This is a genomic window from Photobacterium lutimaris, assembly GCF_003025555.1.
Classification (GTDB): domain Bacteria; phylum Pseudomonadota; class Gammaproteobacteria; order Enterobacterales; family Vibrionaceae; genus Photobacterium; species Photobacterium lutimaris.
In genome coordinates this window covers 115344-173014 of sequence record NZ_PYMH01000010.1, presented here as the reverse complement: position 1 = coordinate 173014, position 57671 = coordinate 115344, and the positions used below count along the sequence as shown (strand labels likewise).

The window sequence follows — 57671 nt, the reverse complement described above, 5'->3', positions numbered from 1 at the left end:
GACAATAAGCAAGACTACATCGGTAGCAAGCAGCAGATCGGGGTCGTTGTGCACCGCTTTGGCGAGGTGCTGACCAAACAGGTCTATGCCGATAATCCGATCAAGATCTACCCAAGCAACGAGGCCTTGCTCAATGCCACGATCAACCGCCAAGTCGACCATGCGGTGATCTCGCTATCGAGTGCGTCACACCTATTGCAAAGCAGCTACCTCGGCCAATTGAGGGTGCTGGCCTCCGAACTTGACACCAAGGGACGGCCAGTTGGAGTCGCCGTCGCCAAGGACAATCCTCTGTTGCGCAATATTTTCAACAAGGCGCTGGCCGCCATTCCGCCCAGCCAGGTTATCGACATCAAGAAAAAGTGGCACACCGTCAATCTCACCAGCGGTGTGGCGATCAACCGTATTGTGTTTTGGGCGCTGGCAATCCTCGCTATCGTCACCGTGCTGACAGCGATCTTTGTCTACTGGGCGAAAAAACTCAGCGCCGAGGTTCGCCAGCGCAAGGCCGCGGAACAAAAACTGTCGTACCTGACCAATAACTTTGACGGTATTTTGCTCCAGCACCTGCAGCGCAGCCAAGATCCGTCTGATATCGAAGTGCTGTTTGTCAGCGACAAAATTGCCGATTTTGTCGGGCTGCCCACGGCGGCACTGCATGCCAACCCGAGCCTGATCATCGAGCTGCTGCGCCAGCGCAACGACAACGGCTGGCTATTCAAAGAAATCCGCAGCGCAGTCAAACGGGGCTACTGGCAAACCGAGCTCCAGCTGCAGTCGAGCAAGAGCAATAAGCGCTGGATCGAAATCAGAAGCCAAATCATCGCGGTCGAAAACGGCTGGCAGTGGAACAGTATCCTCATCGATATCAGCGCCATGAAGCAGCAGCAGCTGGAACTCGAGCGTGCCCGACAGCAGGCCGAAACGGCCACCGAAACCAAGTCGCGGTTTTTGGCGATGATGAGCCACGAGATCCGCACACCTATCAGTGGGATATTGAGTCTGCTCGAACTGATGCAGCCGCACATCCAGCATCGGCCGGAGGTAACGAGCATCCACAAGCACCTCAACCAGTCCGCACGCAACCTGCTCAATATCGTCAATGACGTGTTGGACTTTTCCAAAATGGAAGCGGGAAAACTCAGCCTGTCACCAACCCCTTGCCTTATCCACGAACAGCTCAATGTGCTGGTGCAACCGCATGTGGTCCATGCCCAGCAAAAAGGGCTGCGCTTTAGCCTGTGGCAAGATCCCAAGCTGGCCCATGAGCTGATGCTCGACGAGCTGCGGCTCAAGCAGGTATTGAACAACCTGCTCAACAATGCCACCAAGTTCACCGAGCAAGGGATGATCTCACTGCTGGTCGAAGTGGTTGAGCAGGATGAATACAACCAGCAGCTGCGCTTTACGGTAAAGGACACCGGGATCGGGATCAGCCCGCAGGATAATGCCAAGCTGTTCCAGCCGTTCGAGCAGGCTGATGTCAGTACCGAGCGGCGCTTCAGCGGCACCGGGCTGGGCCTATCTATCTGCCGCCAGATCATCAACCTCATGGGCGGGGAGATCCAGGTCTCGAGCACCGAGGGGATAGGTACCGAATTCAGCTTCATGTTAGAGGCCGCGATCCTGACACCGGCACCGATGTCACCGCTGATGCTGCGCTGTGGCCTGGTGGGCAAAGCGCTCGACGATGACATCGCCCTGCCACACTATTTGGCATACTGGCAATGCAACACCGTGAGCCTTTCCCCACAGTCAGCGGCGGGTATGCTCGAGCAAATCCGCCACCACCAGCTCGATGTGCTGCTAATGAGCCGTGATAGCTACAATATGATTCGCCAGAGCACAGCGGCCGACTTGCCGATCCCGGTGATAGTGCTCGCCGACGAAGCCATCTTGTCACCGGAGCCCCTCGCCAACGGCTGGGTGATCTCCTGTGCCCCACTGTTGCCCAATACGTTGCACCATCTCTTGGCCCCCCAACCGTCGCCGTGGTACCAAGGGGACGAACCGCATGAACCCGCTCAGGAGGAACGCCAAGCGATCAGCCGCGAGCAGGCTATCGCCCGCCGTCAATTGCTGCTGGTTGCCGAAGATCACCCTATCAACCAGCAAATCATCCGGCAGCAACTGCAACAGCTCGGCTACTATGCCGATATTGTTGAGAACGGCAAACTGGCCCTCGAGGCGCTGGCACAGCACCCGTACGCTCTGCTGCTGACCGACTGCCATATGCCCGAGCTCGACGGTTACGGACTGGTCAAGGCTATCCAACAACAGCATCTGCTGACACCGGCCGGGAACAACTTGCCAGTGGTTGCCCTGACCGCCAATACCACCATGAACGAAGCGGAATACTTGGCGATCCACGGGTTTGATGCCTACCTGTCCAAGCCAGTCTCACTGGCGACCCTGGGCGAGACCTTGTCACACTGGCTGCCGGCCGCCGAGCCTGCTGGTCTTGATGATGAAGTGCACGAAGCGGCATGTTGGGATTTGGGCGTATTTGATCAAGCCTGCTCGGACGATGATGATACGCTTCTCGACTGGGATCTGGCACCGCCAGACGCTGAGACGGCACCAAAAGACAATCCGCAAGACACAGCGTCGGCGGCGAGCGGGCCTATCGACCTACAGGTGCTCGGACAGCTCTTTGGCGAGGCCTCGGTGTGTCTCGATTTCATGCGCCAATACCTTGATGCCTGCCTCGTCGACTACCGGGATCTTACCGATGCTTTCGCACAGGGCGACAACAACGCAGTCAGGCTGATCAGCCACCGGATGAAGGGCGCAGCGCGAATGATGGAATACCATGCCCTGGCTGAGCATTGCCAAACCGTTGAGAGCCTGGCCGCCAATCAGCAGATCGATACCGCGAACCTAGCGCCGATTGACACCCTTATCATGGACTTGAAACGACAGGTACAACAATTCTAATGCACATACTCCTCGTTGAAGATCATCCGTTCCAGCAACAGATTTTGCGTAGCCAACTCGAGCGGGCCAAACCCGAGAGCTTGGTCGATGTCGCCTCCAGTGGCAAAGAGGCACTGGATCGAATCGGGCACCGCACCCCCGACGTCTTGGTGTGCGATCTGAACATGCCCGAGATGGACGGTATTACCTTCCTCAGCCACCTAGCAAAAATGTCTTTTAGCGGCGCGATTATTATCTCGAGTGCAGCAGGGCCGGAGGTGATCAAATCCGTCCACCAGATGTGCAAGAGCTACCGGCTCAGTGTGATTGGTTGTCTGAACAAACCGGCCCGACCGGATCATATCCGCAGCCTACTCGAACTGGCCGCGCGCTATTTGGCCGGCCCCCAGCCGCCCGTTACCGGCCAGCCGCTCCGGCTGTTGAGCGAGGCCGAGCTGGATCTCGCCTTCGAGCAGCAGTGGCTGCAGCCCTACTACCAGCCCATTGTCGATATGCAGTCCGGCCGGTGGTGCAAGAACGAAGCCCTGATCCGCCTCGTGCACCCGGAGCACGGGGTACTGTCACCGGCACAGTTCCTGCCCGTAATCAAAAAGATGGGCCGCGAGGATGAGCTTGCGTTGCTGAGTATCCAGCATGTGATCACCCATCTAGAGCACTTCGCCAGCCGCCGGGTGGCGGTCAATATCACTCCGCGCACCCTGATCAGCTTTGGCTTTGTCGATAGTGTGCTGGCGTTGATACAAGACGTTCCGGCGATCAGCCAAACCTTGTCATTCGAAATCACCGAGTCCGACGCTATCGAGCATGCTGGCCCGAGCCTGGAAGCTGCAGCCCGACTCGGTATGTATGGCTTCAAGCTGTCGATCGACGACTTTGGCACCGGCTATTCGTCACTGAAACAACTCGACCAGCTGCCGTTCGAGGCCCTGAAAATCGACATTGGCTTCGTCCAGGCCCTGCCAGAAAGTGTCACCGCCGGAGCCATTGTCGAAGCCAGCCTATTACTGGCACAACGCTTGTCCCTGTCCTCGATAGCCGAGGGAATCGAGCATCCCGGCCAGTGGCAGACGCTGCGCCAGATGGGCTGCCAGTATGCCCAGGGCTACTTTATCGGCCGACCGATGCCAGCGGGACAACTGGCTCAATGGCACCGTGAATGGCAGGAAAAGAAATGGTAAGCAGCTGCCACGCTGCAGCATCACGACTCGCGAAAGCGCGGCGAATTGCCGCGCCATTCGTATCCTGATACTTTTTTCGCTATTTTGAACATCTGTTTTGTAATAAAATAACAGGCAAAACACGCCCCCAAGCGGAGAAGCTAAGTAATGTCAGTAAAAGGTCGAATCCACTCTTTTGAGTCCTGTGGTACTGTCGATGGTCCCGGAATTCGTTTCATCGTATTTATGCAAGGTTGCCTTATGCGCTGCCAATATTGCCACAACCGCGATACCTGGGATCTTAACGAAGGCAAGGAAATCACGGTTGAAGAACTGATCAATGAAGCAAAGTCATACCGCTTCTTCATGAAATCATCCGGGGGGGGTGTCACAGCTTCCGGTGGCGAAGCCATGATGCAACCCGAGTTTGTTCGTGATTTCTTCCGCGCAGCACAAGCAGAAGGTATTCATACCTGCCTCGATACCAACGGCTACATCCGTAAACACACCGATGTCATTGACGAAGTGCTCGACGTGGCTGACTTGGTAATGCTTGACCTTAAGCAGCTAGACGACAGCATCCACCAAAACCTCGTCGGCGTGCCGAACAAACGTGTATTGGACTTTGCCCGCTACCTGCACCAGCGCGGCCAGAAAACCTGGATCCGTTATGTTGTTGTCCCTGGCTATACTGATGACGAGCGCTCAGCTCACCTGTTGGGTGACTTCATCAAAGATATGGACAACATCGAAAAAGTCGAGCTCCTGCCTTACCACCAGCTCGGCGAGCACAAATGGGAAGCGATGGGCTTTGACTACCAACTGACAGGTGTAAAGCCACCATCGAAAGAAGTGATGGAAAAAGTGAAAGAGATCATTAGCAGCTATACAAAAGCCAAAGTAATTTACTAACGGCGGTTTTGACACTAGCCAATCTAAAGGAGAGCACTGGCTCTCCTTTTTTATTATCGGCTAACCTGCGTATCGGCAAATAAAAACCAATCAATACCAACCAGTTGCATTTAATTTATGGTGTAGGCTTAGCGGGTTGAATATATCTAATTAACCTATTAGTTAATTAGATATAGGCTATCAATAAAATAAAACGAGTGTCATATGGTTTGTGAGGTGGTATCACTGATACATTTACGTCATACCACCCACATGATTCTTTCTAACTAGAAAGGCAGAGCCACGGCCTCAAGAGGATTTGAGTTTATGGTTCTTCATCATTCTGTGACCTTCGCGCTTAATACACTCCAGCAACGGGTGATCCCCCATCTCTTTGCGCCAGATAAACGAAATGGCTCGGTCCATTTTTAGTTCAGGTACATTCAAGGCGACGAGTTCACCCCGGTCAATATACGGTGCGACATCCAAATAAGGCAGACAGGTTAGGTAATGGCCATTGGAAACCATAGAGCGGATCACCGGAACGTGAGAGTATTCACGCCACACATCCAAATCCGGGATCAACGGCACCATCGCACTTTCAAAAATCGTCCGCGTCCCCGCTCCCCCTTCTCGTAATACCCACTGCGCTTGCTCTAATTGCGCCAGACTGACACGGGAGTTCTTAGCAAAAGGGTGGTGAGCAGCACTGACCACGACAAGGTGGTCGCGGCACCATTCTTCCTGGTGGGTACGGTTGTCATCACAACGACCTTCTATAATACCAATGTCATATTTGTAGTTAAGCACACCCTCGATGACACCTTGGCTACTTTTTACTTCCAGTCCCGTTCTGACTTCCGGAAAGTCAGTATCAAGAATACTGATAAGCTCTGGAACCAAGTGCTCAGCAGGTGTTTGGCTGGCACCAATCGTGATACTGCCACTGAAAAGGTGTTGATCATAAAAGCCCGCTTCAATCTGTTCGGCATCTTGCAACAAACGCCGGGCTTTTGGCCGCAACCAGTTGCCCCAATGGCTCAAACGCATATCCTTTCCCTGGCGTACGAAAAGATCGCGTCCAAGCAGTTTTTCTAATTGGCTAAGAGACATACTGGCAGCAGACTGGGTAACCCCTAGCCGTTCAGCAGCTTGACTAACACTGCCCAACTCAGCAACCGCATCAAACACTGATAACTGTTTCAACGAATAACGCACTTTTACTCCTAGATTTGCAACGGGTGGGCTCAACGCCGGTAAAGCAACAGATATACCCAATTACTTGTGTATATGTCTTGTCACTTAGGTATTTTTGCCAATCAATAAATCTGATTGATCGATAAACTCAAGCAATATTGTATCAAGTTTTAACTGCCGGGTAATGTATACCGTATGCGCGTCAGCGTGTATATCCCAGTAAATACTCGATAAAGAGTAAAAAAAAACCATTGGCAGAGTGTGTCTGAACTTCCCCCTAATTAAGCACAATGCTCTAATTAAGATAAACTTATGGAATGAATGCGATACAATCAATAATATTGATACCACTTACAGTTAATTATGCATATCCATCGTTTTAAGTTATTGATTAATTAAAGTACAACGTCAACGTCCCAACCTCCTCTATCACCTAAATTGATGACGCTTGGAAAAGATATTTTCTGAAATACTTTTAAACAAAGTATCAATAAAACTGAATGACAATCTAAATAAAATCAATTTTACTAATGCGCCGGTGCTGAGTAACATTCACGTCAACAGCTTAATGAGCCATTTTCGATGACTCTGACGAGTTACTACAACAGTGTTGATTTTGAATTTAGGAGATTGTTATGAGCGCATTACTTACAGTGAGAGACATTGTAAATACGCAAGCCCCAACGTTGAGTGTAAAGACCAGTCTGCCTGCGGCTATCGATGTATTGTCAAAAAACCACATTAACGGTGCACCGGTTTGCGACGCAAGCGGCCACCTTGTCGGCTTTTTGTCTGCCCACGACATCATGGTAGAAATGTGGTGCCAAGACTACTTGCCTGATGAGGATGTAACCGTCGGAAGTCTAATGAAGACCGATGTAGTGACCATGGATATCGAAGATCGCCTGACAGACGCTCTGGAATATTTGGCACTAGACAAAGATCAGCTTTACCCAACAACGGCAATGGGCTATGCGACGCAAATGACAACCCTGTCGCTTGAAGAGCGCGCTAAATCAATCAAGGTAAACAAACCGCAAATTCTACCGATTTTGGAAAACGGTAAATATGTCGGTGTGGTATCACGCCAGGAAGTATTGAAAGCCCTCAGAGCCCTATTCAATGATGCGACAACGCCAGTCGCTAAAAATGTTGCCCCACAGGTTGTTACCTAATCAGTAGCGAACAAATCATTCGCTCACAGCCAGCCGGCCCCAAAATAGAGGCTTCACCTATTGACGCCCCTTGGCCGTGCCTGTGAGCAGATCGTAAGAGTTTTTGGAGTTAAAATGGAACAAGTTTCCCACCTTTTTGCTTTTAACCATTTTGTTATCGCCATAGCCGCTTTAACAATTATGGTATTGGTTGCCCGTACCCTCGTTGCAGGTACTAAGTATTCATCGTTGTTGGTTATCGTTGTGTTTGGCCTTGCTTTAGGCTCACTATTGGTACACAGCGGCATGGCGACACCGGGACTAGAACAGTTCCCTGTTGTTGCACTGATCGGCCAGACAACCGTAATTGCATTGATCGCCTCATTCTTCGTGGGTGGACAGGAAATTAGACGCCTGCTATCTAAACAAGACTTTGATGAAAAGTGTGACTTTTTTGCCCCTTCCGCTCAGGAAGTGGTATTGGGAACAAGCAGCACGCAGTTAACCTATATTATTCGTGCATTCCTATTGCTCATCGGTATCCAAACGGCTGATGCTCTGATTTCGGATCGTACTTCAGACTTCGCCATGGGTGAGTCTTTCCTGCTCCTCTCTTACATCTGCTTGGCACTGGCGTTCATTCTCGTTGACCGCAAAGCCGTGATTTCCAACAAAGCACAATACATCCGTAAGGGCCTATTTGAAGTTATTGCGATTATTGTCGTCTTAAACTTCTCGCTAATGCTATCCACTGCGGTATCGTCAATTATCGGCCTACCACAGATCTTCTTCGCGATGATCCTGTCTTCGGGTCTGGGTGCGGCGCTACCAAAATGGAAACATGGCCCAACCATGAATGCCCTGCTATTTGCGGGTATCCCTCTGGTACTATCAGGCAGCTTCCTGGTTGGCGGCTCTCACATGGTGGAAGCCTTCGGTATTCCGGGTCTTCAAAGTGTTATCGTGTACGGCTTCTCCGGCCAGATTTTCTGGATGTTCGGTGGTCTTGCGCTGCTAATCTTCGTCGGTAAATCGAACCATTTACGTAACCTGGCACCAGGTTTGGCCGGTGGCCTGTCTCACTCTGGTCTAACTGGCGCATGTACTGCGGGCGACTTCGGCAAAACAGCGGCTTCTCGCGCACCGATTATGATTAACATTCCATTTGCCGGTCACATCTTCGTCTTTACGATTTTAGCAGCCAGTGCTGAGCGCGGCGCGCTGATGGTTGGCTGGACATTACCACTGATCCTTGCTGGCGCAGCGTTTGTTATCCTTTCTCTGAAAAACCTTCGTTCGGCTCAAGGCTGTGAGAAAACAGAAGTGAAAGGTCTAATGCTATTCTCACTAGGCTGGCAGATCATGGCTGTATTCGGTAGCTTCACGCTACTAAGCGTCGCCGGTATGTCACTTGAGCATGCTTCGATGTCTGCCGCCTCTGGCTTATCTCACTTCGGCCTGTTTGCCGCCGTACAAGAAGGTATGTTTGGTGCGACAGCAGCAAGCCTTATCACCTTTACCTTTGCAATGACTTTCCTGGTACACCCATTTGTGTTCGCCATGTTCGGCAAAGCCGCCGAAAACAATGGCAAGATGGCAGAGAAAGCGGTGACGGTACTGGCAAGCGCAGGCTTGATCGGCGTGATTTCCTCGGCCTTAATGATTTAATCACTGGTAAGTCTGGCGCGTTTCGCTAAACGGACTTCACACCGTATCTTCATGCAATATAAAGGGGGGCTGATGTCAAATCAGCCCCCTTTCTTTTTGTACCCAAGTAACGTCAAGGTGCTGGGTATAAAAAAAGCCTGCCCATTACATCATGGGCAGGCTTTGGTCGTCACCTAGCATGCTGACGTTGGAACCCGGTTTAGCTCACGGGCTGATTAGCATAGGCAGCTTGCTTAGCCGCTTCCAATTGAGATTCACCACCGTCTCGGCCAAACAGCTGTTGCAACTGCTCTTGCGTATCAGAGGTTAGCACCAAGATTTCGATGCGGCGGTTCAAATGGCTATAAGGTGCATCTTCATCGAGTAACATGGTGTCGGACATTGCCGTGACCTGAGCAACGCGCTCGCTTGGCATACCACCATACTCCAGCACTTCCCTCGCTTTTTGTGCACGCTCACCCGACAAGGTCCAGTTATTGCCTCTCGAACGGCGGCTAAAGCCACTGGCATCAGCATGGCCTGAAATCATGATCGGGTTTTCAATGGTGGCAAACGTTGGGGCAATAGCGAGCAGCAGATCTTCAAAAAACGGCGTGAGCTCAGCCCCACCCAGTTTGAACATCGGCTTTTCATTGTCGTCATTGACCAACACCCGCAACCCTTGCGGCACCACTTCCACCGACAGTTGGTTGCTGGCAGAAAGAAACTCACTGACATCTTTTAAGTACTCGCCCAGAACAACCATCTGTTCATGGCTTTCATAGCGTCCAGGAACAAGTGAAGGTCCCTCCTCCCCCAACCCACCGAAGTTATTGCCGTTACCATCAACGACATTGATAGTCAGGGAGTTACCCAAATTATGCGGATTGCTCGGCTGTTGGCTCTGTAAGCCAGGCAATGCGGTTCCTCCAAAATCAACCACAAACGGACTGTTATCCATGAACATATCTTCATGAGGTAACATCCGCTGATGACCACTCAGGCGGCCAACGATACGTTGTTTTTCATCTTCGGTGGTAACCTGCAACACCCACATCACCATAAAAAAAGCCATCATCGCCAAGGTGAAATCGGCAAAAGCAACTTTCCATGCCCCACCATGGCGAGCCGTATGACCCCGGCTACGGCGCTTTTTTATGATGACCGTATCTGCGGTATTGCCCCTCATCATTGGAATACCTGCTGCGTTACCCACCCTTCCATCTCGGCAAAGGTCGGTTTCACATCGAGTTGCATCAACTTACGGCCAGAGTCCGCCGCAACCAGTGCAGGCTTCCCGGCGGTATAACTCACCATCATGGCTTTTACACACTCGAAGGCAGACAGCTCGCGTTTTACCTGGTTGGCCATCGCCGTACTGATCGGGTCAAATACACAGTAACAGAAGAAAATACCGAGGAAGGTGCCCACCAAGGCATGGGCAACACTGATCCCGATTTGCGCCATATCCCCATCGATATTGGTCATGGTGATCACAATCCCCATCACTGCCGCCAAAATACCAAAGCCAGGCATGGCCTCTGCCACCCGGTGCATCGAGTGCGAAGGTTCCATCAGATCTTCTTCGATCGCTTCCAGCTCTAGCTCCAGCATACTTTCCAGCTCATGGGCGGTGATTTTGCCCATCGCCATCAACCGGAAGTTATCGGTTATGAAAGTCACCAGTTTCGGATACTCCAGGACTTCCGGGTATATCAGGAACAAACTGCTCTGGTGCGGCTCTTCAATATGCTCATCAAGTACCCGCATGCCATTCTGGCGTACCTGCTCCAGCAGGTGGTACATCAGTGAAAGCAGCTCGCGATAAAGTTTGCGCTCATCGCGCTTGGTCACAATGCCACGGGCCTGATGCCACATTTCAACGATCACATGATGCGGATTACCAATCGCCAGAGCACCAGCACCGGCCCCCAAAATGATCATCAATTCAGCTGGCTGCCACATGGTACCGAGGTATCCCCCGGCAAACACAAAACCGCCGAACACACAGATAATAATGATTAAGACACCAATAATTTTTTGCATAACCTTTCTCCTACATCAAGCTCTTAATCATGGCGTTCATTTGTTTGATTGCCTGCTTATGCAGCTGGCAGATCCTCGCTTCGCTCAGGCCAACCACGATGGCGATTTCCTTCAAGCTGAGTTCCTTCTGGTAATAAAAATCCAAAATGAGCTGTTCACGCTTCGGCAATTGAGACAACACATGCTTGAGCAAATCATCATTAATCAGGTGCTGAAGGTTGCTATCAGCCTCTCCAAAATCAACGCTTGAGCTATCTGACTCAAAGAGCTGCTCTAAGCTATACAGCTCTTCCGCCTGAGCGGCATAAAGCAGGCGGTTGCACTCTTCCAAACTGATTTTCATGGCCTTAGCCAATTCATGTTCGCTCGGATGGCGCTTCAACTGCTTGGTCAGCAACTTAGATACTTTATTAAGTTCATGGACCTGCTGACGTAATTGACGTGGTCGCCAGTCGCGACGACGCAACTCATCCAAGATTGCCCCGCGGACACGGCGAGCAGCAAAGAAACGGAAATTCTCATCCATCTCACCATAACGACGAGTGGCTTCAAGCAAACCAAGCAAACCAATTTGCTCCATATCATCCAACCCCATGCAGCCCGATGCGTGGTGATGGAGTTGCTGGACAATACGCTTCACCAGCTTCAAGTGCTGGCGTAAGATCTGCTCTTCATTGTTCTGTGAGGGTTTTGTTTGCCACTGAGCATACTCATCCTCAAACGGTAACTGCTGTGCTTCTAACATGATTCCCTTCCTTTACTGCAGCACGAGCTTGGTAAACAACGCATCTTCGATCTGGTAGGCGTATCCATTTACCGCCATCGCCTGACGAAGCTGTCCCAGTACTTCTGTTTGCAATCGATCGATTTCATTCATTTGACGCAATTCTTCGAAGGTGCTTTGACTGAACATTTTCAGTAGGACATTACGCGCCAGCGGTTTGAACTCGATCAGCTGATCATGCGCCTTAGCAGAGTTCGTCTTCAGTGCCAATTCCAGCATCAGGTAGTGAGTGCGCTCTTCACCATCAATCGTGATGACAAACTTATCAAGATTCATGAAATGGGCACGACTGTCCACGCTACCTCGGGCAAATACGCTGAACTCAGCCGACTTGTCATTGACGATAAATGCGTAGGTAGCAATTGATGAGAGGGCAATAAGCACCGAAGCAGCAAGTGCCACCAGAATGACTTTCGTACTCATTACGTTTGTTCTAGCCATGACTATTTTCCTTACACCATTCGAGTGAGACGGTATTGATCCGCCTTTAATAAGAGATCGGTTGATTCATGCCAGTCTGATTCTTCAACCACTGGCTGGATTGCTAAAGGCATATCGGCCTTTTGGTCAAACGGTTGCTGCTGCGATTGCTCACTCACATCAACATCGACCATCGTCCCCGCGAGCTGCTTGCCTTCAAGCTCTGCACGCAAGCGTTCAGCGCCCTGCTGTGCGGCCTCGCGCAAGGCCGGATCCGCGGCGGCGATATGTATCTGAACCTTGTTGTTTTCCATCTTGACCGACAGCTCTAGGCTGCCAAGGTGAGGCGGATCGAGACGGATACGGGCATGCTGAACATCTTGGTTAAGGTGCATCTGCACCCGATCTTTGAGTACCGACACCAATTGCTGCCCCCATTGCTGCTGGTTTTCCGCCATTTTCACCGGCGCCCATTCAGCACGAGAAGCCGTAACCAGGTTGGATTGTGCACCAGCAGGCAGAGGAGCGGCATTGGGGGAGTCCTGCAACGATAAGGTCGTAAAACTGCTTGCCTGCGCGAGTTGTTGGAGTAAAACAGGGTTGGTCGTTTCTTGCCTGACTGGCGTCATCGCATTAGAAATCACCCGCTCAATCGCCTGTTCAAACGACAATGACTCCCCCTGAGTACTGCCATTGGCTGTCAGGTAATGCGGAATCGCCGGTTGTGGTGCTCCCAACTGCACCGACGCACTTTGCAAGCCATCAGCACGGCGCATCATGCCGAGTAATTGCTCACGAACATCACCACTAAGTTCATTGGTAATATTGATCAGGCGGAACTGCCCTTCGGGGGGAAGCTGCTCCATAAAAGGGTGGGCGCTGCTGAACACCCAATCCTCACCCTCAGCCAACCCTTTAAGCTGATCATAGAGATCGAACCAATATGGGTTGGCCTCTTCCGCCATGGCGGCTTCGGTTGATTGTTCAGTCCCAGAACCAAGCAAGCGGGCGAAGCTGTCAAACCAGGAGCCGCCTTCACCGGCCTGTACCTGTGATGAACGTGCCGTGATGGCTTGAGCGCTCCCTGACGGCATTGACATCGAAATATGGCTCATCGAATAAACCCTCCAGCCATCTCTACCTGCTGGTATTCCGATACCCCTTCACGCTGGTTCTGAAACTTCGCCAACATCTGACCCAGATGCTCTTTTTCTATTTCGCACGCCGTCATGGCGGCCAAATGCACCTTTTTAAGCTGAAGGATATCGCGCCGTAGTGACTCGGCAACGGCCGGCTGGCCTTTCAAATCAGCCAGCATGGTGTAGATTTCTTTGTCTATCTTGCGCACAGCCTGCCACTCTTTGCGCTTGTAGCTCTGGTTGAGCTGCACCGTCAATTGCCTGATTTGAGTATTATTGACCTTCATGGGCTACCCCGAAGTTGTGCCAACCCTCTTGAATATTGCCCATGACTGAGCGCACTTCTGCCAGTTTTTGTGCATCGTTATGGACGCTGGCTTCAAACAATTTCATGCTGCAAAAATCGTAAAGCTGGTTCATCTGCTGGGCAAGTTCGCCACCTTGGCGCATATCCAGCGCACTATTAAGGCCACCGATAATGTCGATGCACTTGCCGATAGATTCACCTTTTTCCTTCAGGCGATTGGCCGCCATATGGCCTTCGGCGCGGGTCAAGTTATCCATAAAACCGTCAACCAACATCAATACCAACTGGTAGGGTCTCGCTGCCGCTGCTTGTGCTTCTACATCGACTTGCTGGTACGCCTCGAAGCCAGAATCATCCATTAACATTTTTTGTTCCTCTAAAACATAAACATGGAACCTGTCGATTCCATCTGCATCATGGTTTGCTGCATTGCGGTGTATTGGCGCAAGTAGCGGTTGTAGTTTTTTTCCATGCGGTTATCGAGTTGCTCTTTTTTATCGTCAACGCGATCAATATTGCCTTGCAGCGTGTCTTGACGACTTTTAAGCAGGTTATTCCCAGAGTTCGACGAACCGGTATAAGGTTCAATCGCCTTTTCCAACGCGGTTAGCGCACCGTTATCGCCGAAGAAAATTCCATCGATTTTTTCTGGGGTTTCGCTCAGGGCTTTTTCAAAACGATCGTTGTCGATTTTCAGGGTACCGTCGCGGTTCGCCTCAATACCGATGCTATACAGGGTGCCTTCATCGAACTGGCCGCGTGTAACGTTGTTGAGCATGTTCTTCAAACCACGGGCGGTTGAGTCGCTGGCAAGCGCACCGGCTTCGGTGATTTTGATGCTGCTGTCATCCTTATCGTCATCATCATCGCCATCACCACTGCTGTTATCATCCTCGTCTTGCTCAAGCTGATAGCTGGTCATGGTGTGCTTAAGGACGGTATTAACCAGATCGTTGTAAGCATCGACGAATTCCTTAACCGCCTCTTTCGACGCTGACTCATCACTGCCAACAACCAGGGTCAACGGCTTATCACCCGGCTCATGCGCTTTGGTTAGCTCAAGAGTCACACCGTAAATAGCATCATCAATGGTGTTATCGCTGCTGCGGATCTCTAGGCCATCCTCACCACCTAGCATGACGATCGCGTCCTGTGCCTTGTTCAGGATCTGAGGCGGCTTAAAGTAGTCCCCCATACCCTGATCAAATGATACTTTGAACGCATTCTCTTCACCGGTTTCCGTACTGCTCAGCACCAAGCTGACGTCATCCCCCGAGCGTACAACCGATGCAGAAACACCTTCATCAAACTCATTGATATAGTCAGCCAAATCATGGATATCTTTGTCACCGTCAGGGTTGAAGGTCGAAAAATCGATCTCAATCGCTTCACCACCAGGAACGTCAATGGTGATCACACCGTCCGTCGGCAGCTCTTCCCCTTTTAGCGTGAACGCTTCTTGCTGCGCGGTCGCCAATTGCTTGACGAATAGGTCGTAACTGCCATGACGGGCAAAATTACTGGCCGATGCATCGATATACCCATCTTCACTGGTTGTCGCACTGTTTTTTACAAAGCTACTATCTGCTTTATTCATGCGCTCTAGCGCTGACGAAAAGCTACTGAAAGCCGAATCGATGTCTTTCCACGCATCTAATTGCGTTTGGTACATTTTCTGCTGATTCGCATATTGGATATCAAATGGCTTACGCTGGATCATTACCATTTGCATTGCCATTGAAGCTGGGTCCATCATTGACATGGAGTTTCTCCTCAATTCAGCCCAAGTTAGAAAGTTGCACGTTATAGGCAACAGCATAAGCAAAAGTTGTTCCAACTTTTAATTAAGCAATAACTTGCTAACTAACGCTTGATTTGGTTATTTTTACGACGATTAATCAAAACCGATAAATAGTTTTTTAAGCTTTTAATCAAAAGGCGGAAGTTTTATTTCCGCTAGCGGAAATAAAACTATTCCGCCTCATGATGCTGAAATTTCTATTAATATAAGGCGACAAAAAGCATGTAGTTCTTAATGGCACAATACGTATTTAAATAAGAAAAGACATCGACAAGAAATGATAATAGAAGGCACAAAACTGCAGGCGCGAACGTAAGGTTTGCGATGGGTGAGTAAGCGTATTTTCGTCGTGGTTGCAAAGGGTCGTTCGCAGGCGGATACCGAGAGCCAGCGACATAAAAGATACATTTTATAACAATTTTACCGATTACATTATTGCTGACTTTTTTGGCCCTTTAGTTACTCTCACAAAGAAAACAGCAGGACTCAACCCCCGCCAAATCTGCCATTCGGCTCCCCGCCAAAAAGTGAACAATGTTGCACATCACTATTTCTATCTATGTCGCAACATACGAAATTGTAATCATATATTTCACATAAGAAAATATGAATCAGCTTTATGTTGCTATCAATTTTACTTATCATTGCATCGCCTGTGACTTGGGAATATGACTTGATAGGGACATTCAAGTTGAAAGCGGCTAACGCCGAAAGGAAAGGATTAGTAACACTTGGGGTAAGCATGAGTAACGTAGATTCCAGCAATAATCAGCTGTTTTCGCCGAAGGAAATGATGGCGGAAGCGGAAAAGTTCGCGCTAAGCAAAGCAAAAAAAACCAGTAGCATGACACTGGGGCTTGCTATTATGGCAGGGGCTTTTATCGGCCTCGCTTTTGTATTTTATATCACGGTTACCACAGGTAGCGCGATGACCGGCTGGGGACTTAGCCGCTTAGTCGGAGGCATAGTTTTCAGCATGGGTCTGATACTGATTGTCCTGTGTGGTGGTGAGCTATTCACCAGCTCGGTACTGTCCAGTATTTCTTGGGCTAACCGCGAGATCAGCCTTAAAAAAATGCTCTCCCTGTGGGCCAAGGTATACATCGGCAACTTCATCGGTGCCATGTTTATGCTAATGCTGATCAGCGCCGCTGGCATGTTCATGCTCAATAACGGTCAGTGGGGCCTCAATGCCCTCAATATCGCCCAGCATAAGCTCCATCACACCACAATGCAGGCGTTCTCTTTGGGCGTACTGTGTAATCTGTTGGTTTGTTTGGCGATTTGGATGACGTTTAGCTCAGCTAACGCCCTAACCAAAGCCATGCTAATGGTGCTTCCGGTTTCGATGTTTGTTTCCAGTGGCTTCGAGCACTCAGTGGCCAATATGTTTATGGTGCCGCTGGGGATCACTATCCAGAACTTCGCGCCTGAGCAATTTTGGCAAATGATCTCTGCCAGCCCTGAGCAGTACAGTGATCTGAATATCCCAACCTTTCTCATGGCCAACTTACTGCCGGTGACATTGGGCAATATCGTCGGTGGTGCAGTATTAGTTGGCCTCGCCAACTGGTGTATCTTCCGTCGTCCGGAACTGAAAGCGGCCAATATCCGCTCTATTACCCAGAGCGTGGAAATCACACCAGCCAAGGAATCAGATATGCTGTCGCACCTCACCGCCAAAGACGTAACCAATACACAGCCAATAACATTATCTGTAGACACCCCGATCCCGCAGGCAATCGATATCATGCAGGAAGAAAACATTTCAGGTGCGCCGGTTTGCGATGTGCACGGCCAGCTGGTCGGGTTCCTATCGATGTATGATGTCATGAAAGAGCTGTGGTATCAGGACTACCAGCCTAACCACAACACAAAAGTGGTTGATTTGATGCAGCACGACGTTGTTGCCGTTCAGGCAACGGATAGCCTGGCCGATATCATCGAGTATATGTGTATCGATAAAGAGCAGCTGTACCCCACCTCTGCAGTGGGGATCGCCACCAGCACCACCGCCCTTTCACTGGAGGAGCGGGTTAAAGCCTTAAACGTGAACAAACCTCGTATGATGCCTGTGCTTGATAACGGCCAGTTTGTTGGCATTGTTACCCGCGAGAGCGTGATGGCCGAGCTTCGCAACGTCTATCAAGATGCCAAAACCCAAACAGTTTCGCACTTAGAGGTTGTTTAACCGGTTTCTCGTTATACCACTCGCCCAATGAAAAACCGCAGCCTTGGCTGCGGTTTTTTATTAGGTAGAATAATGAGCCGACTCAACCTCGAAAGACATCGAATAACATTCGGTCTCAGAATGTCTATTCACAGCAGCAGAATTAAATTCAATCGCTGTTTATCCAATCAGGCGTTCGATGACTTACCGTCTCAACGATACCGTCTTGGTATGTAACGATAACGAGCAAGACTTCCTGTCTAAATACAAAAAAAGCCGCAGCGGGGGCTGCGGCTCTTGATTAATTGGAGTGGTTTGATTGCGCTTTATATACCCGATATAAAGGCTAGGGCTTATTAGCCTACTAGGCTCATTACCATGCCAGACATGCCGTTCGCCTGAGACAGCATAGACATGCTCATCTGCGTTAACATCTGGTTCTTCATCATGTTTGAAGATTCAACCGCGTAGTCAGTATCCATGATACGGCCTTTCGCCATTTCAGTGTTCTCTGACATGTTGCCAAGGTTAGTAATGGTGTGGTCTAGACGGTTGATGTTTGCACCTAGCTCAGAGCGAATTGCGCCAATGCCTGCTGTAGCATCATCTGCACCTTGAGCTGATTCTGGCGTACCATTTAGCAGTGCGTCAACAGCGTCCATCGCTTTTGCTGCACCACTTGGATCAGTAACATTGCCATCAACATCAACAGTAGCTTCAGTAGAAAGGTCAGCAGCAGCTAGAACACCAATCGCCGCACGGATATCACCTAGGCCGTCAGAAATATCAACCGTCAGTGTTTCGCTTGTTGAAGAGCCAATTTGGAAGGTAACAGCGCCATCAAATTGGCCACCCGCTGCAAACAAGTTGTTACCAGAGCCGAATTGGGTATTTTCAATAACACTATCTAATTCAGCTGCTAGCTGATTCCACTCAGCCTGCATCGCGTCATGCTCATCAGCCGAGTTGGTACCGTTGGCTGCTTGAGTCGCTAGATCTTTCATGCGGTGACCAATGTTAGTCATCTCATCGAATGCACCTTCAGCGGTTTGCATCATCGACGTCGCATCTTGTGCATTACGCTGTGCAACACCTAGGCCGTTAACCTGAGACTGAAGGCGAGTGGCAATTTGCAGGCCCGCAGCGTCATCAGCCGCAGAGTTGATGCGAAAGCCCGTCGAGATACGCTGCATCGCGTTATCCATTGCGCCAGACGTTTTGTTCAGGTTGTTCTGCGTTAGTAGAGATGTGTAATTAGTATGAATCGATAGCATGTTATTGCCCTCTGTGAGTTATTCTGTATTAGTGTCTACACCTCTATAAAACGACACCTAATTCCGCCCCTTAAACCGACTTTTGCCATTTTTTTATTATTTTCTTGCCAACGACGAAAATAATTTTTTCTTAAATATAAAATTGGCTATTGGCTATTGGCTATTGGCTATTGGCTATTGGCTATTGGCTATTGGCTATTGGCTGAAATACATTTATTTATCAATATTCAACACCAATCATTTAACTACCAGCATTAAACGACAGGATAAACATTCATTATTTTATGGGGGCTAATTACAGAGAGTCACGAGATAAAGAAAAGTAAGAAGTAAGAAGTAAGAAGTAAGAAGTAAGAAGTAAGAAAGATTAAAATAGCCAATAGCAAAGAGAAAATACGATGACCGTGATAATGAAGCCGGTGCGCAGCCACACTTTGAGGGAGAGAGGAGAGCCCGAGGCAGAACCGGCTTTGCCGTTATTACCATAAGGGGTCCACAACAATTGCAGCGGTTCGTTGTGCAACACGCCTTTGGCGACCAAGCGCCAACCCTGATCTACGGTTGGCAACAGCGCCAACGATAACGCTGGCGGCAAAGTGGAGTTAAGCAATTGCGGTTCAGCGCCAGCTTGACCTATCTGCCAGCGGACAGTATGAGGCTGACCTTCAAATTGCAGACGAAGTTGCAACTCCCCTTCGCCCCCCGCTAGGCGGAAGCTCGGTGACTGTAGCGTTGGAGCGGTGTAGGCGTGAGTTTGCCCCAGTGACATCCCTGATAAATTAGCCAACATGCGGACAACCTGCCACTGGGCTTGTGGCAAGGGCTGAGGTGTCGAAGAGGGGGTATTGGCGGTGCTGGCACCTAACTTGGCGCCTTGCTGCGGCGGCGTGAATTGCTCGGCTTTCAACTGCTGGGGCTCAATTCGCAGTAACTTGTTTATCGCCGCAGAGATAGGTGACAGCATGGTGAACCCTCAATATCAGCTTGCCACGCGTTGTTGTTGGTCACGAGTGGCAACGTTCCATTTCTTACAGGCTAAGTGATTAATCGCTTAGCTATTTTACCGGCTCAACAAAGATACCACGGTTTGACGGTGGACATTGGCTTGCACTTTCAAATTTTGGAAGGCCGAGCTGAAGTTATCCCCGCTTGGCAGTATACGGGATAAATCCGCTTCCGCGCTGTCCAATACCTTGTCACTTAAATAGCGGTTACGCTGATTGATCGTATCAATCCGCTGCATGACATCTTGGTTATGGGTGCGAAGCTCTTGGATGCTGGATTTGATTTGCGTCATCATCTGCTGGGTGTGTACCAGCGTCTGACGCAGATGATCGTTACCGATCTGCCAGGTTTGCGGCTCAAACCGCGCTTCGGTGGTGTCTAGTTTAACCCGGTTGGGCTGGCCTGCCGGAAAGCGATCACCCTGGCCAACCACGCGCATTTTCTGCGACAAATGCTGCCAGTCGGCTTCATTGGCCGAGAACACCAATTGACGCTGCTTGTTGAGTGAGACCCCGATGCCATGCTCGTTGAGTGCTTGGCGAAACTGCATCGCCTGCTGCTCTGGGGTTGCATTGGCCGCTAATTTGACCGGCACCGCATTGGCCCCGCCTCTGGCAAGGTTGAAAATCACCGTCTCGTCACGCGGGCTGCTGCGTTTAGTATCCAGCCCCTTGATTTGGAAGGATGTACGCGGCTCGCCATGGAACACGGGCTTGAGCTGACGGCTCAGCACTGGCTGATCTTTATAGGTCGCCTGCTGCAGGCGCTGCTCCATCCGACTGGCTAACTGCTCTATCTCACCGGTAATTTTTGGCGAAGCGCTACCAGCACGTATCGCAAACTCTACCCGCTTACTCAACCGAGCAAGGTTTTTGCCTATATCATTAAGGCTCGCTTCCGCCACACGGGAGGCCGCAACTTTATGCTGGGCACGCTGGATCAAGCTGTGCTGGCGGGTGTGTTCGGGGGTAAGGGTTTGCGACAGGCGCAATGGATCCGGCTGCTTGTTGTCAGGTACCGCGGCCGTTTTAGTGGCTGGCCTTGCAATTACCTGCTGCTGGCGACTGGCACCGGCCGCTGCCGAGCGAAGATCATTTACCTGAGAAACCATGTGTTTTCCATCAATCAAAAAATACCCTGCCGAGATCACCGGCAGGGCAACTATTACATAATACTAAACAACGACAAGCTGGCTGTTTTGACATAGGTCGACTGGGTTGCCTGTAATGCCAACAGGTAGTTATTGTATTGCACCATGGCATCGGCGTAATCGAGATCTTCCAGCTGGCCGATCAAGTCATTGTTAAATAGCTCAACTTCACTGTGGCCATCCTGCATTGTGGTCAAGGCATTCTGACGGCTACCCAAACTGGTCACCGTACCCGATACCGACAGCATCGTCTCATCCAGTACATCTAGGCTGCGGCCAATAATGTTGCTGCCTTCAAGATCATAATCAGGGTCACGTAGCGCGGTCACCAGCTCATCCAGCTGATTGAAAATATCCATTCCGCCCGAGAAGAACATCTCCTCGGCATTGACGTTGAGCTGAACCGTTACGCCATCGCCAACCACCACTTCACGGATACCAGTATCACCCTGGTAAGTCCAGTTGCCTTCTTCATCTTTCACTAACGGTTGGGTGTTCACCTCGTTACCCGAGAAGATGTACTTACCGTTTTCATCTTTCGAGTTGGCCAGACTCACCAAGCTGTCTTGCAGGTGCTCAAGCTCATTGGCCATCGCGGCTCGTTCATCGGGACCATTAACACCGTTACCGGCCCACAGCATCAAATCGCGGACTTGGTGCAGGACATCAACAGCACTGCTGAGATAGGTTTCCTGCTTTTTGAGCGCGATATCCGCTTGCTCGATATTGCCCTGATATTGGCTAATCGCCGCCTGCTCTCGCTTGAGGTTCATCACCCGCGTCGAGGCCATGGGATCATCAGAGGGCACCAGCAAGCGCTTGCCGGTTGCCATTTGCTGCATGATTTTATTGATGCCCAAGGAGTTCTGACTCAGGCTACCAGACATCATCTGGCTATATTGATTAGTACTTACACGCATGGCAGTGTCCTTAGAATAGCTGCATGACTGACGCAAACATCTGATTCGATGCGCTAATCACCTGCATGTTGGCTTGGTAAGCTTGCTGATACATCATCAGGCTGACCGCTTCTTCGTCAAGGTTGACCCCGCTGGTTGCCGATTTTTCAATCGTGGCCTGGAGGTAAATATTACTGGCTGCATCGTGATCCGATTGTGCCTGACGGCTTTTGACCGCGATATCACCCAGCAAGGAATTAAACGCGCTGCCTAGCGTTTGCGAGCCCAAATCACCAATCTCAAATTCTTGGTCTTTAATCTCGATCAGTTTTAGCAGGTTGTCGGTATTACCCGGGGTACCGTCGCCAGACAGCGCCAAGTCTTCCGGCTTGAAGTCCGGATTGATAGACAACGTTGACGCGGGATTATCCGGATCAAAAACAAACAAGGGTTTGCCCGGCTCACCGTTCAGATCAAAACCTTCGGCCAGTTGGTCGTTAAAGGCTTGGGCAAACTCAAAGGCGATGTCATTGATCGCTGCCTGAGTGGGGACCAGCACATCTTTTTCATATGCCGCCAATGCCCCCAGCTTGCCGCCGATGTCGTCATCCAGCGGGAAGTTTTGGCCATTGAGCGACAGCGACAGCACATCGCTGCGCGGGTTATTCGGATCGGACTCTAGGCTGAACTGAGCCACTTGGTTCCCCATCACCAAAGGCTGGCCGTTAGGCAGGGCAATATTCAGCGTGCCGTCACCGGCATCGGTAATACGGACATCCACAATTTCCGACAGCTCGGCAATCAACACATCGCGCTCATCCTGCAGGGCTGAGGTATTGGCCCCCGTGGCATCACCTTTGCGGATCTCTTCGTTGAGCTTGCTGATATTCGAAAGCAAGCTGTTGGCTTGCGATACCGCACTGCTGCGCTGCTGTGATAAGTCATTGTATTGACCATCCAGCGAGCTGCTCAACTGGTTAAAGCGGTTACCCAGCGCTTCCGCCTCACTGATGATCAGCGAGCGGTGGGCAGAACCATAAGGTGAGACGCTGGCACCGTTCAGTGCCGAGAAAAAGCTGTCGAATCCCTGGCTCAAATCCATTGAATCACCCGACAACAAGGTCTCCAAACGCTTGAGCTGCTGGGCTGAGGTTGAGGCTGCGCCCAACATCGAACCAGCGCGGAAGATCTGGTTGGTCTGATACTGATCAGTAACCCGGCGGATCGCACTGACCGACACGCCGTTACCCGCATCTTTCATGCTCATGCTGGTTGAACCAATCGCCGATAGGTGCACCTGCTGGCGGCTGTAGCCCGGGGTGTTGATATTGGCGACATTCTGGGCCGTCACATTCATACCCACTTGACTTGCCTGTAGTCCAGACAAGCCGATATTCATCAAACTCATACGTTAGAGCCCTCACGGTTGAAATGCAGCAAAGACTGGCTAAATGCGTTGCCCGCGCTCGGACCTTGCTCTGCCTTGCTTGAAGTTAAAGCGACCTCATCGTTAGCTTCCTTAAACGCCGGCTCACCGCCCAGTTGACGGACGATCACTTCCGCCAAGCCAAGCGAGCTTTTTGACATTTCGATAGCGACCTGACCATCGAAAAATTCCTGATAGGTCTTATGCTCACGGCTTCCGAACAAGGCATTATCATCATCGGTACTGAGCGCCTCGCTCGCTTTACGCATCTGCTTTAGCACCATCTGCAAGAACAACGATTCAAATTGCTCCGCTACCGTTTGAATTGCCTGCTGCGAATCATTCGTGCTTTTCAGACCCGCCAATTGACGACTGTCGAATGTGGTTACCGTTCCCATCGTGGAGTTTGCCGCAATGCGGCTGGTCGCCATTGGCTGTAACGCCATTGTATTTACCGGTAAAACAGTTACTGTCATTCTCTGTCCTTAAATCACCACCAATTCAGCATCCAATGCACCCGAAGCATGCAGCGCCTGAAGGATCGCTATCAAATCATCGGGAGAGGCACCGAGGCTATTGACGGCTGAAACGATGGTTTCCAGCTCTACCCCTTCCGGCCAGATGAACATGGGATTACGCTCGTAGTTAATATCAATCTCGCTCTCAGGAGTCACGACCGTGTTGCCGCCACCAAACGCATTGGGTTGGCTGACGTTGAACGACTCGGCAATCGTCACAGTCAAACTGCCGTGACTCACGGCTGCCCGGCCAATACGCACGCCATTACCGACCACGACGGTACCGGTGCGGCTGTTAAACACCACTCGCGCTCGCTGACGGCCAATATCGACGGTCATATCTTCCAGCATCGACATGAAGATCACCCGCTGTTCAAAGTCCTGCGGCGCAGACACCTCAACCCGAGCATTGCTCAGCGCCACCGCAGTATCCGGACCAAACACATCATCGATTTGACGGGAGATATTACGTGCGGTGGTAAAGTTCGGGCGCAGCAAATTCAGCGTGACTTTAGGTTGGGAGGTAAAATCGGAAGGGATTTCCTCCTCGATAATCGCGCCGCCCGGAATGCGGCCGGTGGTCGGCACGTTGACCGTGATGCTCGAACCGGAGCGGCCTTCGGCTTTGACACCCGCCACCACCAAGCTCCCTTGGGCAACCGCATAGATCTGGCCATCAATCGCGCGCAGCGGCGTCATCACCAAGCTGCCGCCGCGCAGACTTTTGGCATCACCAATAGACGATACCGTTACATCAATGGTTTGCCCCGGTCCGGCCAATGGCGGAATGGAGGCATGAACACTGACGGCTGCCACGTTACGCAGCTTCGGGTCAATTTTTTCAGGTAGTTGCAAACCAAACTGGCGCAACATGTTAGTGACAGACTGACTGGTGAATTTCACCTGATTACGATCGCCCGTTCCATCAAGGCCGACCACAAGGCCGTAGCCAATCAGCTGATTTTCCCGCAATCCTTGGATATCCACCAAATCAATCAAATGGCGCTCGTTACTTGCAGCATTGGCCATATCAACAAACAGGAAAGGCACGACCAGCACAGTCAATAGAATGATAAGTTGCTTAAACATAATGCCTCTTAGATTGGGAACAGCGGATTGACAAACAGCTTGGTCAACCAGCCAGCGTCATTGGCATCGGCCAACACACCGCTTTGAGAATAGGTAATACGTGCATCACCCACGCGCTGGGAGGAAATCTGATTACCGTTATCGATATCATCCCCCCGCACCAAGCCATCAAGGCGGATAAACTCATCACCTTGGTTAAGGCGGATCCACTTCTCCCCTTTAATCCGCAACACCCCGTTTGGCAGCACTTCATGCACCATCACAGTAATGGAACCACTCAGAGAATTACGCTGTGAACTGGCCGAACTACCGCGAAAATCCCGGTTGCCGGAAAGATCACCACTGGCACTGCCGCTGCTTGAGCCTGCCGCAAAACTGCCCATCAAGCCGCCACTGGCATTTTTACCAAAGTTGGTATTGGCCTGTTTGCTGGAGCGAGTATCTTCATCCAGTGACACGGTCAGCATGTCACCAACACGGTAGGCCCGGCGATCCTGAAACAGAGTCCACATGTAACCGTCACGGTAGACCGACCCGCTGCGGGCATCCGGCAGCGAGTAATCCAGCATCGGTGGCGCGTAGTCCAAATCATCCGGTGCCGGACGCTCATCCATCAACGAGGGAGTGGATGAACAACCGGCCAGCAGCATGGCGGCCAGCCATGCGACCAAGCGCCTAACGGGTTTAACCTTCGTCAGTCTTGCCATGGCTTACAGTACCTGAGAAATGTACTGCAACATCTCATCCGATGAAGACAGTGCCTTGGCATTCATCTCATAGCCGCGCTGGGTCGTGATCATATCGACCATCTCCTCGACCACCTGCACATTAGAGCCTTCCAATACCCCTTGCTTAAGCTGACCGAATGCGCCTTCACCGGCTATACCGTCAATCACATCACCGCTCGATGCCGTGGCACGGAACAGGTTCCCGCCCAAGGCTTCAAGGCCGGCCGGATTGATAAAGTTAGCCAGGGTGATCTGGCCGATCTCCTGCGGCATATCATCATTAGCAATCTTGGCCGTCACGATACCGTCGCTACCGATGGTAATGGTTTCAGCATCTGCCGGGACTTGGATTTGCTGTGCCAACGGCAAGCCCTGAGTATTCACCAGCAAGCCATCAGAATTCATGTGGAACTGGCCATTACGGGTAAATGCCTGCTCACCATCCGGCGTTTCCAGCTCGAAGAAGCCCTTACCATCAATTGCGATATCCAGGCTTTGGTTGGTCGTTTGGTACATCCCTTCGGTAAAGACCTTTTGGGTACCGACGACACGTACACCGGAACCCAACTGGATACCGGTCGGCAGTTCGTTGACTTCATCCGCCATGGCACCGGGCTGGCGCTGGATTTGATAGAACAAATCTTCAAACGCCACGCGGTCGCGCTTGTAACCGACGGTGTTAACGTTGGCAAGATTGTTGGAAATGGTCGCCATTTTTGTGTCTTGGGCGGCCAACCCGGTTTTACTGATCCATAGTGCTGCGTTCATCTCTTATCCTTTACGCTCTGATCAGGCGGTTGCCTGCCTCTGCAATTTTTTCTGCGGTTTGCATCATCTTCAGCTGCATTTCGAAGTTTCGGCTCAGCTGCATCGATGCCACCATCTCTTCTACGGCCACAACGTTACTCTGCTCGAGAAAGCCCGATACCATCATCACGCTCTCGTCATCGTTGACTGGCTGCCGGTTGTTAGTAACAAACAGGCCGTTTTCTAACTTACCCAAATCCTGTACCGGCGGGTTCACCAGCTTCAGGCGTCCCGCTTCAACCACCAGTACCTCACCTTCCGGTACAATATTAACCAGTCCGTTGTCACCGAACTCGATACTGCTGTAGAGCGGGACATTCATCACATCGCCGCCGTCGGCAAGCACGGGCAGGCCGCCAATCATCAGATCACCGTTCTCGGTACGCTCAATGGCCCCCGAACGGGTATAGGCTTCATCGCCTTCTGGTAATTGAACGGTAAAAAAGCCGTCACCACGAATAGCCAAGTCCAGCTCGCGTCCAGTGGTTTGCAGTTCGGCAGCGTCAAAACGGGTACCCGCCGACTGGGCTTCAACCATGATACGGCTGTCAAAACCGCTGCCTTGCACGGCAAATGCCTGAGCCCGCTCCATATCAGCACGGAAGCCATGGGTATTGATGTTGGCAAGGTTATTCGCTCTTACTTGCTGGGCGTTGAAAACACGCCCGGCACCGCTTGCTGCGGTATAAATCAAACGATCCACACTACCGCCCTTACATGTTGAACAGCACTTGGGTAAGCTGCTGCTGGGTTGATAGTGACTGGGCGTTGGCCTGGTAGTTACGCTGCGCCGTCATCAGGCCCACCAGCTCACCGGTCAGATCAACGTTTGATTCCTCAATGTAGCCCGAGTACAAACCACCTAGCGTACCCGTTCCCGGTACACCGATAAGCGGCTGGCCCGAGGCTTGTGTCGCCGACCAGCCGGTATTACCCACCTGCATCAAACCACCGGTATTGGGGAAGTCCGCCAGTACTATTTGGCCCTGCATCATCTGCTCACCGTTGCTGTAGTTGGCAAACACCATACCGCTGTCATCGATAGTAATACCGGTCAGCTCACCGGCGGTATGGCCATTGCTACGGTTGGTCGATACCGCAAATTCACTGCCATACTGGGTGGTGCCGGTCATGGAAAGCGCAATGTTCATCTCGGCGGCACCTTCCGGGGCAAAAGTCAGGCCGATGTTGCCCGTAGGCTCGACCAGCTTACCGTTTTCGTCAAATTCTAAGACCTGACCGCTTTCGGCTTCCATCACCTCGCCGTTCATGGCGTAGTGTACTTCCCATTCATTCTCGCCCGTTTTCACAAAGTACTGGGTCAGGGTGTGCTCGTTGCCCAATGAATCGTAAACGGTTGTCGTATAAGAAGAGTTGAAGCTATCGCTGTCTTCTGGATCGAAAGGAATACGGTCGCCATTCTCATCGACAATCACAGATGCGCCAGCATCTAGGTTCGCGGCAAAATCAACACGATCCGTGGCTCTCGCCGCCACCGAACCGGTAGAGACCTGAATGTCACCGACAGAGCCGGTTTGAAGGTTACCGTTACTGTCGGTGGTATAACCCTGCAGACGAAGACCGGCACTGTTGACTAGGAAGTTATCTTTATCTTGCTGAAACATGCCTGCGCGGCTGTAGGTGTAGGCACCATCTTCACCCTGCAGAACAAACATGCCATTACCGCCAATCGCCAAGTCGGTGGTACGCCCTGTCATGTTGAAGGCACCATCGTTGAATGACTGGGACAGGCTCGCCAGTTCAACACCGCCCCCCATACCGCCGTTCATCAGTGCCGAAAATTCAGCGCGAGATGATTTGAAGCCAACGGTAGATACGTTAGCGATGTTGTTACTGATGGTGTTCAATTCCTGAGAGGTGGTATTCAAACCACTCATTGCAATGTTAAAGCTCATTATTATTTCTCTTCTAACCTAGTTTTTTGCAAGCCGTTATCGACGGCCAGCCAACGTAAATAAAGGAGTGGGCTCTGGAGACTGAGAGTCTGAACCGTGCGTTTCGCCGTACTGGCTAACATTGAAAAACGGCACATAGCCCACACCAGAGATCAGGAACTCTGGTGAACCGCCGCCCGGTGGAATGCGCATTCTTTCGATAGTGCCCGTAATCATGACTTCCGGCTTGTAATCACTGTCATTGGTGACCACAGTAAGATCGTATTGACCGTCTTTAAGCTCCATGGATTTAGGATCAATGACAAAGGTCACTTCGCCTTCACTGTTCGCCCCAAGCTCAATGGTGTCTACCAGTTCACCGGCATCATTGCGGATCTCCACTTTGAGATCGTCGACAGCACTGCCGAGTTCAATCACCGCATCCAGTGGATTGCCTTCAAGCTCCAAGGTATCGGTCGTCACACGCACGTCCTGACCAACCATACCTGCCGTGGTCAGCACCTGGATATTGTCGAGCAGCACCATCTGGTTGACGACAGTGCTGTTCATGTTCTGCATGGTCTCAACCTGGGTCATCTGCGCCAGCTGTGTCATAAACTGGGTGGTATCCAACGGGTCAAGCGGCGTCTGGTTTTGGATCTGTGCAATCATCAACGTCAGGAAGGTGTTGTCCTGCTGACCGTTGCCAGCAATAGGATCCTGCCCACTTGTCGTTGTCGCGCCATGGCTACTCGTAACGTAGGGAGTGCTCATCGTGATATCCTTACTGACCTAATTTCAACAGACCCTGCTGCATGCTGCGCGCACGCCCAAGGACATCAACACTGGTTTCAAAGCTGCGCGACGCTGACATCATGTCGGCCATTTCCGAGACCACATCCACATTGGGGTAAAACACGTAACCATCGGCATCGGCGATCGGGTTACTTGGCTCATAGCGACGAGATAGCTCCCCTTCTACTGGAACCACATCCATCACTTGGACCCGAGCCCCGGCGCTCTGGTTAGCCTGGAACTGGCTGTTTTCATATACCGTTGAAAACACTGGTTTTCGGCTGCGGTACGTTCCCGCCTCGGTGGTTGACGCGGCATCGGCATTGGCCAAGTTACTGGCAATCGTATTGAGGCGCAGCGTTTGCGCTGTCATTGCTGAACCGGCAATTTGGTAAATTTCACTGAATGACATAGTGGATTACTGTCCTTGAATGGCTGTCGCCAGCCCTTGAAATTTCATGTTCAAAAAAGTCAGGCTGGTTTCGAAGTCCATGGCATTTTGAGCGTAATGCGCCTGCTCAACCCCAAGTTCTACAGTGTTGCCATCCATCGTGTTGTTGTAAGGGTTGCGATATTGCAACGCAGGCGGCGTTTGTACCTGCCCCTGCCCCCCTAGGCGCTGTGCTTCCACTGAAGCAATGGCTGCCTGAAAATCAAAATCTCGCGCTTTGAACCCCGGTGTATCCACATTCGCTAAGTTACCGGCCAGCACCTTGGCACGCTCGGTACGAAGGGTTAAAGTGTGCGGGTGAATCCCGAGGGCTTTGTCAAAGTTGATCCCCATTTGGTGTCCTTTGAGTGCAAGAAATCAAAAACTGACCCATTACTAACAAAATGCGTGCCAACTATTTAAATGCATGATTTAAAATGGAAATACACCACCTTTCATCAAGGGGGGAGCAAAAGCGGAAGTGGCACTTCCGCTACGGAAAGGTGGGCGGAAACGACAGGGCGGAAGCAGTTCCGCACACAAAAAATGAATGAATGGAAGACATGAAATGGCGACAGTGACCCGCAACTCAGCGACAGCTCCCCTTATTGCCCTACTGCTCTGTGTGGCGGTTTTCACCCCAGCAGTATCGGGGCAGTCGGCCTTAGAGCAATCTGATTCGGCTGCTGACGCACAGATAGAACACCAAGTGTCTATGGCGATCCGCAAAGAAGTCAACCTAGCGGCGGGGCAACACCGCTGGCCAGCGGTCCAGCCTGAAATATTCCTCCGGCTACCAAGCGGGAGTCAACGATTAACACTTTGTGACTCCCCCCTCGCCATAGAGCGCGTAGACAGGCGCCGTTATCCTGCTGGCCGGCTGCGATTTGCTGTCAGCTGCCATCAGCCAACACCATGGCAACTGATGATACAAGCCGATGTCAATGTCACCGTTCCCGTTGCATTCGCAGTGCGTACGTTACGTAAAGACGAAATCGTCTCCGCCGATGATATTGTCTTGAAACCCACCGACATCGCGTCCATCAACCGAGAGTTTTTTGCTTCTGCACAAGATTTTATCGGCCTGCGCGCCCTCAGGCAGATCCGCCGTGATCAGCAGCTATCACCTTCTCACCTGAGCCCTGCCTACCTGGTTTCAGCCGGTGACAAGGTGATGATTCAAGCCAGCAATGGGCAGTTCCTCGCCAACATGTCAGGCATAGCACTAGAAGGTGGGTATACCAAGCAGCAAATACGGGTAAGAAACACCAGCTCAGGCAAGGTGATCAAAGCCGCTATCGCTAAGCCCGGGCTGGTCACCACGCTTTTCTAAATTGATTTAATCAAGTCGCTTCGCTGGTCGCTTAACCTTAGTATCGGAGAAGAAGTCAGGAGATTTGCCATGATCGAGTCAACCAAAGCAGGTTTGCAGTTAGCCACTGCAGTCCAAAACCAACCCAAGAAAACATCTGAAGCGACCAATAATGAAGTATCAACCTCGCCAGCGCCGCTCTCTTCAGTGAAAAAGCCCAGTGCTGATGTCAGCCCACAAGCGCAAAGCATGGATAGCTTACAGCAAGAGCTTAAGCGTATCCCTGATGTCGATATGGCGAAGGTCAATGAAATCCGTACCTTACTGGCCAGCGGTAATTACGAAGTCGATCTTGATGGACTGGCTGCCAGCATCCGCGGTGCCCACAGCCGCGACTGATTGTTTGAAACCCCGGAAGTTAAATACCATGAGCCCAAAATCAGCGTCAGTCATCAAGAACTTTATTCAGGATATCCAGCGTGATCTGGCTGATTACCAGCAGCTTCATCAACTACTGAAGGTGCAGCATCATAATATGCTGCACCGTAATGGCGACAAACTCACCGCTATGGCGACGCCCCATCAACATCTATTGCAACAATTACAACAACGCGCTGAGCTACGGACGTCGATACTCAATCAACTGGGCATGGATAACTCCCCCGATAGTGTCAATCGCCTGATCTCTGCCCTACCTGCCCAGTACCGCCAGCCTGTCGACCGAAAATGGGCACAGCTCAAACGCTTAGTCCATACCTGCATGGCACAAAACGAGCGCAACAGCCGCTTGTTGATGATGCAGCAAGACATCCTCACCCAGGTACTGCACCAAGATAACGATACCACCTACCAGCCAGTGTAATACCTGCTCCCATCGACTGTTCTGTCACTTAAGCCCAATAGAAAACGCCGCAGTGAGTACTGCGGCGTTTTGTACGCTTTGCCAATCAATTAGAATGTGGGCCGGATAAACCGTTGCATGGCCATTTCATCCATCAGCTTTTGCTCGCTCTTGGCAGCAAGCCTGTCATGATGCTGGCGACGTTTCTCTATCACACTCTCCAAACTTTTAACCTTCACATGCTGCTGGACAACATGCTGCTTAAGGCTAACCTGCTCAGCTTGGGACAATGCGAGCGTTTGAGTTTGGATTTCAGTTAAGTGCTTGAGGTGATCACGGATGGCAAAGCGGTTAGTCCATGCCAATGCCGTTTCACCAGCAACCACTTGGCAAGAATCGTAAAGTGCATCCAGCTGCTCGAGTTTTTGGAGGTGATTGGCGCAATCTTGCTGCTTCTGTTGGTACTGCTGTCCCAACTTTTCCAGCTCTCCCTGCCTGATTTGACGAAACCGATCCAGTGCTTTTGATTGCTTAGCCAAGGTTTAGCTCCTGTATCAATTGGCTCATTTGTCTATCAACTGTCTCCCAGTCTGCTTGCTCATCCATTTCTTGTTGCAGGAAAGCCACCAGCTTAGGATGCGCTAAAACCGCCTGATCCATTTCCGGATCATTACCCGGTTGATAACCGCCTAATGGGATCAGCTCGCGCACTTCCTGATAACGGCTGTAGAGCTGCTTGAAGCGCATAGCATGACGTAGCTGCTCTTTACTGACCACCTGCGGCATGGTTCGTGAAATGGACTGGGAAATATCAATAGCTGGGTAATGGCCGGCCTCTGCCAAGTGGCGATTCAACACCACATGACCATCAAGAATGGCTCGGGCACTGTCAGCGATAGGGTCTTGCTGATCGTCCCCTTCCGTTAGCACCGTATAAATCGCACTCATGCTCCCCTGCTCCGAGGCACTGTTACCTGCCCGCTCAACCAGTTGCGGCAGCATACTAAACACCGAAGGCGGATAACCTTTGGTTGCAGGAGGCTCCCCCAGCGCCAGGGCAATTTCCCGCTGCGCCATGGCAAAGCGGGTTAGGGAATCCATCAACAACAGTACATCCTTGCCCTGATCACGGTAATATTCCGCGACCCGATGACAAAGCTGGGAAGCACGCAGGCGCATCAGGGGCGATTCGTCAGCAGGAGCGGCTATTACAACAGCCCGTGCCAAGCCCTCTGGCCCCAGGGAGTGTTCGATAAACTCCTTCACTTCGCGACCACGCTCACCAATAAGGCCCACAACCACGACATCGGCACTGGTTTGACGAGTGATCATACCAAGCAGAACGCTTTTACCCACCCCGCTACCGGCAAAAAGGCCTATCCGCTGGCCTTTTCCCAGGGTCAATAGACTGTTGATTGCCCGGATCCCGACATCCAGCGCCCCGTCAATCGGGCGACGCGACATCGGGTTGATGTTTTCACTTTCGAGGCTGATATCATCCTGACCGAGTACCGGCCCCAAGCGATCCAACGGATCACCAAGGCCATTGAGCACCCGGCCAAGCCATTGCGGGCCGATACGAATGAGGCTCTCGCCTTCTAGCGGCCACACCTTGGCCCCCGAAAACAACCCCGAGGCGTTACTGACCGGCATCAAATAAGCAACCTCACGGTTGAAGCCCACGGTCTGTGCTTCAATTTTGGTGCCGTTACCCGTTTCCACTAAACAGCGCTGCCCTGTAAGCAACCGGCAACCTACCGCTTCTAACATCAATCCGGTGACTTTCACCAAGCGCCCGGTAACTTTCGCCACCGGGACAGCGTCGAGGGAGGCCAGTGCTTGTTCTAGCCGGTAGTCGATTATGTTACTCATGATGCCTGCTTGATCGCCCCATCATGTTCTTGTTCTTGTTCTTGTTCTTGCGCATTCGCTTCAAGTACCACTTGCTCATCAAGCAGATGGCCTTTTACCGCAGACATACAAGTCTCAAGGCGCTGTTCACAGCCTGCATCGGCTTCGGCATTTTTGGTTACGACCCGGCACTCGCCTTGGCGTAGGGAGTCATCACAGACAATATTCCATGCATCAATTTTATCGCTGGCCACTTTCTCTAGGTGGGTAAATTCCTCACTGGCCATTTTGACTTTAAGACCCACAGGCTCTCCGGGCAGGCTATCCAGTGTTTCTTCAACCAACGCCAGGATTTGCTGGGGCTGAAGGGCCAGCTCACAACGGATCACCTGCTGGGACACTTTCTGTACCAGCTCGCACACCTGCTCGCGCTGGCGGCGTTCATGCTCAGCAAACAGTTCGGCGGTCTGTTGGTGTATTTGGGCAAACGGCTGAGTCGCTTTGACAAACTGGGCCTTGCCCTCTTTAATACCCTGTGCGATCCCTTGCTCTCGGCCCTGCACCACACCTTGTTCGAAGCCTTGCTGCTGGCCCTGTTCAACCCCCTGCAGCAACCCTTCCTCGTGGCCACGGGTGATGCCCTGCTGGAAACCTTGGTTAAACTGGGCCTGAAAGTCTTCTTGCTGACCTGATTGACCCGGGGCGTCGGGCAATGGCTCCCCATCGAGACCCGCCATCAGGCGGGCATCCTCATTCAACTCATCCAGTCCGAAATCGTCCATCGCTAAGCTATCAAAGCCGAGTTCATCAGTACCAAAGTCATCGCCAAACAGGCTGTCACTATCAAGACCGGCCTCGTCATTAAATGCCCGACCAGACGGGAGCACTGGTGCCGGTTCCTGAGCCAGGCTCGTAGGATCCACCAACGGCGGGAAACGATGACTGCGAAACTGGCTTGGTTGTAAGCGCATAATTTTATTTCGTCTAAACATCTCTACTCCACCGTGGTCTCTTGATATAGCTGCAGGCTAATCACTTTGGATTCATTCAATTCACGCACATAATCCATGATTTCCGAGCGGGCTTCTTGGACCTGACGCAGTGACACTTTACCCAGCTGGGCGATCTCCCCTTCCATCGACTGCTGCATACGACGCGGCAAAATAGCAAGCAATGACTTGCGCAGACCTGGTTCGGCCCCTTTCAGTGCCATGGCGAGCAGATCGGTTGGGATCTCTTCAAGAATACGCAGGCGAACAGCTTCCGGTTGACGGGTAAGAATAGAAAACTCGTACATCTTGTTCTTGAGCCGCTCAGCCAATTCCGTATCGTGTTCTTCAAGCGCAGTCATCAGGCTCAATTGATCACCACTGAAACGATTAATGATATCGGCAACCTGCTTCTCACCTTCGATTACGGCGCCCGAATTTTCGGCTAAGAAGTCGATACAGCGGTCAACCAAATCTTGCAACTCCAGCGCGACGTCACGGCTCACTTCCGTCAACACCGCAATTCGACGCAAAACATCCTTCTGCTCATCCTGCGACAGCTCAGCCAAAACCTGAGAGGCAATGTCCGGTGGCAGAAAAGCGATGAAAACCGCCTGCATCTGGACATGTTCATTCAACAAAAATTTGGCAAGCTGTTTAGGCTCAATCCACTGCAAGCGCTGCATCGAGGTGCGGATTTCATCGCCATAGATTGTATCCAGTAGATTACGGGCCAACCGCCCCCCCAGAGCTTTGTCCAAGGTGCGTTGCAAAAATGGGCGCGAGGCACCGCTGATCCCTGATTGAGCACGGAACTCTTCAAAGAATCCCTGCAAGACAAAGCGGGCTTCAATACTGCGGATCGCCGGTTGCTGGGCCATCGCGTGACTGACTTTAAGCAGTTCATCTCGCGACATATGTCGCATCACCTGAGAGGCAGATTCCTCGCCCATGCTGAGCAACAAAATCGCAGTTTGCTCCATCGGTTCCAGCAACACATCACCGTCTGCCAAATGACTAAAATTACTTAGACTCATTGCTATTCACCCACTTCTTGATAACTTCTGCGACACGTTCTGGTTCCACTTCGGTGAGCTTTTGCAAGTGCTTCACCTGCACCTCCAACTCCGAACCCGGTGGTGGCAGTGTCGACAAATCAAAGTCGACCTCCCCAGCAGACTGAGGGGTATTATCCTCAGCGACCATTCCACCTTGAGCAATAGAGTCGAGCAGGGCATCAGCCAGATCCTGCTCGCTTCCACCTGTCGCATTAATGCTTGCTGGCTTAAATTCACTGACCGAGTCGGCGGCAGGCATCTCATTGCTAACCATCATTGCCGCACCGGCAGGTGCGGTCGCCAATGCTGTTGTCACCGGAGCTGGACGCTGCAGCGCCTTCACCAATGGGCGCAGCACAAGGATAATGAACGACAGCCCCAACAGGGTGTAAACGCCATACTTCGCCAGCAACAACAGTTGCTGATCATGCCACCACGGAGTATCTACCGGCGCAGCGTCTACCGCCCGGGCAAAATTAAAGGCATGCAGGCTGAACTGATCACCACGCTCTGCAACATATCCAACAGAATCTTTAACCATTTGAGCTACTTGCTCCAATTGTGCTTGTTGCCAGCCTTGCTCATGAACATCATCGTTGAGCAGCACTGAGACAGATAACATTTCGATCCCACCTTGGGCATGGCGGGTATGGCGAACTTTGCGACCCACATCATAATGACGGTTCAGCTCAGCGCGCTCATTGCGTGTTTCATTGTTGGTGGTGCTTTCTTCACCTGTTGGCTGATTGCTCAGCGCGCCCGGGATCCCCATTGCCAACTGGCCCTGGGTATTATCCTGCTTGGTGAACTCGGTACGCAGCACCGGATCGCTGTCGATAGACTCATGGGTCTCTTCGATTTGATCAAAATTCAATGTCGCGGCAACCTGGACTCGGAAGTTGCCCACCCCCAGCAATGGTGCCAGCATATCGCCAGCACGGCGAACGATGTCACGCTCCACCCGCTGCTGCAGCTCATGGAAACGTACATTAACCTGCGACTGCTGGCCCATGGCCAAATCAGCGCTCAGCAAATTGCCGTACTGATCAACCACAGAGATGGCATCAACGGCCATTCCGGTGATGCTGCCACTGACCAAATTGACAATCGCTTCCACCTGAGGCTGATCGAGCTGCATGCCCGGCTCCAGCTCCAGCATTACTGCCGCCGATGGCTTCTCTTCGTTGATACCAACAAAGAGAGTACGGTTTGGGATAGCCAGGTGTACCCGAGCATGGTTAACCGCACGGATCGCCAAGATAGTGCGCGCCAGCTCCCCTTCCAGCCCCTGACGGTAGCGGGCGTTTTCAATAAACTGACTGGTACCAAGGCCTGTACTACGGTCAAGAATTTCCAACCCTTCCGGCAACTTGGCCTTCACGCCCCGGGCTGCAAGGACAATCCTGGCATCCGCCAAACGGTTTGCCGGTACCAAAATTTGGCCAGACTGGCTATCAAGCTGGAACTGGATTTTTTCCTGCTCTAATACCGATAGGATCTCACTGTTGTCGTAGCGCTCCTGGGTACCATAAAGAGGCTTGTACGGGCTCGTCTGAGTCCACATCAGCACCACGATAAATAGCGACACCAACAAAGCCAGCACCGTAATCAGTGCTACGTTCTTGTACTTTCCGTCTAGTCGCTTCTGGATTGTGTTTTTGTATGACAGCCATGTGTTTGATGCTGCCTGTTCTGGGTTTTCAGCTACTGTTGTACTCATTTTCTTCTCACTACAGAGGCATCTTCAGTACATCGTCATAGGCAGCCAGGAGCTTATTCCTTACCTGTGTCAATGCTGAAAAAGAAATACTGGCTTTCTGACTGGCGACCATTGCGCCGACCAAGTCATCGGAGCGACCGGCATCCACATCAGCCGTCAGCTGATGGGCGTGGTGCTGCTGGTTATCAACCCGGCGCACCGCTTGTTGCATCGCAACCTGAAAGTTACCGGTTGGCGGATGCGAGAGATTCACTGCAACTTGGGTGCCGGTCTGAGCCTGTTCGCGCATCACGGTCATTCGCTGCAACATATCGCTCTGCATCATTGAGGTTTGATTCGACATAGCGTCCGTCCTTTTCCTTATGCCGCAGTGCCCGATTGATGAATATAGGAATCGATGTTGATCCCCTGCTCACGCATGGCGGCAATCTTGTAGCGCAATGCGCGGGTCGACATCCCCAGCGCTTCCGCAGTGTGGTTACGTTTGCCATTGAAGCGAGCTAACGTGTCGAGAATAAATTGGTGCTCGGCATTCTTGCGGCTTTGTTTGAGGGCCTGTTTGGCATCTTCAACCACGTCGGTAATCGCCCCTTCCACCATGGTGCTCAGCATATCGTTAAGCATCAGATCCTGAGCAGTGATCCAGTGACCATGGCGCATCACCAAAGCCCGCTGGATAGTGTTCTCCAGCTCACGGATATTCCCAGGCCAGCTGTAGTGCAGCAGTACCTGTTGCGCTTCTTCCGATAAACTGCAAGAGTCTGTGCAACCGGCATTGAGCTTGCGGATAAAGTGATCGGCCAGTGGCAAAATATCGTCTTTGCGCTCGCGCAGCGGTGGCCATTGCAATGGCAACACATCCAAGCGGTAATAAAGATCTTGGCGGAAACGCCGTTCAGCTATCGCCAGCTGTAAGTCAACATTGGTCGCGGCAATAATACGAATATCCAGCGCAATCGAACGGTGGCTACCGAGGCGTTCAACCTGACGCTCCTGCAGCACGCGCAGCAATTTCGCCTGCAGAGCCGGCGGCATCTCGCCAATTTCATCGAGCAACAGGGTGCCGCCGTTAGCTTCTTCGAACTTACCCGCTTGACTTTGGGTTGCGCCGGTAAACGCCCCTTTGGTATGGCCAAACAGTACAGCTTCCAGCATGCTCTCAGGGATCGCCGCACAGTTGATAGCGACAAACGGTCCTTCACTGCGTGGCGAGTTATCGTGAACATAGCGAGCCAGTACTTCCTTGCCGGTACCTGACTCTCCAGTGATCAGCACGGTTGCATCAGTCTGAGCGGCGCGGTGGGCCATTTGCAGTACTTGCAGACTGCGGCGACTCGTCGCAACGACCTCTCGCTTCGGCGATTGCACGGTTTGGTTACGCTTCATCAACGCGGTGATTTGTTCTGGCTGATAAGGCTGCAGCAAATAATCATCTGCGCCGGCCTGCATGGCATCGCTGGCCAGTTTGCTTTGCTGATAATCAACAATCGCGACCACCGTCCCCTTTATGGCCACTTGCTTGGCCCGGCGGATAGTCGACAGCATATCCATATCGGTCAGGTTGTCAGCCACGAACAGTAAGCTATCTGGTTGCAGGCGCAATTTCGCCAAAGCATCTGCCGCCGTGGAGGCATTGCGGACGGTGTAACCTTCAGCCGTCAGAATTTTAATCGCGGCCGCCGCCTGTATCAGACAACGGTGAGCAAAAATCACATCACTGGATTTCATACCCCCTCCTTGACCAAGCGCAGCTGTACCCGGCGGTTTTGCTGGTTAGCATCGGTGTTCGAGCCTTGCTGTAGCGGATAACGCTGACCATGGGCGCGAAGTTGAATGAGATCACGACGGATACCCAACGCGACCAGCTCGTCAGCAACCGCTTGAGCACGTTGGCGCGACAGCCATAGATTATCCAGTGATGTCCCCGTGCGATCGGTATGGCCGTCAATCAGTAGTGCACTGATCCCTTGGTCGTAGCGGATATAACGGGCTATATCACTGAGCATCTGTCTTTGCTCGGCACTCACCCGGCTTTCGCTGCGGGCAAAGAGGAAGGTATTGTCTTTTGCTTGCTCATACCCGACAGGGAGCAGCTGTGTCAGGCATGATTTGAACGCCTGATAAGACGGGGCAAAGCTGACCGCCGGAATATCCCAGCTTTTAGTTTCTTGGTGTTGGTTATAACTGACCGAGATCCGTCCCCATGCTCCTTTTTCCATTTTATTAAGTAAATAATGGAGCGATTCCGTTCCTTCAAACGTTAAGCCTTGTTGGCCATTTTTTTGGCCTTGTAGCAGCTCGAGCAAAGACTCATTTTGCTCCCACGGCGAATAATTGACGCTTAACGACACCTTATCGACAAAATAAGGTCGCTGGCTACTGGTAAAGGAAACCAAATATGGCTCGGCTGAGTTTGCTATAAACGCAACACTGCCATCGAACTTAAGATCCTTTGTTAATTTGCAAGAAAAGCGATCTCCTGAGAATTGCCAATCCACTTTATCTAACGGTGCCAAGATTGATTTTGCCTGCGCACTTGTTGATAAAAAAACTAACAAAGAAAGCACTGCGGTTGATTTGATTGCTTTCATATTAAACAAATTGCCTAACTGGTAATATTTATTTCACTCCCGCATAACAATGCGAGAATAATAATGCTTGCAAGCGTATCCTTTTTTATATTCAGCACGATTATATGCAACTAGACACAACTATTATTATATTTGTCAACAAAGCAAGACATTGCGGATGGATATTAGGCAGCATTTAATTGATTTACTAGACAGTTATTTATGCCATTTATTTCGCTTGGCTTAAGATCACACTTTAATATTTAGTTACAAATGCGCAAAACCAACAAAAACAACACAAACCAAGCAACACTAAACAATAAAATTAACACAAACAGCACAAACACGGCGAAAAACCATGCACCACCGCACACTTTCAAGACAGGCAAAATATCGCACCTATGGATATATAAAATGATTCTGTGATCTTGATTCACCAAATAATTGAGAATTCATTTAAAAAAATTAATTTGCAGAGTTTTGACATTTATTTATGAGCATTTGAACTATTGGGTTAATACTGTTAGAAATAATCGCCACAAAGATACAAGCAAATATTTGAGCTTATTAAGCAGTTAAGTTTAACTTTTATATCTTCGGGATTATTAATGAAACCGAGCATTAACAAAAATAAAATCAAACCGAGGAATATACATAGTTCTAAAAATGTATTTCCTATCGACATTCGTTCATTAGGAAGGCCATTAAATGCTGCTCAGCAGTCTTTATCTCCCTATATTTCTCAATCAGTGAAGGCTCTGGAGAAAACGCTAAATAGCATGACTCGACGGACTGATTGCCATGTAAAGCTTCTCAGCTATGGCTTGGAAGTCAGCTATCAGGAAATGAAAGATAGAGAGCCAATTTGCTTTACCCACAATAAATATGATGGTCGGTGCCTAGTGAGTTTTTCACAGCCTCTGACCCATCTTATTGCCGAAGCTTTTTATGGTGGAACACCCACCTTTTCTCGCCACAGCGCCGTCGAGTCACCCCAAACGACAGATAATGTTTCAGATACAGAAAGTTCGGATTCGGATGTGGAGGCCAGTACGACCTCGGTGTCAGACCAGCCGATCCTGCTGATGAACGCCAGTGAAAAGCGCGTCCAAGCTAGGCTTGCCGCCACCATGCTGAACCAAATCAGCCACCAATGGCAAGTGTCAACCGAGCACCCGACATTCAGCAATGGTGTGCTCCATGCCAAGTTCGCAATCCAAATTGAAGATAGCTATGGCGAAATCCATCTTCACCTCGACGACGATCTCCTCCTTCAACTGACGTCGCAGGATATTGTCACCCAAGTTGACCCGGCGACAGTGGACAACTTGAGAGATATGCACCTCAAGCAGGTGCCTCTTCGTCTCAATGCCGTGCTGAGTCGCCAGACTCTGCCCCTAGATCAAGTCATCAACTTACGAGTTGGCGACATCATCTCCACCGAAATCCAAGAAATTGTCGATGTTCATGCCGGAACATTGCCGCTGTATCAAGCCCATGTTGTAGAGCGAAACGGCCATCTAGTCCTGCAAGTTATCGATAACATTACTCCTCAGGAGCGACACTGATTATGAACGAGCAAAACATCCAACACCTTCTTGATGGTGATCTGAATATTGACGCCGATGTCGCAGACATCTTCGATACCCCTGCTGCATCGGACACCGTAAACAACAAGGCAAACACAACACAAGCATCGCGGGACCTTGGCTTCTTTCGCCAAATTCCAGTGACTGTTACCTTGGAAGTGGCTAGCACTGATATTGCGTTGGGTGAACTGCTTACCGTCGGCCCTAATTCAGTGATTGAGCTGGACAAGCTCAATGGCGAGCCGCTGGATGTCAAAGTCAACGGACGCCTGCTAGGTCATGCCGAAGTCGTTGTGGTCAACGATAAGTATGGCCTGCGCCTCACCGATATTGCCGAAGATGCCTTGCATGACGTTACCGCATAAAACGATGATGCCAGGCTGGCTTAAATACCTTCCCCTGTTGGCACTGATGCTTGGCTTTTCCAGCCAAGCATTCGCCGATCAGGGAATCGCATTTATGTCGGTATTTGACGGCGAAAGTAATCAGGAATATTCGGTTAAAGTTCAGATTTTGCTGCTGATGACAGCGCTGAGCTTTTTGCCATCCATGCTGCTGATGATGACCAGCTTCACCCGCATCATTGTGGTGCTAGCTATTCTCCGTCAGGCATTGGGCTTACAGCAAAGTCCACCGAACCGGATCCTGATAGGTATCGGCCTTACCTTGACCATGCTGCTGATGAAACCGGTGTGGGATCCTATCTATACCGATGCCTACGAGCCCTACGACCGAGGGGAAATCACGCTCCAGCAGGCCGTCGCAACCGCCGAAAAACCCGTACGTGCATTTATGCTGGCACAAACCTACGAGAACTCCCTCGAGCAAATGCTGCGTATTGCCGGTGACCCACTCGACCTCGAGCCGGAAGAGATCAGTTTTGCCGTATTAATGCCGGCTTTTGTCCTCAGCGAGCTCCGGACCGCATTCCAAATCGGCTTCATGCTGTTCATTCCGTTTCTGATCATCGATATCGTGGTCGCCAGTGTGTTGATGGCGATGGGGATGATGATGTTGTCACCACTGATCATCTCGCTGCCGTTTAAGTTGATGGTGTTTGTGATGGTGGATGGCTGGACCATGACGGTCGGTAGCCTAACCGCCAGTTTTGGAGGCTTGTGATGGGGGTTGATGCAACCGCGAACCTGTATGCCGATGCCATCTATATGATTATCTCCATGGTTGTCATCCTGATTGGCCCGAGTCTGCTGGTTGGCCTGGTGGTGGCTGTATTCCAGGCGACCACCCAAATCAATGAGCAGACGATGAGTTTTCTGCCCCGGCTGCTTACCACGCTGTTAATGCTGATTTTTACCGGGCCTTGGTTGCTACGCAATATCAGCGATTTTTTCACCACCCTGTTCCATACGATTGCCAATGTCGTTAGCTGATAGCCTGGTCAATCTCACTTTTGCCGAGATTACGGCAATGGCCGGCCAATTATGGTGGCCTTTTTTCCGTATCTCGGCAGCCTTTATGACCATGCCTTTTTTGGGCAACGCCCACATCAACAATCGGACCCGATTGCTGCTGGCGTTATCGATCACTTTGGTCTCGGCCCCACTACTTCCGCCAATGCCGGCGGTTGACCCCGTCTCAGTCAACGCGGTGGTACTGGCCGGGGAGCAAATCATCATTGGTGCCCTGCTCGGTATGTGCTTGCAGTTCCTGTTTGCAGCGATGGCGATGGTTGGTCAGATCATGTCAATGCAGATGGGTCTGGGGATGGCGATGATGAACGACCCTGCCAATGGGGTCACTGTCGCGCTGCTGGGTAACTACTTTTTGATGTTCACTACCTTGTTGTTCCTGGCCTTGGATGGCCATCTGGTGGCGGTCGATATTGTGGTCCAGAGCTTCGGCCGCTACCCGGTCGGGGGCGGTTTCGATGCTGTCTCTTTTGCCCGCTTGATAGACCTGTTTAGTTGGATGATGACCGCCGCGGTGACCATCGCCCTGCCAACCATTGCCGCCATGCTCACCGTCAACCTGACGTTCGGGGTAATGAACCGTGCTGCTCCCTCCTTGAACGTCTTTGCCTTAGGCTTTCCGATGTCAATGATGCTGGGACTGTGTGCCGTTTTGCTATCAACCTCAGGCCTGCCGGGGATCTATGCTGAGCTTTGCCACCAGATTTTGGCCGAGATGCACCTAATGGGAGGATACTAGCATGTCTCAGCAACAAAGCAGCCAGGACAAAAGCGAAAAACCCAGTCCGCAGAAACTGCGCAAGGCCAAACGCGAAGGACAGGTTGCCCGCTCGAAAGAATTCGTCGTCGGCGTGCTGTTTATTACCATCGCTATGTTCCTGTGGGCCTATGGCCACTTCCTCGGCGAACAAGCTGAAAAGCTATTTACCATTAACTACCAACTCAGTGCCGCCGAACTCAAAGAGCCCGATATTATGGCCCGCAAGCTCGCTGAAAGCGTGCGCCTACTGGCCGGTATTTTTGTCCCGATGGCCATGGTATTGATCATCATGACCATCCTGGCTTCAATGGTGCCGGGCGGTTGGGTCATGTCGCTCAAACCTATCCAGCCAAAACTAAACAAAATCAGTCCGCTGGCGGGTCTAAAACGGCTTTTTTCCATCAAGTCGCTGGTTGAACTGATCAAATCAATCCTCAAGATTACCCTGCTTTCAGCCGTGTTGTATGTCCTGCTTGATAGCAACCTCAGCACGTTGATTGCCGCCCAGCGAGCACCTTTCGAGCAAGGTATGGGGATCACCCTTAGCCATATCATCAAAGCGCTGATCTATTTTGGTCTCGTGGTGCTGCTGATCGGTTTGATTGATATGCCCTACCAGCTCTGGAGCCACACCAAAGAGCTGAAAATGACCAAGCAGGAAGTGAAGGACGAGCACAAGAACAGCGAAGGACGTCCAGAGGTCAAACAGCGGATCCGGCAAATCCAGCAACAGATGTCTCGCCGCCGAATTGATAATTCGGTGCCGACCGCCGATGTCATTCTGACCAACCCCACCCACTACGCCGTTGCGCTCAAGTATGATCTCAGCCGTTCCGGCGCTCCCTTCGTGGTAGCCAAAGGGGAGGACGACATGGCCTTTCGCATCAAGGCTATTGCCAAGCAGCACAACATCGAGGTGATGAACCTGCCCCCGCTCACCCGGGCTATTTATTTCAACACCCGGATCGATCAGGAAATACCCGGACCGCTGTTTGTCGCCGTGGCCCATGTACTGACTTATGTGATGCAGCTAAAAGCCTACAAAGAAGGGAAAGATGACAAACCTCAGCCGCTGCCGAGCTTTGCGATCCCTAAGCAGCTATTAACAAAAAGTAATCAATAACCAAGCGGTCGCGGCACCACTGAATTTTCTCAACCAATGATTATTACAACAAGCAACGTCAACTTTGAGCTAGAAGTCCTATGAAAGCGAAACTGCAACAACTGTTTCCGAACCTGACCACCAGCTATTTTGGGATCCCCATTATGCTGCTGACAATCCTTGCCATGGTCATATTACCCTTGCCACCGTGGCTGCTCGATGCCCTGTTCATCTTCAACATCGTGCTGGCCGTTATTGTGTTGCTGGTTGCAGTATCGAGCAAACGACCGCTGGATTTTTCGGTGTTCCCGACCATCTTGCTGGTTGCCACCTTGATGCGACTGACCCTCAATGTCGCCTCTACCCGGGTGGTATTGCTCAATGGCCACCTCGGTGGTGACTCTGCCGGTAAGGTCATCCAGGCCTTTGGTGATGTCGTTGTCGGTGGTAACTACTTCGTCGGTATCGTTGTTTTCGTCATTCTGATGATCATCAACTTCGTGGTGATCACCAAAGGTGGCGAACGTATCTCCGAAGTATCGGCTCGCTTTACCCTTGATGCCCTGCCGGGTAAGCAGATGGCCATTGACGCCGACTTGAACGCCGGCCTGATAGACCAAAACCAAGCCCGAACCCGCCGTGATGACGTCGCCCGCGAAGCGGATTTCTACGGTTCGATGGACGGTGCCTCAAAATTTGTTCGTGGTGATGCCATTGCCGGCTTGATGATCCTGGTCATCAATATCCTGGGCGGTATTACCATCGGTATGGTTCAGCATGACTTAGCCGCCAGCGAGGCATTCCAGCGCTTCGCCCTGCTGACCATAGGTGATGGCTTGGTCGCCCAGATCCCGTCACTACTGCTGGCAACCGCAGCGGCGATTATTGTTACCCGGGTCAACGACAGCGGCGATCTCTCTATTGATGTCCATCGCCAGATGCTGGCCTCTCCGACGACCTTGTTTACCGCCTCGGCGATCATGCTGATCATCGGCTTGGTACCGGGTATGCCGCACTTTGCCTTCTTTGCTTTCGCCGCCGTGTTGGCCTATGCCGCTTGGAAGCAAAGACGGATTGAAAACGATCCCGAACCTCTGGAGCAGGCAGAGGCCGTCGCCGACGCCATTGCTCAAGACAATACCCCTACCCTTGACTGGAATGATGTACCAGTCGTTAATCCTATCGCCCTTGAGCTGGGTTATCGATTAGTGAACTTGGTCGATAAAAACCAAGGGGAACCGCTCGCGCAGCGTATCCGCGGGGTCAGGAAAACCATTACCGAGCAAGTGGGCTTTTTGATCCCAGAAATCGCTATTCGCGATAACCTCAAACTCAAGCCGACCCAGTATTCATTACTGCTCCATGGTGAGGTTATCTCCCAAGGCGAAATTGACCCTGAGCGCCTAATGGCTCTTGCCGTCGGTGAAGTGTATGGCCAACTCGATGGTGTACTGGGCAAAGATCCGGCCTACAACCTTGATGCGGTATGGATAGAGCCAGCCAATAAGCCCCAAGCACTCAATCAAGGCTATTCCGTCGTTGACGGAGCAACCGTGGTTGCGACCCACCTGAGCAAAATCATCAAGGAGCACCTGGCTGAGCTCTTCTGCCACGATGATGTCGAGCGCTTGATGGAACGCTTGGGCGGCTCGGCTCCCAAACTGATGGAGGCCCTCACCACCCAGCTCAACCACCAGCAGCAGATGCGGGTTTTCCGCCAGCTGCTTATCGATCAGATGCCCATCAAAGATATCGCCAATATCGCTACCATCATGGTTGAAAGCAGTGAAATCACCAAAGATCCCATCTTGATCGCCGCCGATGTGCGCTGTGGGCTCAAGCGTTCCCTGACCAATAGCCTGGTCGGTTCGAGTAAGGATTTCAATATCTATACCCTGAGTGATAACCTCGAGAAAATGCTACTGACATCTTTGAGCAAAGCCCAGCAGAGCGGTGGCCAAACGGCACTTGATAGCTTCCCAGTCGAGCCTACCCTGTTGGCCCAGCTGCAACAGAATATGCCCGCAGTCAAAGAGCAGCTGAAGCAAAATGGCTTCAAACCCATCTTGCTGGTCACGCCACAGCTAAGGCCACTACTGGCCCGCTACGCCCGCACCTTTGCTAAGGGACTGTTCGTACTTTCGTATAACGAGATCCCAGAAGACAAAAATATTAATGTCCTTGGACACCTCGGTTAAGAGCCGCCATGAACTCTGGACTGGATACGCCTTGTATCCAGTCCTTGATGGGCCGCCAACAAGCGTAGTAACGCAAACCGGCACTAAATTATGTCAATCGATATGCGACAATATTGCGTTCTAAAAACAAAAAAATAACACCTCCTTTTTTCTTATCCATCAAATACTTCAACACAACAGCACGCTACACGTGCAACATCACTATAAAGAATAACCAATCTCTTGACATAACTATCCGCATTTATCACTTTACCCGTGATAAAATTATGGTATAAATCCAACGCAAACGATTGCGCGACTTATAAAAGCTGCTTGCGCGATATATATAAAGTTACCGAATGCGAGGTTATGGTCGCCCATGAAAAGTGATATTGAAATTTGCCGCGATACGACGCTCACTCCGATCGATCTCATCGCTCAGCGGGCTGGCCTGCTACCTGAAGATCTGACTCCGCAGGGCACATTGAAGGCCAAAGTAAAGCCTTCTATCCTAAAACGCCTGGCCGACAACGAAGAAGGGAAACTGGTTGTTGTCACCGCTATCACCCCCACCCCTCTGGGTGAAGGTAAAACCGTTACCACCATCGGTCTGGCTCAGGGTCTGGCAAAAATCAACCAGTCGGTAATGGCATGTATCCGCCAACCGTCGATGGGCCCAGTATTTGGTGTGAAGGGTGGCGCTGCCGGCGGCGGTTTCAGCCAAGTTGCCCCAATGGAAAAACTGAACCTTCACCTGACTGGCGATATCCACGCCGTGACGGCAGCCCATAACCTTGCTGCCGCTGCGATTGATGCCCGTGTCTATCACGAAGAGCGCCACGGTTACGAAAGCTTCAGCGAAAAAACCGGTATGCCTGCCCTTCGCATTGATATGGAACGCATCGTCTGGAAGCGCGTGATGGATCATAATGACCGTGCCCTTCGTATGATCACGGTGGGTAAGAACCAGCCGGGTAAAACCATCAACGGGATTGAGCGAGAAGACGGTTTTGACATCTCGGCCGCTTCTGAACTGATGGCTATCCTTGCCCTATCAAAAGATCTGGCTGACATGCGCCTGCGTATCGGCCGCGTGGTACTGGCTTATGATCTTGATGGCAAGCCAGTAACCGCAGAAGATCTGCAGGTTGCCGGTGCGATGACAGTGACGATGATTGAAGCCATTGAGCCAACCATGATGCAAACGCTGGAAGGAGTACCCACCCTTATCCACGCGGGCCCTTTTGCCAACATCGCCCACGGCAACTCGTCTATCATTGCCGATCGCATTGCCCTTAAATTGGCCGACTATACCATTACCGAAGGCGGTTTCGGCTCGGACATGGGCTTTGAGAAAGCCTGTAATATCAAGGCGCAGCAAGCCGGCCGTGGTCCAGATTGTGCGGTGGTAGTCGCGACCCTGCGTGGCCTTAAAGCCAACTCTGGTCTGTATGATCTACGTCCGGGCCAAGCCCTACCGCAAGCGATTTTCGAAACCGACGAAAAAGCCCTGGTTGCCGGTTTTGACAACCTGAAATGGCACATCAACAATACAGCCAAGTACGGTGTACCGGTTGTTGTCGCTATCAACCGCTTCCCGCAAGACACCGATGCAGAGCTAACCCAGCTGAAAGAAATGATTGAAGCCGAGCAGTTCGCGACCCATGTCGATGTGGCGATCAGCGAAGCCTTCGGTAAAGGCGGTGAAGGGGCGGTTGAACTGGCTAAGGCGGTGACCCGTGCCTGTGAAACACCGGCCAACTTCAAACCACTTTACGAGTTGTCACAAACTCTGGAAGAGAAGCTGATGACCGTTGCCGAAGTTGGCTACGGCTGCCGTGGTGTCGAGCTTTCTGAGTTGGCCAAAGCCCAGCTGGCCCAGTTCAAAGCCCAAGGGTATGACAACCTGGCGCTATGTATGGCGAAAACGCCGCTGTCTATCAGCCATGATCCAAGCCAGAAAGGCGCACCGAGCGACTTTATCGTTCCGGTTCGCGAGCTGAAACTATGTGCCGGTGCCGGCTTCGTGTACGCCCTATGCGGTAACGTGATGACCATGCCGGGCCTGCCGGAGAAACCAGCCTACTTGGGACTGGATATTGATGCCGATGGCAACATTGTTGGCTTGAGCTAAACGCTCGACATCTATTTCAGCCAACCCCATTAAAACAAACGCCAGCATTTGCTGGCGTTTTTGTTTTTGGGTTTATATCAAACTGATAAACAATCCTGCCACCGTGGCGTTGAGCAGGTTTGCCAGGGTCGCCGCTACCAGCGATCTCATACCGAGGGTCGCGATTTCATGGTATCGGCTTGGCACCATCACGCCAACACTCCCCAGCATCACCGCAATAGAGCCAAAGTTAGCAAAACCACACAGCGCAAAGGCAATAATCGCTTCAACACGAGGTTCCAATACCCCACTGGCAATCATGGGGGCTAGCTGCGAAAAGGCAACAAACTCATTGACGGTGGTTTTGGTCCCGAAAATAACCGCCATTTGTTGAGCTGACTCAAAGTCCCAAATCCCCGCCATAAAAGCAAAAGGCAGGAACAGGTATCCAAATACCACATCCAAGCTCAGTTCTGGTAGCCCAAACCAGCCGCCAATCCCCGATAGCATGCCGTTGAGTAGTGCGATCAAGCCAACAAAGGCCAATAGCATAGCACCAATATTCAACGCCACCTGCATCCCCTGAGCAGCACCTTGCGCCGCCGCATCAATCACGTTGGCAGGGCGCTGCAGTTCGGACGGTGTCTCCTCTACGCATGCCGCGGCATCCTCAGTTTCCGGGATCAGCAACTTGGCCATCATCAAACCGGCGGGCGCAGCCATGAACGAGGCTGCCAGCAGGTATTCAAGCGGGATCCCCATTTGGGCATAACCCACCAATACCGACCCTGCCACCGAGGCCATACCGCCGACCATGACGGCAAATAACTGGGAGCGCGTCATGGTGGCCAGGTATGGACGAATCGTCAGCGGCGCTTCAGAAATACCCAGGAAAATATTGGCCGTGGCTGAGATCGATTCCGGGCGGCTAGTACCGAGCACGCGGGACAGCGCCCGACCAAGGGTATTAACAATTAATTGCATCACACCAAGGTGATAAAGCACCGATACCAAGGCCGAAAAGAAGACCACCACCGGAAGCACCCGCAGGGCAAGGACAAAACCATTGCCGCCAAACAGCTCGAACATCTTGTCGGACACCAAACCGCCGAACAGGAAGCCGATCCCGTCATGACTGTAGTTGATCACTATCTGCACACCGCTCGAAAAGTCAGACAGCGCCGCTCGTCCAGCAGCACTGTATAGCACAATGGCCGCAAACCCCATTTGGATTGCCAATGCACCTAGCACTGTACGCCAATTGATACGTTCACGTTGTTCGGAAAGGAAGTAAGCCAAAACAATCAGCAGTAGAATACCGATCAGACTAGAAAGAACTTGCATAAAAAACTCATAGAAACAATCAGGCAGTGCCGCACCCTGAACCTTGCTGTCCAGAGTCAGTTGTTGCTCAAAGCAACCCGGTCCAAAGTGCTTGGGGCGCTACCTAGGTACACCTCTGCCCAAAGAAAAAACCTCAGGCACCAAATGCACTCGATTTCCCTCTGCTTTGAATCCTTGCCTCCTGGCGGCATTTCGTTCGTATGAATGAAGAAAACGGGGATTCTCGCGCAATATGCGAGTGGGCACGAATAAACCGTGCAGAAAAACAGGCGCAGGGTAAGCAGTTTAGTGGGCAAGTTCAAGCTCCCCAGAACCAACCGCTAGAGAAAGCATCAAAACGGGGGAAGGATACCCAAAGCGCATAGGCCGCAGGAATGCAATCGTCCAACCTATCAATGCAGGTAATCATTATCATGGAAAGGCCCACCCATTACACCAACAACGTGCTTCAGTACAGTTATCTCTACCGTATAGGGCCCTAAAACCCTGTGATAACTAAGGGAATAATTTAATTATTTCGCCTAATCATAGCGGTTTTGGGTAGACTTTATGCAATTAGTAATTTTTAACAAAAAAAAGTTAGCAAGACGTAACTAGATCAATTTATTTTCGTTTTATCCTGTTAACCTCAATGCCAGCTCAATAAAAAATTAAGGCCTATTATTATGGAAATGACCAACGCACAACGCCTGATCCTATCTAACCAGTATTACTTGATGTCTAAGCTCACGCCAGAGAATGAAACCAAGTACCGCCGCCTGCAGACTATCGTAGAACGTGGCTATGGCTTGCAAATGCGTGAACTAGACAAAGAGTTTGGTGACCTGCCTGAAGACAACTGCCGTGAAATCATCGACTTCATGGAAATGCATCACGCAATGCAAGAGTCTTACAAGATGTTGTCTGGGGACAACCAGAACCAGGTTGATCAGCGTCGTCTTCAATTCCTAGGCTTTGATGCCGCCTCTGAAGCACAGCATGTCCACTATGTGCGTTTCCTGACAGAGGAAGAAGGCCTGTACCCACAATTCGACAAAACCGAGCACATGTTCAACAGCCAGGTACCGATGCTGGAAAAATACCAACGTATGCTTCGCACATGGCGCAACTGCCCGCGTCAGTACCACCTGTCCGTCTCTGAGATTCAGCAGGTGCTGAACGCCTAACCTGGCGCTTCAATCCCCGAGCCGGAGCGATAGCTCCGGTTTCTGTCGCTTGACATCCCCTCCCGCCACATTAAAAATGTGAGCTCGACCAATAAACACCCACAACTTGCGTCAATATTGACCCTTACCAACCGCAGAACATGGAAAAAGCGATAAACCATTAATAATTCAAATTATTAGCGTGTTATTCCACTACTCTTAGTGCCGTTTTCCCTGTATACAAAGAAACATTCTGGTTAGTTGATCTCCGATGATGAAATTTCTCTATGCCGTCATACTTCTTTTCTCGCTTTCTAGTTGGGCCAAGCCAACAGATCAGCTGATCATCCTGACCACGTTCACGGTTGAATCGCTGCAACCGATTTTGAAAAAGTTTCAGCAACAATACCCTGAAGTCCACTTCACTATCCTCCATCGCAGGGAGAGTTCTGGCCTACGCCTGCTCAGCCATGAAGATCATGACATTGATATCGTGATTTCCTCCACTCGATCTTTATTTACCCCGCTGGTTGACGACAATCGCTTGTTACCGCTCGATGCCTTAAATTTCGATTCGACCTTTCAGCAACAACGTTTTATGCAAGACTCTATTGCCAATGTCGCTATCTTCGGCTACTCCGGTTATGGACTGATGTGGAACGAAGAATACATAAAGAAACATAAGCTGCCCGTACCGAACAAGTGGGAAAGCCTTGCTGATCCGCGCTACTTTCGGCATCTGGTTATGAGCAGTCCGGCCCGCTCAGGGACAACGCATATCATGGTTGAGAACATCCTCCAGCATTATGGTTGGAAGAACGGTTGGCAGTTGCTACTGCAAATCGGTGGCAACCTATCATCGATTTCGGCCCGCAGTTATGGCGTCAAAGACAGCATTGCCCGTGGATTGGCCGGTATTGGTCCCATCATTGACAGCTATGCCCATGAAAGCCAAAAGCTGTTTCCCTTTATCAATTTTGCCTACCAGCCTAAAAGCCCGCTGTTACCAAGCTACGTGGCCGCAGTAAAGAATATCCAACAAGCCAATCGAAGCATTGAATTTATTGAGTTTTTGCTTTCAGACGAACTCCAGAAAAACTTATCGACCAGCTCACTCAACAAGTATGCCTTGCACCAGACCATGGCCCAGCCATTCGAGGTCTCCTCGATTGACCACCACCTGATGGAAGAGCGCGCCATTTTGGTCAAGCAACTGTTTGAGCAGAGCATCAATCGACAGCTTATTCGCCTAAACCAGGCATGGCAGTTGATCCATAAGGTCAAGCAACTTTCCCCGCTGACTCCGGAAGAGCAGCGCCAGTACACCCTGGCGATCAAGCTGGCCTCAACCCCACCGATATCCGAGGCCCAGTCACGTAATCCTCGGTTACGCAAAGCGATTACCATGTCGAGAACAGACATGCACACCGCGCAAATAATCCTCGAATGGCGTACTTTGATGACCGAGCAACTCGATCAGGCCATCAGCATCTGCGAACGGTTGCTCGATAACCGTAAGCTGGGAGGAGCAAACAAATGAGGGTCGGCAATACCATCGGCAACCGCCTCATTGGATCGATTACCCTCATGGCTTTCCTCACCATCAGTGTCAGTCTGATCGCCATCGTCAACTGGGAAAGCCTGGACGATCAAATCCAGACCATGGTTGATAAAAATATGCCGACCCTGCGCGCCAGCTACCAACTGGAGCGCAACACAGCCGGCCTGCAAGCGGCTTTGAACTTGCTAGGCAACAATACCGATCCGGTTCTCCATGCGGATTTGAAGCAAAACATCAATAACAAGCTCACCAAGATCAACGAAGCTATCGTGCAGACCGCCAGCCTAAAATTCCACTCAGCGATCAAGAGCGAACACGATGCCCTCTCCAATGACATCAGGGCGTATGCCGATCTGCTTTACCAGCGCAACACCCTCCTTTATGTGCTGGCGCAAACCGAAAACAACATCAAGTGGCTGCATCTGGATATGGTTGATGAGCTCACCCCCATTCGCCAGGAGGTAGAGTGGCAGCTGACCAGGATGCTGCCCAATGCTTTGGTATCGAGCACCATCAATGAAGTCATGACCGAGTTTTCTCTGCTACAGGCCATCACCGTCAAGGAGAATGAGCTGCACCAGTTGGTTCAAGAAATCATTTTGCAGCGACAGGAAAGGGATATTGGTAACGCCTTCTACTTCATTGGTTACAAAACCGAAGAAATTAGCCTGATGAGCCAAAGTTTGAGCCACTATTCCTCAACGGTCTCCTACCGTCAGCTGCTGGACGAACTGATCGCCCAGGTCGAGCCCGGCGGGATCCTAGAACAACAACTGCTGCTGGACTACAAGCTCTACCAGCAGATCACCGAGTACCAAGACAAAATCCAGGCCCAGCTGGCCTACCAGGAAGATCTCATCCTGACAATGGTGGAACAGGAAGATGCCTCGCTTAATGTACTGAATGAAAAAACCCGCCGAGCAATCTCCATCAGCAACCTGATCTTATTCGGCACTATGGCGATCACCTTGTTCCTGTCGGTAATGGTGTCGATTTACTTGGTCGGCCAGGGGATCGTCAAGCGCCTGAACATGCTGTCCCAAGATCTCATCGCTGTTGCCAACAACCAGCTTGATGCGACAATCCAAGTTACCGGCAACGACGAAATCGGCCGGTTGGGCGATAACCTGCGCCACTTCTGCCGCCAAATGCAGGAAATGCAGCAGAGCAACGCCCTGAACCTGATCAACAACACCCAGGCCAGTATCATCACGTGTAGCCCTGAAGGCATCATCGAGTCGGTCAACCCCAGCGCCCTGAGCCTGTTCGACAATATAGAGCTGCCACGGAATCGTTCGATCTGGGAGCTTTTCAGCCCGAGCATGCAGGCACGGCTGCAGTCGCTATTTACCGAAACCAGTCCGTTATTTAGCCTAGGGGGATGTAACCTGACCCTAAAACAGAAGAAACTCGACCAAGAAAATCTCTATCTACGGTTGGATTTCCGTCTGTTTCAACAAGGCCAGAAAGAAAAGGTGATCATCACCATGACTGACATCACCGAGCAGGAAAAAGCCGCCCGCTGGCTGGAAAAGATGGTCAGGGAAAAAACCCACTCACTCACCACCCGCAACCGCCAGCTGAAGCTGGAAATCGAGGATCGCAAGCGGGTGGAAGATGACTTACGCACGACCCAGGACGAGTTGATCCAAGCCGCGAAAATGGCGGTGGTCGGCCAAACCATGACCTCGCTGGCCCATGAGCTAAACCAACCGCTCTCTGCTATTTCAACCCATATATTCACAGCCAAGCTGGCATTGGATAAACAACGCCTGGATCAACTGCCGGCTTCACTGGCAAAAGTGGAGAACCTTGCCGCCCGGATGGGAAGGATTATTGCCAGCCTGAAGAGCTTCTCCAAGAAGCAGTCAGCCAATAGTCCAATGGAGCAGGTAGAGATCAATGCCTCGTTCAAGCAAGCGATGATGATTGTCGAAAGCCGCGCCAAGGTCCAGCAAACAGAGATCCGCAACCTGGTTACCGCGTCATGCTATTGCTACGCCGATCAGGTTCAGTTCGAGCAAGTTTTGGTCAACCTGCTGGTTAATAGCTGTGATGCCGTGGCCGGTTGCGAACAACGAATTATTACCCTTGAATCCTTTGATTGCCAGACCGGTCAATGCCGCCTGGCTGTCAGCGATAGCGGCAATGGCTTTGCCGCCGAAATCATCGAAAAACTCTTTGTACCATTTACAACGACAAAAGAGGTGGGACTGGGCCTTGGCCTGAGTATCTGCCGTTCAATTATGAACCGCCTTAATGGTGATATCTTCTTAGCCTCGAACCTGCAAGGTGGTGCCATGGTCGTGTTGGAGCTTAAAAATTATGATAATGAATAATGATATCGAAGTACTAATCATTGATGATGACCAGGACGTGTTGGACTCGTACCAGCAACTGCTTGAAATATCAGGCTTTAAGGTCAAAGCTATTACAGACCCAACACTTGCTACGACTTTATTGCACAAAAACTGGCCTGGGGTTGTGGTAACCGACATGTATATGCCGGGGCTTAGCGGTATGGATCTGCTGGAATATATCAAAAACCTCGACCCCGAATTGCCGGTCATCATGATCACGGGACATGGCGACATCCCGATGGCCGTCGATGCCGTCAAGCGGGGCGCACTCGACTTCCTGCAAAAACCGCTGCAGCCTGCGGAGTTATTGGATCTGCTCGGCAAGCACCTTCCAACCCGAAAGGCCGTCATCGAACAGCGCGAGGCCATCGGCCAATCCACCAACGAAGTGCTGCTGGGAGATAGCCCGCTGGTTGTCAAGATCCGTGAAAAGGTCATCCAGATAGCCCTCACCTCGAAAGATGTCCTCGTTGAAGGTGAAAGCGGTACTGGCCGCCATACCGTGGCTAAGTTGCTGCACCAGCACAGCCAGATGCATAAAGGACCGTTTGTTGCCGCCCTGGGCAACAACATCACCTGCACCGCCGACCTACAGCGAGCGATGATCTCTGCCCGGAGCGGCAGTATCAGCCTTAGCGAGCCGCAAAATATGCCGTTGGAAACCCAGCAATGGCTGTGCCGTTTCTTACTCGAGCAAGAACGTCAAAACAAGAAGGAAGTCCGGGTATTGGCGATTACTGGTGCCAACCCTGAGGCTTTAGTCGAACAGGAAGTCTTGCTGCCCGAACTGTTCTACTTCCTAAGCCAGGTACGCTTCCGGCTGCCGCCTCTGCGTCAGCGTGTCAGCGATATCGCTCCCCTGTTCAAATACTTCCTGAAGCAAAGCTGCCAGAAGCTTCACAAAGCGGTACCGGCTATCGATAAAGCCTATATCAACACCCTCAACCGACACGAGTGGAGCGGGAATGTCCTGGAGCTGAAAAATGTGGCCGAACTGTACGCGATTGGTATCGTTAAACTGGCCGGGCAGGACCGAACTAAACCGCTGGAGCACATGAGTAGCCCGCTTGATGATCTAGTCGACAGTTACGAAAAGCAGGTCATCGAAGATGCGCTGTATCTGTTTGCTGGCCGGATCAATGATGTCTCCAACTATCTCCAAATCCCTCGCAAAAAGCTGTATTTAAGGATGAAAAAGCACAATCTGGATAAAGCCGAATATAAAGCCAGAAGCTAGCCCCTTTCTCCGTACCCTCGCATTAAGCCAGCATCCGCTGGTTTAATGCTGTTTGACGAGTACTCGCAACACAGAACCGCCTCTCTTTTCATGCTCAACACCTATTGCATATTGAGGAGAAAACATCAAAGGCTTGGCATAAAAAAAGGGAAGCAATATTGCTCCCCTCCTCAGGTATTCAGCTTGGCTTAGAAACCGTAAGAGGCACCGAACACAAATGCATTGTTGTCATTGTCACCTTGGTTACGGTACTCGATGTAAGGCTGCACACCTTGACGAGCCCATGTCGCACGAAGCTCATGGTCCATAACTTCTGCATCAATCATGTACACGTTGTTGTACGACAGGCCGACTTCCATATCTGTGAGGTTATAAGCGATACGGTTATCCATACGGTAGTCTGTGTCGTTATCAGCATCCGTTGCATCAATATGAGCACGGGTACGGTTGCTGATCGCAAGACCGTTGTCAAAGTTGTAGCCAATTTTGATCAGTGGACGATATTGAAGTGATTTTCCATCATGAAGTAGATGTTGGTAACCCGCCGCAACCCATAGATTGTCAGTTAGGTTGAACGCTTGCTCACCGCCGACGGTAACATAGGCAGCATCCGCTTCATTTTCTAGTGCACCAATTTGAATACCGTCAAACTCGGTGTAAACAGTAAACCCTCCCATCGCGTTAGTGAACGTATGGCCAGCTTCAAGGGTAGAGGTCGCACTTGAACCATGGAAAGCCCTGTCATCGTGCAACTGGATGTTACCGGTTACGTAAGATGACGCCATTGCGCCTTGAGCCATAAGTAATGCTACTGCGCCTAATGCAAAACGTTTCATTGTGAACTCC

54 protein-coding genes (1 of these 54 only partly in view) are annotated in these 57671 nt (G+C 51.2%); 21 read left to right on the top strand and 33 right to left on the bottom strand.

The genetic code is table 11. The features are described 5' to 3' along the window. From C9I99_RS19300 to pflA, 3 genes are all read left to right on the top strand, one after another. On the top strand, positions 1-2937 hold the 3' portion of the coding sequence (locus C9I99_RS19300) for a transporter substrate-binding domain-containing protein (RefSeq protein ID WP_166645487.1). Its footprint begins 1098 nt before the window's first position; only the last 2937 of its 4035 coding nucleotides appear in the window; its start codon lies beyond the left edge, outside the window; its stop codon occupies positions 2935-2937. Then, on the top strand, positions 2937-4115 hold the full coding sequence (locus C9I99_RS19295; protein ID WP_107350467.1) for an EAL domain-containing response regulator: 1179 nt from the start codon (positions 2937-2939) through the stop codon (positions 4113-4115). Before C9I99_RS19300 ends, C9I99_RS19295 begins: the two co-directional genes overlap by 1 nt. A gap of 147 nt (positions 4116-4262) precedes the next feature. Further along, on the top strand, positions 4263-5006 hold the full coding sequence (gene pflA / locus C9I99_RS19290; protein ID WP_107350466.1) for a pyruvate formate lyase 1-activating protein: 744 nt from the start codon (positions 4263-4265) through the stop codon (positions 5004-5006). A gap of 288 nt (positions 5007-5294) precedes the next feature. On the opposite strand, the gene C9I99_RS19285 is transcribed toward pflA, so the two are convergent. Further along, entirely contained in the window at positions 5295-6203 is a 909-nt protein-coding gene (locus C9I99_RS19285) for a LysR substrate-binding domain-containing protein (RefSeq protein ID WP_107350465.1), read from the bottom strand. Between the two features lie 614 nt (positions 6204-6817). Here C9I99_RS19285 and C9I99_RS19280 point away from each other — a divergent pair. Both C9I99_RS19280 and C9I99_RS19275 read left to right on the top strand, forming a co-directional pair. Beyond that, positions 6818-7357, top strand: a complete 540-nt coding sequence (locus tag C9I99_RS19280; RefSeq protein ID WP_107350464.1) for a CBS domain-containing protein — start codon at positions 6818-6820, stop codon at positions 7355-7357. Between the two features lie 114 nt (positions 7358-7471). Next, positions 7472-9004, top strand: coding sequence for a hypothetical protein (locus tag C9I99_RS19275; RefSeq protein WP_107350463.1), 1533 nt, complete (start codon positions 7472-7474; stop codon positions 9002-9004). A 199-nt stretch (positions 9005-9203) separates the two neighbouring features. On the opposite strand, the gene C9I99_RS19270 is transcribed toward C9I99_RS19275, so the two are convergent. From C9I99_RS19270 to fliD, 8 genes are read right to left on the bottom strand one after another with little or no spacing between them, the layout of a single operon-like run. After that, the gene (locus C9I99_RS19270; protein ID WP_107350462.1) at positions 9204-10175 is read right to left on the bottom strand and encodes a flagellar motor protein MotB; all 972 of its coding nucleotides are present in this window, start codon (positions 10173-10175) and stop codon (positions 9204-9206) included. Continuing rightward, positions 10172-11029: a flagellar motor stator protein MotA gene (motA, locus tag C9I99_RS19265; protein WP_107350461.1), complete on the bottom strand. Its 858-nt coding sequence runs from the start codon at positions 11027-11029 to the stop codon at positions 10172-10174. The genes C9I99_RS19270 and motA overlap by 4 nt, the downstream gene beginning before the upstream one ends. A gap of 10 nt (positions 11030-11039) precedes the next feature. Continuing rightward, positions 11040-11774 carry a FliA/WhiG family RNA polymerase sigma factor gene (locus C9I99_RS19260; RefSeq protein ID WP_107350460.1) on the bottom strand — a complete coding sequence of 245 codons (735 nt, stop codon included), beginning with the start codon at positions 11772-11774 and terminating at the stop codon, positions 11040-11042. Positions 11775-11786: 12 nt separating this feature from the next. Further along, positions 11787-12254 carry a flagellar basal body-associated FliL family protein gene (locus tag C9I99_RS19255; protein WP_107350459.1) on the bottom strand — a complete coding sequence of 156 codons (468 nt, stop codon included), beginning with the start codon at positions 12252-12254 and terminating at the stop codon, positions 11787-11789. 11 nt (positions 12255-12265) lie between these two features. Next, positions 12266-13348 (bottom strand): flagellar hook-length control protein FliK, encoded by a 1083-nt coding sequence (locus C9I99_RS19250; protein WP_107350458.1) that lies wholly within the window; start codon positions 13346-13348, stop codon positions 12266-12268. Next, on the bottom strand, positions 13345-13659 hold the full coding sequence (locus tag C9I99_RS19245; protein WP_107350457.1) for a hypothetical protein: 315 nt from the start codon (positions 13657-13659) through the stop codon (positions 13345-13347). Before C9I99_RS19245 ends, C9I99_RS19250 begins: the two co-directional genes overlap by 4 nt. Continuing rightward, positions 13646-14044: a flagellar export chaperone FliS gene (gene fliS, locus C9I99_RS19240; protein ID WP_107350456.1), complete on the bottom strand. Its 399-nt coding sequence runs from the start codon at positions 14042-14044 to the stop codon at positions 13646-13648. The genes C9I99_RS19245 and fliS overlap by 14 nt, the downstream gene beginning before the upstream one ends. Positions 14045-14055: 11 nt before the next feature. Next, positions 14056-15441 (bottom strand): flagellar filament capping protein FliD, encoded by a 1386-nt coding sequence (fliD, locus tag C9I99_RS19235; protein ID WP_166645486.1) that lies wholly within the window; start codon positions 15439-15441, stop codon positions 14056-14058. Positions 15442-16222: 781 nt separating this feature from the next. Between fliD and focA the strand changes: the two genes are divergently transcribed. Then, the gene (gene focA, locus C9I99_RS19225) at positions 16223-17671 is read left to right on the top strand and encodes a formate transporter FocA (protein WP_107350453.1); all 1449 of its coding nucleotides are present in this window, start codon (positions 16223-16225) and stop codon (positions 17669-17671) included. Between the two features lie 335 nt (positions 17672-18006). Here the strand turns inward: focA and lafA are convergent, their stop codons facing one another. The 14 genes from lafA to flgB all read right to left on the bottom strand — a co-directional run bounded on the left by lafA (position 18007) and on the right by flgB (position 30020). Then, complete coding sequence (gene lafA / locus C9I99_RS19220; protein WP_107350452.1) at positions 18007-18924, bottom strand: lateral flagellin LafA; 918 nt, start codon at positions 18922-18924, stop codon at positions 18007-18009. Between the two features lie 367 nt (positions 18925-19291). Further along, positions 19292-19888: a hypothetical protein gene (locus C9I99_RS19210; RefSeq protein WP_107350450.1), complete on the bottom strand. Its 597-nt coding sequence runs from the start codon at positions 19886-19888 to the stop codon at positions 19292-19294. A 96-nt stretch (positions 19889-19984) separates the two neighbouring features. Continuing rightward, the gene (locus C9I99_RS19205; RefSeq protein ID WP_107350449.1) at positions 19985-21040 is read right to left on the bottom strand and encodes a hypothetical protein; all 1056 of its coding nucleotides are present in this window, start codon (positions 21038-21040) and stop codon (positions 19985-19987) included. A 53-nt stretch (positions 21041-21093) separates the two neighbouring features. Next, positions 21094-21999, bottom strand: coding sequence for a flagellar hook-associated protein FlgL (gene flgL / locus C9I99_RS19200; protein WP_107350448.1), 906 nt, complete (start codon positions 21997-21999; stop codon positions 21094-21096). 10 nt (positions 22000-22009) lie between these two features. Continuing rightward, positions 22010-23386 carry a flagellar hook-associated protein FlgK gene (flgK, locus tag C9I99_RS19195; protein WP_107350447.1) on the bottom strand — a complete coding sequence of 459 codons (1377 nt, stop codon included), beginning with the start codon at positions 23384-23386 and terminating at the stop codon, positions 22010-22012. Further along, positions 23383-23880 carry a rod-binding protein gene (locus C9I99_RS19190; protein WP_107350446.1) on the bottom strand — a complete coding sequence of 166 codons (498 nt, stop codon included), beginning with the start codon at positions 23878-23880 and terminating at the stop codon, positions 23383-23385. The genes flgK and C9I99_RS19190 overlap by 4 nt, the downstream gene beginning before the upstream one ends. A 9-nt stretch (positions 23881-23889) precedes the next feature. Further along, on the bottom strand, positions 23890-24951 hold the full coding sequence (locus tag C9I99_RS19185; protein ID WP_243734676.1) for a flagellar basal body P-ring protein FlgI: 1062 nt from the start codon (positions 24949-24951) through the stop codon (positions 23890-23892). A 68-nt stretch (positions 24952-25019) separates the two neighbouring features. After that, a complete protein-coding gene (flgH, locus tag C9I99_RS19180; protein WP_107350444.1) occupies positions 25020-25718 on the bottom strand; it encodes a flagellar basal body L-ring protein FlgH in 699 nt (232 codons plus the stop codon). A 3-nt stretch (positions 25719-25721) separates the two neighbouring features. Continuing rightward, entirely contained in the window at positions 25722-26507 is a 786-nt protein-coding gene (flgG, locus tag C9I99_RS19175; protein WP_107350443.1) for a flagellar basal-body rod protein FlgG, read from the bottom strand. 10 nt (positions 26508-26517) lie between these two features. Continuing rightward, entirely contained in the window at positions 26518-27249 is a 732-nt protein-coding gene (locus C9I99_RS19170; RefSeq protein WP_107350442.1) for a flagellar basal body rod protein FlgF, read from the bottom strand. 10 nt (positions 27250-27259) lie between these two features. Further along, positions 27260-28462 carry a flagellar hook protein FlgE gene (flgE, locus tag C9I99_RS19165; protein WP_107350441.1) on the bottom strand — a complete coding sequence of 401 codons (1203 nt, stop codon included), beginning with the start codon at positions 28460-28462 and terminating at the stop codon, positions 27260-27262. A gap of 36 nt (positions 28463-28498) precedes the next feature. After that, complete coding sequence (locus C9I99_RS19160) at positions 28499-29215, bottom strand: flagellar hook capping FlgD N-terminal domain-containing protein (protein ID WP_107350440.1); 717 nt, start codon at positions 29213-29215, stop codon at positions 28499-28501. Positions 29216-29225: 10 nt separating this feature from the next. Then, entirely contained in the window at positions 29226-29648 is a 423-nt protein-coding gene (gene flgC, locus C9I99_RS19155) for a flagellar basal body rod protein FlgC (protein ID WP_107350439.1), read from the bottom strand. A gap of 6 nt (positions 29649-29654) precedes the next feature. Next, positions 29655-30020, bottom strand: a complete 366-nt coding sequence (gene flgB / locus C9I99_RS19150; RefSeq protein ID WP_107350438.1) for a flagellar basal body rod protein FlgB — start codon at positions 30018-30020, stop codon at positions 29655-29657. A 214-nt stretch (positions 30021-30234) separates the two neighbouring features. Between flgB and flgA the strand changes: the two genes are divergently transcribed. The 3 genes from flgA (at position 30235) to flgN (ending at position 31840) form a co-directional block, all read left to right on the top strand. After that, positions 30235-30999, top strand: a complete 765-nt coding sequence (flgA, locus tag C9I99_RS19145; protein ID WP_166645485.1) for a flagellar basal body P-ring formation chaperone FlgA — start codon at positions 30235-30237, stop codon at positions 30997-30999. A gap of 69 nt (positions 31000-31068) precedes the next feature. Further along, a complete protein-coding gene (gene flgM, locus C9I99_RS19140; protein ID WP_107350436.1) occupies positions 31069-31377 on the top strand; it encodes a flagellar biosynthesis anti-sigma factor FlgM in 309 nt (102 codons plus the stop codon). Between the two features lie 28 nt (positions 31378-31405). Beyond that, positions 31406-31840 carry a flagellar export chaperone FlgN gene (gene flgN / locus C9I99_RS19135; protein WP_166645484.1) on the top strand — a complete coding sequence of 145 codons (435 nt, stop codon included), beginning with the start codon at positions 31406-31408 and terminating at the stop codon, positions 31838-31840. A gap of 89 nt (positions 31841-31929) precedes the next feature. Here flgN and fliJ read toward each other — a convergent pair whose 3' ends face one another. The 8 genes from fliJ to C9I99_RS19095 are packed head-to-tail and all read right to left on the bottom strand — an operon-like array spanning position 31930 to position 40028. After that, on the bottom strand, positions 31930-32358 hold the full coding sequence (fliJ, locus tag C9I99_RS19130) for a flagellar export protein FliJ (protein ID WP_107350434.1): 429 nt from the start codon (positions 32356-32358) through the stop codon (positions 31930-31932). Further along, positions 32351-33691, bottom strand: coding sequence for a flagellar protein export ATPase FliI (gene fliI / locus C9I99_RS19125; protein WP_107350433.1), 1341 nt, complete (start codon positions 33689-33691; stop codon positions 32351-32353). Before fliI ends, fliJ begins: the two co-directional genes overlap by 8 nt. Next, positions 33688-34662, bottom strand: coding sequence for a flagellar assembly protein FliH (gene fliH / locus C9I99_RS19120; RefSeq protein WP_107350432.1), 975 nt, complete (start codon positions 34660-34662; stop codon positions 33688-33690). Before fliH ends, fliI begins: the two co-directional genes overlap by 4 nt. Positions 34663-34664: 2 nt before the next feature. Further along, entirely contained in the window at positions 34665-35696 is a 1032-nt protein-coding gene (locus C9I99_RS19115) for a FliG C-terminal domain-containing protein (protein WP_107350431.1), read from the bottom strand. Then, positions 35683-37437: a flagellar basal-body MS-ring/collar protein FliF gene (gene fliF, locus C9I99_RS19110; protein ID WP_107350430.1), complete on the bottom strand. Its 1755-nt coding sequence runs from the start codon at positions 37435-37437 to the stop codon at positions 35683-35685. The genes C9I99_RS19115 and fliF overlap by 14 nt, the downstream gene beginning before the upstream one ends. Positions 37438-37447: 10 nt before the next feature. Continuing rightward, positions 37448-37780, bottom strand: a complete 333-nt coding sequence (fliE, locus tag C9I99_RS27580) for a flagellar hook-basal body complex protein FliE (protein WP_107350429.1) — start codon at positions 37778-37780, stop codon at positions 37448-37450. Between the two features lie 17 nt (positions 37781-37797). Beyond that, positions 37798-39165 carry a sigma-54-dependent transcriptional regulator gene (locus C9I99_RS19100; protein WP_107350428.1) on the bottom strand — a complete coding sequence of 456 codons (1368 nt, stop codon included), beginning with the start codon at positions 39163-39165 and terminating at the stop codon, positions 37798-37800. Then, positions 39162-40028: an OmpA family protein gene (locus C9I99_RS19095; protein ID WP_107350427.1), complete on the bottom strand. Its 867-nt coding sequence runs from the start codon at positions 40026-40028 to the stop codon at positions 39162-39164. Before C9I99_RS19095 ends, C9I99_RS19100 begins: the two co-directional genes overlap by 4 nt. 758 nt (positions 40029-40786) lie before the next feature. Here C9I99_RS19095 and C9I99_RS19090 point away from each other — a divergent pair. From C9I99_RS19090 to C9I99_RS19055, 8 genes are all read left to right on the top strand, one after another. Then, positions 40787-41575, top strand: a complete 789-nt coding sequence (locus C9I99_RS19090) for a FliM/FliN family flagellar motor switch protein (protein ID WP_166645483.1) — start codon at positions 40787-40789, stop codon at positions 41573-41575. A 2-nt stretch (positions 41576-41577) separates the two neighbouring features. Further along, positions 41578-41961, top strand: a complete 384-nt coding sequence (fliN, locus tag C9I99_RS19085) for a flagellar motor switch protein FliN (RefSeq protein ID WP_107350425.1) — start codon at positions 41578-41580, stop codon at positions 41959-41961. A gap of 46 nt (positions 41962-42007) precedes the next feature. Continuing rightward, a complete protein-coding gene (gene fliP, locus C9I99_RS19080) occupies positions 42008-42718 on the top strand; it encodes a flagellar type III secretion system pore protein FliP (RefSeq protein ID WP_243734674.1) in 711 nt (236 codons plus the stop codon). Beyond that, on the top strand, positions 42718-42987 hold the full coding sequence (gene fliQ / locus C9I99_RS19075) for a flagellar biosynthesis protein FliQ (RefSeq protein ID WP_107350423.1): 270 nt from the start codon (positions 42718-42720) through the stop codon (positions 42985-42987). The genes fliP and fliQ overlap by 1 nt, the downstream gene beginning before the upstream one ends. Continuing rightward, positions 42974-43765: a flagellar biosynthetic protein FliR gene (fliR, locus tag C9I99_RS19070; protein WP_107350422.1), complete on the top strand. Its 792-nt coding sequence runs from the start codon at positions 42974-42976 to the stop codon at positions 43763-43765. Before fliQ ends, fliR begins: the two co-directional genes overlap by 14 nt. 1 nt (position 43766) lies before the next feature. Next, positions 43767-44909: a flagellar biosynthesis protein FlhB gene (gene flhB, locus C9I99_RS19065; RefSeq protein ID WP_107350421.1), complete on the top strand. Its 1143-nt coding sequence runs from the start codon at positions 43767-43769 to the stop codon at positions 44907-44909. Positions 44910-44989: 80 nt separating this feature from the next. After that, positions 44990-47086 carry a flagellar biosynthesis protein FlhA gene (gene flhA, locus C9I99_RS19060; RefSeq protein ID WP_107350420.1) on the top strand — a complete coding sequence of 699 codons (2097 nt, stop codon included), beginning with the start codon at positions 44990-44992 and terminating at the stop codon, positions 47084-47086. Positions 47087-47444: 358 nt separating this feature from the next. Then, positions 47445-49199, top strand: a complete 1755-nt coding sequence (locus C9I99_RS19055; protein ID WP_107350419.1) for a formate--tetrahydrofolate ligase — start codon at positions 47445-47447, stop codon at positions 49197-49199. 72 nt (positions 49200-49271) lie between these two features. Here C9I99_RS19055 and C9I99_RS19050 read toward each other — a convergent pair whose 3' ends face one another. Beyond that, positions 49272-50522 carry a NupC/NupG family nucleoside CNT transporter gene (locus C9I99_RS19050; protein WP_107350418.1) on the bottom strand — a complete coding sequence of 417 codons (1251 nt, stop codon included), beginning with the start codon at positions 50520-50522 and terminating at the stop codon, positions 49272-49274. 665 nt (positions 50523-51187) lie between these two features. Between C9I99_RS19050 and C9I99_RS19045 the strand changes: the two genes are divergently transcribed. The 4 genes from C9I99_RS19045 to C9I99_RS19030 all read left to right on the top strand — a co-directional run bounded on the left by C9I99_RS19045 (position 51188) and on the right by C9I99_RS19030 (position 56825). Continuing rightward, positions 51188-51688 (top strand): YfbU family protein, encoded by a 501-nt coding sequence (locus tag C9I99_RS19045; RefSeq protein ID WP_107350417.1) that lies wholly within the window; start codon positions 51188-51190, stop codon positions 51686-51688. 250 nt (positions 51689-51938) lie between these two features. Then, complete coding sequence (locus C9I99_RS19040) at positions 51939-53207, top strand: ABC transporter substrate-binding protein (protein WP_243734672.1); 1269 nt, start codon at positions 51939-51941, stop codon at positions 53205-53207. Further along, complete coding sequence (locus tag C9I99_RS19035; protein ID WP_107350416.1) at positions 53204-55567, top strand: ATP-binding protein; 2364 nt, start codon at positions 53204-53206, stop codon at positions 55565-55567. The genes C9I99_RS19040 and C9I99_RS19035 overlap by 4 nt, the downstream gene beginning before the upstream one ends. Continuing rightward, positions 55554-56825 carry a sigma-54-dependent transcriptional regulator gene (locus C9I99_RS19030; RefSeq protein WP_107350415.1) on the top strand — a complete coding sequence of 424 codons (1272 nt, stop codon included), beginning with the start codon at positions 55554-55556 and terminating at the stop codon, positions 56823-56825. The genes C9I99_RS19035 and C9I99_RS19030 overlap by 14 nt, the downstream gene beginning before the upstream one ends. 188 nt (positions 56826-57013) lie before the next feature. Here the strand turns inward: C9I99_RS19030 and C9I99_RS19025 are convergent, their stop codons facing one another. Then, positions 57014-57661 carry an oligogalacturonate-specific porin KdgM family protein gene (locus C9I99_RS19025; protein WP_107350414.1) on the bottom strand — a complete coding sequence of 216 codons (648 nt, stop codon included), beginning with the start codon at positions 57659-57661 and terminating at the stop codon, positions 57014-57016. Positions 57662-57671: the final 10 nt, after the last annotated feature.

Coding starts and splice junctions, on each gene's coding strand:
- C9I99_RS19295 (WP_107350467.1), top strand. CDS start 2,937: ATGCACATACTCCTCGTTGAAGATCATCCGTTCCAGCAACAGATTTTG.
- pflA (WP_107350466.1), top strand. CDS start 4,263: ATGTCAGTAAAAGGTCGAATCCACTCTTTTGAGTCCTGTGGTACTGTC.
- C9I99_RS19280 (WP_107350464.1), top strand. CDS start 6,818: ATGAGCGCATTACTTACAGTGAGAGACATTGTAAATACGCAAGCCCCA.
- C9I99_RS19275 (WP_107350463.1), top strand. CDS start 7,472: ATGGAACAAGTTTCCCACCTTTTTGCTTTTAACCATTTTGTTATCGCC.
- C9I99_RS19270 (WP_107350462.1), bottom strand. CDS start 10,175: ATGATGAGGGGCAATACCGCAGATACGGTCATCATAAAAAAGCGCCGT.
- motA (WP_107350461.1), bottom strand. CDS start 11,029: ATGCAAAAAATTATTGGTGTCTTAATCATTATTATCTGTGTGTTCGGC.
- C9I99_RS19260 (WP_107350460.1), bottom strand. CDS start 11,774: ATGTTAGAAGCACAGCAGTTACCGTTTGAGGATGAGTATGCTCAGTGG.
- C9I99_RS19255 (WP_107350459.1), bottom strand. CDS start 12,254: ATGGCTAGAACAAACGTAATGAGTACGAAAGTCATTCTGGTGGCACTT.
- C9I99_RS19250 (WP_107350458.1), bottom strand. CDS start 13,348: ATGAGCCATATTTCGATGTCAATGCCGTCAGGGAGCGCTCAAGCCATC.
- C9I99_RS19245 (WP_107350457.1), bottom strand. CDS start 13,659: ATGAAGGTCAATAATACTCAAATCAGGCAATTGACGGTGCAGCTCAAC.
- fliS (WP_107350456.1), bottom strand. CDS start 14,044: ATGTTAATGGATGATTCTGGCTTCGAGGCGTACCAGCAAGTCGATGTA.
- fliD (WP_166645486.1), bottom strand. CDS start 15,441: ATGTCAATGATGGACCCAGCTTCAATGGCAATGCAAATGGTAATGATC.
- focA (WP_107350453.1), top strand. CDS start 16,223: ATGAGTAACGTAGATTCCAGCAATAATCAGCTGTTTTCGCCGAAGGAA.
- lafA (WP_107350452.1), bottom strand. CDS start 18,924: ATGCTATCGATTCATACTAATTACACATCTCTACTAACGCAGAACAAC.
- C9I99_RS19210 (WP_107350450.1), bottom strand. CDS start 19,888: ATGCTGTCACCTATCTCTGCGGCGATAAACAAGTTACTGCGAATTGAG.
- C9I99_RS19205 (WP_107350449.1), bottom strand. CDS start 21,040: ATGGTTTCTCAGGTAAATGATCTTCGCTCGGCAGCGGCCGGTGCCAGT.
- flgL (WP_107350448.1), bottom strand. CDS start 21,999: ATGCGTGTAAGTACTAATCAATATAGCCAGATGATGTCTGGTAGCCTG.
- flgK (WP_107350447.1), bottom strand. CDS start 23,386: ATGAGTTTGATGAATATCGGCTTGTCTGGACTACAGGCAAGTCAAGTG.
- C9I99_RS19190 (WP_107350446.1), bottom strand. CDS start 23,880: ATGACAGTAACTGTTTTACCGGTAAATACAATGGCGTTACAGCCAATG.
- C9I99_RS19185 (WP_243734676.1), bottom strand. CDS start 24,951: ATGGCCAATGCTGCAAGTAACGAGCGCCATTTGATTGATTTGGTGGAT.
- flgH (WP_107350444.1), bottom strand. CDS start 25,718: ATGGCAAGACTGACGAAGGTTAAACCCGTTAGGCGCTTGGTCGCATGG.
- flgG (WP_107350443.1), bottom strand. CDS start 26,507: ATGAACGCAGCACTATGGATCAGTAAAACCGGGTTGGCCGCCCAAGAC.
- flgE (WP_107350441.1), bottom strand. CDS start 28,462: ATGAGCTTTAACATTGCAATGAGTGGTTTGAATACCACCTCTCAGGAA.
- C9I99_RS19160 (WP_107350440.1), bottom strand. CDS start 29,215: ATGAGCACTCCCTACGTTACGAGTAGCCATGGCGCGACAACGACAAGT.
- flgC (WP_107350439.1), bottom strand. CDS start 29,648: ATGTCATTCAGTGAAATTTACCAAATTGCCGGTTCAGCAATGACAGCG.
- flgB (WP_107350438.1), bottom strand. CDS start 30,020: ATGGGGATCAACTTTGACAAAGCCCTCGGGATTCACCCGCACACTTTA.
- flgA (WP_166645485.1), top strand. CDS start 30,235: ATGGCGACAGTGACCCGCAACTCAGCGACAGCTCCCCTTATTGCCCTA.
- flgM (WP_107350436.1), top strand. CDS start 31,069: ATGATCGAGTCAACCAAAGCAGGTTTGCAGTTAGCCACTGCAGTCCAA.
- flgN (WP_166645484.1), top strand. CDS start 31,406: ATGAGCCCAAAATCAGCGTCAGTCATCAAGAACTTTATTCAGGATATC.
- fliI (WP_107350433.1), bottom strand. CDS start 33,691: ATGAGTAACATAATCGACTACCGGCTAGAACAAGCACTGGCCTCCCTC.
- fliH (WP_107350432.1), bottom strand. CDS start 34,662: ATGTTTAGACGAAATAAAATTATGCGCTTACAACCAAGCCAGTTTCGC.
- C9I99_RS19115 (WP_107350431.1), bottom strand. CDS start 35,696: ATGAGTCTAAGTAATTTTAGTCATTTGGCAGACGGTGATGTGTTGCTG.
- fliF (WP_107350430.1), bottom strand. CDS start 37,437: ATGAGTACAACAGTAGCTGAAAACCCAGAACAGGCAGCATCAAACACA.
- fliE (WP_107350429.1), bottom strand. CDS start 37,780: ATGTCGAATCAAACCTCAATGATGCAGAGCGATATGTTGCAGCGAATG.
- C9I99_RS19100 (WP_107350428.1), bottom strand. CDS start 39,165: ATGAAATCCAGTGATGTGATTTTTGCTCACCGTTGTCTGATACAGGCG.
- C9I99_RS19095 (WP_107350427.1), bottom strand. CDS start 40,028: ATGAAAGCAATCAAATCAACCGCAGTGCTTTCTTTGTTAGTTTTTTTA.
- C9I99_RS19090 (WP_166645483.1), top strand. CDS start 40,787: ATGACTCGACGGACTGATTGCCATGTAAAGCTTCTCAGCTATGGCTTG.
- fliN (WP_107350425.1), top strand. CDS start 41,578: ATGAACGAGCAAAACATCCAACACCTTCTTGATGGTGATCTGAATATT.
- fliP (WP_243734674.1), top strand. CDS start 42,008: ATGCTTGGCTTTTCCAGCCAAGCATTCGCCGATCAGGGAATCGCATTT.
- fliQ (WP_107350423.1), top strand. CDS start 42,718: ATGGGGGTTGATGCAACCGCGAACCTGTATGCCGATGCCATCTATATG.
- fliR (WP_107350422.1), top strand. CDS start 42,974: ATGTCGTTAGCTGATAGCCTGGTCAATCTCACTTTTGCCGAGATTACG.
- flhB (WP_107350421.1), top strand. CDS start 43,767: ATGTCTCAGCAACAAAGCAGCCAGGACAAAAGCGAAAAACCCAGTCCG.
- flhA (WP_107350420.1), top strand. CDS start 44,990: ATGAAAGCGAAACTGCAACAACTGTTTCCGAACCTGACCACCAGCTAT.
- C9I99_RS19055 (WP_107350419.1), top strand. CDS start 47,445: ATGAAAAGTGATATTGAAATTTGCCGCGATACGACGCTCACTCCGATC.
- C9I99_RS19050 (WP_107350418.1), bottom strand. CDS start 50,522: ATGCAAGTTCTTTCTAGTCTGATCGGTATTCTACTGCTGATTGTTTTG.
- C9I99_RS19045 (WP_107350417.1), top strand. CDS start 51,188: ATGGAAATGACCAACGCACAACGCCTGATCCTATCTAACCAGTATTAC.
- C9I99_RS19040 (WP_243734672.1), top strand. CDS start 51,939: ATGATGAAATTTCTCTATGCCGTCATACTTCTTTTCTCGCTTTCTAGT.
- C9I99_RS19035 (WP_107350416.1), top strand. CDS start 53,204: ATGAGGGTCGGCAATACCATCGGCAACCGCCTCATTGGATCGATTACC.
- C9I99_RS19030 (WP_107350415.1), top strand. CDS start 55,554: ATGATAATGAATAATGATATCGAAGTACTAATCATTGATGATGACCAG.
- C9I99_RS19025 (WP_107350414.1), bottom strand. CDS start 57,661: ATGAAACGTTTTGCATTAGGCGCAGTAGCATTACTTATGGCTCAAGGC.